We start from the raw sequence: 57,169 nt of genomic DNA on the forward strand, positions 1-57,169 counted from the left end.
GCGCAGCCCCTGGCTCCCGCCGTCCTGTGCCTGGCTCCCGCCGTCCTCACCGGGCGGCGCGGCGGCGCCCCGGCCGTCGTCGACGACCTCCAACGCCAGGTGGGAGCCGGTCGCCCGGACGGCGACGTCGACCCTCGTGGCCCGCGCGTGTCGCAGCGCGTTGGTCAACGCCTCCTGCACGACCCGGTAGGCGGTCGTGCCCACGACCGCCGGCAGCGCGCCGACGTCCCCGTCGACGCGCAGGTCGACGGCGAGCCCGCTGCGGCGGACGCCCTCCGCCAGGGCGGTGAGCTGGTCGACCCCCGGTGGTGGCCGGCGGACGCCGGCGTCGCCGCGCAGGGTGCCCAGCGTCGCGCGCAGCTCGGCCATCGCGCTGCCGCCCGCCGAACGGATCGCCGCCAGCGCCGCGTCCACCCGCTCCGGTGCCCGGTCGGCGAGCGCCTCCTGCGCCACCGCCGACTGGAGCGTGACCACGGACATCGTGTGCCCGAGGGTGTCGTGCACCTCCCTGGCGATGCGCAGCCGCTCGGCCTCGACCTGCCGGGCGGCCTCCCGCCGCCGCTCCTCGGCGGCCGCGACCACCTGCCGCGCCAGCTCGGACCGCAGCGAGCGCCGGTGACGGACGGCGTCGCCGAGGGCGACGACGGCCAGCATCAGCGCCGCCTCGGACCCGAGGCCGAAGCCCAGGACGATGCCGGCGTCGTCGCCCTCGGCCAGCCGCGACGCCACCGACGCGGCCAGCAACGCCCCGCCGACCACCGCCGCCCACAGCGCCCGGCCCCGCTCCGCCGCCGCGTACAGGACGGCGGCGGCCGGCGCGGCCAGGCCGATCGGCGGCAGGTCCAGCGTGTAGTACGCCGTGATGCCGAGCGCGGTCGCCAGCAGCGCCGGCACGGGCCAGGCCCGGGCGACCAGCAGCAGGGCCCCGAAGCCGGCCGCGAATCCGTACGCCGCCGGGGCGCCCGGGGCGTCGCCGGTGGCCACGGCCGCCGCGACCAGGCAGAAGGTGGCCAGGCCGAGCAGGGCGTCGGTGCGGGTGGGGCGGAATACCGGCACGCCACGAGCGTAGGACCAACCGGGCGCCGGCGCTGTCGCCCAGGCGCGTCCGTCAGCGGCTGTCGGCTACGTCCGGAAGCGACCTCGACCGCGCGGGTGGGCGACCGGGCGGCGTCGGCGCACGTCCGGAAGCGACCCGGGTTCGCGCTCCTGGGCGGCAGACCGGCGACGGCGGCCGGCCTAGCGTCGACGACGACCAGGCGTACGGCGTCGGAACGGCGCGACGGATCGGCAGGAGGACTCATGACCCGCAACAGGCTGACCTGGGCGGTGCTCGTCGCTCTCGTGTGGACGGCGATGATGTCGTTCGGCGGCGTCGCCGCCGAGACCGTGATGCTCTACCCGAACATCTTCGGCGACCCGCCGGCGTCGCTGGACCGGGCCCGCGAGTTCCTGGTGGCGGGCGGCCCGAGTGACTACTTCCCGCCGCTCGGCGCCACCGTCGTCCTCACGTCCCTCGCCGCGACGGTGCTCACCTGGCGTGACCGCCGGCTGCGCTGGTGGATCGTCGGCGCGGCAGCGGTGTTCGTCGCCTGCGAGTTCCTGTTCTCCGTGTTCTTCTTCTGGCCGCGCAACGAGATCATGTTCGTCGACCCGGTCGGCACGCACTCCCCGGAGTACCTGCGCCAGGTCGCCGCGGAGTTCGTCGCCGGGCACCGGGTGCGTCTTCTGGGCGGTGCGGTGACCGCCGTGCTGGCGTTCACCGCGCTGCTGCGCTGGGCCCGGTCCACCGCGCCACGGACCTGACGGAGACGGACAACGGGGCGGACGCGTCTGCGTCCGCCCCGTGCGTGTTGGGCGAACGCCAGGGCCAACATGGCCGGCACCCGGGATCGGCGCCTTCCGGCTCCGCGAGCCGAGGCGGGCGATGACGGTCGACGCCGGCACATGTTCGGCACAGGGGCTTCCCACCCGACGGGCGCGCTGCCCTATGGCGACGATGATCCAATAGGTAGTCTCTCGCTCATGGTCGCGCTGCCCCGCGCCTCGCGTTCATGGCGACCCCGCGCCGCAGCCGCCTTCGCCGTCGCGTCATGCCTCGCGGTCGCCCTTCGATGAGCCGCCGTGCGGACGATCGAGGTGGCCCGAGGCGTTTGCCGCGTAGACGCCCCGCGCTCGGTGGACCCGTGGACGTTGTTGGCCGCGCTGCGGCCCATCGGTTAAACGGGAACGGATGCACATTGAGAGGGTTTAGTGATTAAGGCTGGTTCGAAGGTCCTGGCTCTGATTGTTGGTGCGCTCGTCATTCCGTTGAGCCTGATCGGATGCACGGAGAGCGAAGGATCCGACGGGCGGACGGAGATTGTCGAAATCGAGAACACCGCACAGGTCTTCGGCAGGCAGGGTGAGGCGGTGACCGTCAAGAGGCACTACATGATCCTGAACCCACCGAAAGATCTCACGGAGTTGAAAGAACTGGTCGAGGGCTACAGCAAGGATCACCCGATTGACGGAGAAGTCGAGGCGACACCAGGTCGGAACAGGGTTTTCGACGTGTCCTTCTACAGGGAGAGCGAGGATCTGCCGAGAGGCTGGCAGCCTGATGAAGGCTACCTGAACACGGATCGACTCGAACATCACAAGAACGATCTGGTTGCATCTGTCTCCTGGTCGGATGTCGATCCGAAAAAGAACTACGATGTTTATGAGAAGAGCAAGAAGGGCAAAATCGTGAAGCGGATGCGCTTCATCGAGGATCAGCTTGTCGAGTGATGCTGGGATCTGAGGCGGGTATGTGGCCGCAGCCGTTGCCGTCGTTCCTGCGGCCGGCCTCGCTGTGCTCGTCGAATGGGCTGCCGTCAAGACTGTGGCAGCGGACAGGAGAGGTGAGCCGGTAGCCGGCACGAACGCCTATCTCCTGACTGGCATCGAGGCGATGAGGCATGCCGTCACGGCATACTTGGCGTAGTGAGAATTGGCGAAGGCCCCTTAGCGTGACCAGGTCGTCAGTAGGCTTTGCTTGTGAACGACCTGCGGGTGTCCGATCGTGATCGGGAAGCTGTTGTGGCTCGGCTCGGTGCCGCTGCCAGCGAGGGGCGACTGACCCTCGCCGAGTTGACTGATCGGTCAGGGCAGGCCTATGCCGCGAGGACCTACAGCGAGTTGGCGGCCCTGGTCGCCGACCTGCCGCCGGCGGAGCGCGACAACCGAAGCCTGGTCGTCGATTACACAGGCCTGGCCCTATCGCTCTTGGCGCTGGCCGGGGGCGTGGTCTGGATGCCGCTGTTTCCGCACCTTGATTTCGGTGCCCTTCTCGGAGCCACCGGCGTCGTGTTCGGCCTGTTCGCGATTCGTGCAAGCACTCACGCTCTTTGCCGCGCGGTGGCAGTCTTGGGGCTTGTCGGCGGCTCGTTCGGCGTTGCCCTGCAAATCGCCTGGATTGCTGTCAACGCGCTGGAGTACGTGAAGGACTTGCTCTTGTAATGCGTAGGTCGTGCTGGGCGCGGGCCGCCGTCCTCACGCCCGAGGTGCAAGCCTCGCCCCTGCACGAACCCGCACGACCCGCGGCACGCCGCCGTGTCGAGGTGGCTCAACGGGGGAGTGCCGCCGACCCAGGTAGCCGAGTGGGCCGGGCGATCCGGCGGGGTGCTGTTGAGGATCTACGCCAGGTGTCTGGACGGCGGTGACGCCGCTCGCCGGCAGCGCATCGAGAGCGCTTTGCCACGACTGACCCGCGCCGAAACTTCGGCACGTATGTGGCACGGACGCCCGCTACGTGCCGCTGACGGCCCCGGACACCGCCGCACACATGATGAAGGCCCTTGACCGGGTTTTGCCTGGTCAAGGGCCTTCTCGTGCTGGTCGGCTCTGGTGCCCCCGGCAGGATTCGAACCTGCGCCCCCGCCTCCGGAGGGCGGTGCTCTATCCCCTGAGCTACGGGGGCTCAGCGACTTGAGAAGACTAGCAAACGCCTCCCCGGAACGCCGAATCGGTATCGGATGATCGAGCCCGTGTCGCCGAGCCAGGCCGCGGGCGGCCCGGAACGCCTGGTCGGCCCGCTGGTTGACCGGCGCGGGCTGGTCGGCCCGGTCGGGCTGGTCGGCCCGGTCAGGCTGGTCAGCCCGGTCAGCCCGGCCGAGCCCGGTCAGGCGGCGACGGCGCGGCCGCAGCTGGGCAGCGGGTGCAGCACGATGCGGCGGGGCAGCCGGCGGGGCCACTCGCTGCGGGGCCAGGAGCCGTCGACGATCAGGTGCACCGTCCGCTGCTCCGCGCCGCTGAGCCGCAGCACGAAGTCGCGGGGGAGCGGCGGGTCGACCGACGGCGTGGTGATCATGAAGCGCACCCGGCCGCGGGACGAGACGGCGGAGATGACGTCCGCCGCCGGCATGGTGCCGCGCAGGCGTACCCGGCCGATCCAGTAGACCTCGGCGAGGTGCTCCTGCGCGGCCCGGGTGATGGCCGGGTACTCGCTGCGCACCCAGCGCTCCACCGCGCCCACGCAGAGCCCGCAGGCCCGCTCCCGGGGCTCCCGCGGGCCCAACCCCCAGGCCCGCAGGTACGCCCCGACCGCGCCGGCGTCCATCGGCAGCTCGAAGCGGCGCTGGATGAGGGTGTGCAGGCTCTGCCGCGTCCACAGCTCCTCGTCCAGGCCCAGCGCGTCGGGGTAGACGCCCCGCAGGACGTCGATCAGTTCGAGTTCCTGTTCACGGCTGAGCGTTCCCGGCTCGCCCTGCCGCTGTCCGCGACGGACGGCTGCCACCGCCCCGTCACCGCCGATGGTGTGGCGTCGGCACCAGCTGGTGACCGAACGCCGTGCGTCTCTCAGTGCAACCCCCACGTCTTGCGCAACGAGCCCGAATCGCAACTGGTCACGATATGTGTGGAGAAAACTCCCTTAGCGAGGCAATCGGTCGGACCGGCCACTAGTTCACGTACGCTGACAAACCGGGCACAGGCCCCGGCGAGAACGGCGAGAGGCCCGGGTCGGCCGGGGTCAACCGGCGCGACGCGGACCTCTCGACGGATGAGCGGTGCGGCGGGGGCGGGTCAGCCGCCCAGGCGCTTCAGCGCGTTCTGCAGGTTGGTCAGGTCCTTGCGCTGGGTGTTCTTCATCGTCTGGGCCGTCCGGACGACGTCAGGCTCGTCGCTGGCGTCGAGCACGCCGTCGATCATGTGGATGCCGCCCAGGTGGTGCTTGATCATCATTTGCAGGAACAGGACGTCCAGTTCCCGGCCGTCGGCCGCGCGCAGCTTCGCCATCTCCTCGGGGGTGGCCATGCCCGGCATCAGCCCGTTCTTGACCAGGCCGGCGCCGTCGGACATCCAGGACATCGACGGCTCGCTGCCCGCCGGGTCGAGCCCCCACGAGCGCAGCCACGCCTGCATGATGCCGAGCTCGCCCTGCTGGGCGGTGGCGATGTCGCCGCCGATGCTGCGGACCTCCGGGTCCGTGCCCCGGTCGAAGGCGATCAGGCCCATTTCCACCGCCTGCGCGTGGTGGGTCGTCATGTCCCGGGCGAAGCCCGCCTCCGCCGAGGTCTCGCCCGGCCGGGTGAGCCGGGGCGTCAGCAGGCCGCCGGCGTACCCGAGGAGCAGCCCGACCACGACGGCGAGAGCCAGCGCGGCCGTGCCCCAGCGGCGCGCGGACGGCCGCCGCTCCTCCGGAGCGGGGCTGGCCGGCTCGGCGGTATCGATCATGGTCGGGGTGCTCATCGCTCTCCTCAGCCCATCTGGTTGCCGTCGCGCGGCGTGGTGCCGGTGGCGGTGATGCCCTGGCTGCACAGCGCGGTCGGGCCCTCGATCGAGGCGTTGACCCGCAGCGCCTTGATGAAGTCGTCGATCCGGCTGTCGTCGGCGTTGTCGACCTTGAGCTGGTAGCCCCAGGCCTGCAGGGAGATCGGCTTGTCCAGCCCCTCGAACGGGCTGAGCATCATCTTCTCCTTGCCCTGCACCTTCTCGGTCAGCTTCGCCACCTGGTCGGCGGGCAGGCCGGGACGGTAGGTGATCCAGATCGTGCCGTGCTCCAGGCTGTGCACCGCGTGCTCGTTGGCGACCGGGGCGTCGTAGACGTCACCCATGCAGTTCTGCCAGGCCGCGTTGTGCGGGCCGGCCACCGGCGGCAGGACCGAGTAGGTGATCGGGCCGGTCTGGTGGTTGCCGCCCGCGACGAGGTCCTTGTCCTTCTCGCGGAAGTTGACGATGCCCTGGATGTCGGCCGCCCGGTCCTCCCAGGGCTTGGAGCCCTGGAACGACGCCCAGGCGCCGTAGCCGATGATCGACACGGCGAGCACGCCCACGGCGACGAAGAGCGCGATGGGGCCCCAGGAGCGGCCCTGGCTCACCTTCACCGGGGTGACCGGCTTGCGGCCCTTGCCCCCGGCGCCCGGGCGGGGACCCGTCGGCTTGCCGGACCCGGCCTTGTTGCCGGACCCGGTCTTGGCGCTGCCGGACCCGGCCTTGTCGGCGCCCGCAGCCGGCCGGCCCGCCGCCGGCTTCTTGCCGGTGCTGACCACGGTCGGACGGCGCTCGGGGCCGCCACCAGGTGTGCTGATGCTCATCGTGCCTCGTCAGGTCGGTCGGTCAGGGGATCCGGCGGGCCGGTTTCACACTCTGGGTCGCCGCCGCGGGTGCCGAGTCTACCCCCGATAACATGGATCGGTGACTCCCGCAGAACTCGCCGAGGTCGTCCTCTCCGCAGCCCACGCCGTCTTCACCGAGCGGGGCCTGGACCGCTCCGCCCTGCCGGACTCCACGGCGGTGGAGCGACCTCGCAACCCCGAGCACGGCGACTACGCCTCGACGCTGGCGCTCCAGCTCAGCAAGAAGGTGGGCGTCCCGCCGCGCGAGCTGGCCACCGCCCTCGCCGAGCAGCTCGGGCGGGCGCCGGGGGTCAAGTCGGTGGAGATCGCCGGCCCGGGCTTCCTCAACATCCGGCTCGACGCGGCCGCCGCCGGCCAGCTCGCCCGGACGATCGTCGAGGCCGGCGAGGAGTACGGCCGCAGCGAGCGGCTCGCCGGCCAGCGGATCAACCTGGAGTTCGTCTCGGCGAACCCGACCGGCCCGGTGCACATCGGCGGCGTCCGCTGGGCGGCCGTCGGCGACGCGCTCAGCCGCCTGCTGCGCGCCACCGGCGCCGATGTCGGCACGGAATACTATTTCAACGATGCCGGCTCCCAGATCGACCGGTTCGCCCGTTCCCTGCTCGCCGCCGCGAAGGGCGAGCCGGCCCCCGAGGACGGCTACGCCGGGGCGTACATCACCGAGATCGCCGACGCCGTCCGCGGCGCCCGGCCGGACGTGCTGGAGCTGGACGACGCCGCCGCCCAGGAGGTCTTCCGGGTCGAGGGCGTGCAGCTCATGTTCGCCGAGATCAAGTCCTCGCTGCGCGGCTTCGGGGTGGAGTTCGACACCTACTTCAACGAGAAGGACCTGCACGACCGGGGCGAGCTGGACCTCGCCCTCGAGCGGCTGCGCGCACAGGGCCGGGTGTTCGAGAGCGACGGCGCGACCTGGCTGCGCACCACCGACTTCGGCGACGACAAGGACCGGGTGCTGCGCAAGTCCAACGGCGAGTGGACGTACTTCGCCGCCGACTGTGCCTACTACCTCGACAAGCGCGAGCGCGGCTTCGAGCGGGTCGTGATCATGCTGGGCGCCGACCACCACGGCTACATCGGCCGGATGAAGGCGATGGCCGCGTGCTTCGGCGACGACCCGGAGCGCAACCTGGAGATCCTGATCGGCCAGATGGTCAACCTGGTCCGCGACGGCGCCCCGGTCCGGATGAGTAAGCGGGCCGGCACCGTGGTGACCCTGGAGGACCTGGTCGACGCGATCGGCGTCGACGCTTCCCGCTACGCGCTGGCCCGCTACTCCAGCGACTCCCCGATCGACATCGACGTCGAGCTGTGGACCCGGGCCACCCGCGACAACCCGGTCTACTACGTCCAGTACGTGGCGGCCCGGACGGCCAGCGTGGGCCGCAACGCGGCCGAGGTGGGGCTGACCCGGGGCGACGCCGAGGCGTTCCGCCCCGAGCTGCTCGGGCACGAGAAGGAGAACGAGCTGCTCAAGGCGCTCGCCGAGTTCCCCGCCGTGGTCGCCACGGCGGCCGAGCTGCGGGGGCCGCACCGGGTGGCGCGCTACCTGGAGGAGCTGGCCGGGGCCTACCACCGGTTCTACGACGAGTGCCGGATCCTGCCGCGCGGCGACGAGGAGGCCACCGACCTGCACCGCGCCCGGCTCTGGCTGAACGACGCCACCCGCACCGTGATCGCCAACGGGCTGCGCCTGCTGGGCGTCTCCGCCCCCGAGAGGATGTGACATGCGAGCGCATGAGGCCGGTGCCCTGCACGGGGACATCGGCAGCCGGGGGCCGGCGTGGCTGCGTACGCCGGTCGACGTCAACGCGCTGGTGCCGGCGCTCTGGCCGCGCAACGTGACGCGTGGCGGCGACGGGGTGCTCACCGTGGCCGGGCTCGGCGTCGGCGACCTCGCGGCCGAGTTCGGCACGGCGGTGTACGTGCTCGACGAGGACGACCTTCGCTCGCGCTGCCGCGACTTCCGCACCGCCTTCGACGGCGTCGACGTCTACTACGCGGGCAAGGCGTTCCTCTGCCGCGCCGTGGTTCGGATGATCGCCGAGGAGGGCCTGCACCTCGACGTGTGCACCGGTGGTGAGCTGGCCACCGCGCTGTCGGCCGGGATGCCGCCCGAGCGGATCGGCTTCCACGGCAACAACAAGTCGGTCGGCGAGCTGGCCCGGGCGCTGGACGCCGGGGTCGGGCGGATCATCCTCGACTCGTTCCACGAGATCGACCGGCTCACCGCGCTGGCCCGGGAGCGGGGCGTCCGACCGAAGGTGATGATCCGCGTCACCGTCGGCGTCGAGGCGCACACCCACGAGTTCATCGCCACCGCGCACGAGGACCAGAAGTTCGGCTTCTCCCTCGCGGGCGGGGCGGCGGCCGAGGCGGCCTTCCGCGTGCTCGACGAGGGCGTGCTGGAGCTGCGCGGCCTGCACTCGCACATCGGCTCGCAGATCTTCGACGCCAGTGGCTTCGAGGTCTCCGCCCGTCGGGTGCTCGGCCTCCAGGCGCAGATCCGCGACGCGCGCGGGGTGGAGTTGCCCGAGCTGGACCTCGGCGGCGGCTTCGGTATCGCGTACACGACCCAGGACGACCCGGCCGCGCCGCAGGACCTGGCGAAGCGGATGCGCCGGATCGTCGAGTCCGAGTGCGCCGCCGAGCGGCTGGCGGTGCCGCACCTGTCGATCGAGCCGGGCCGGGCGATCGTCGGGCCGGCCGTGTTCACCCTCTACGAGGTCGGCACGGTCAAGGACGTCGACGGGATCCGGACGTACGTGAGCGTGGACGGGGGGATGAGCGACAACATCCGCACCGCGCTCTACGACGCGTCCTACTCCGCGACGCTGGCCTCCCGGGCGTCGGCCGCCGAGCCGATGCTCGCCCGCGTGGTGGGAAAGCATTGTGAGTCCGGGGACATCGTGGTGAAGGATGAATTCCTGCCCGCCGACGTGCAGCCCGGAGATCTTGTCGCGGTGCCCGGCACCGGCGCCTACTGCCGGAGCATGGCCAGCAACTACAACCACGTGCCCCGGCCCCCCGTGGTCGCGGTGCGGGCCGGCCGGGCACGTCTGATCGTCCGGCGGGAAACCGAAGAGGACCTGCTCGCATTGGATGTGGGATGACGTCACCTGTGCGCCTGGCGCTGCTCGGCTGCGGCACGGTCGGTAGCGAGGTGGTCCGGTTGCTGCACGAGCAGTCGGCCGACCTCGCCGCCCGGATCGGCGCCCCGCTGGAGATCGCCGGCATTGCCGTACGCCGTCTCGGCCGCGACCGGGGCGACCTCCCGGTCGACCCCGCGCTGTTCACCACCGACCCGCTCGGGCTGATCAAGCGCGACGACGTCGACGTGGTGGTCGAGGTGGTCGGCGGCATCGAACCGGCGCGGAGCTGGCTCGTCGAGGCGCTGCGGGCCGGCAAGAGCGTGGTCACCGCCAACAAGGCACTGCTCGCCGAGGACGGCGCGGCCCTGCACGACGCGGCGGCCGAGGGCGGCGGCGACCTCTACTACGAGGCGTCCGTCGCCGGGGCGATCCCGCTGCTGCGCCCGCTGCGGGAGTCGCTGCACGGGGACCGGATCAACCGGGTCACCGGCATCGTCAACGGCACCACCAACTTCATCCTCTCCGCCATGGACGCCACCGGCGCCGGCTTCGCGGAGGCGCTGGAGGAGGCCACCGAGCTGGGGTACGCCGAGGCCGACCCGACCGCCGACGTGGAGGGCTTCGACGCGGCGGCCAAGGCGGCCATCCTCGCCTCGCTGGCGTTCCACACCCGGGTGGGCGCGGCCGACGTGCACCGGGAGGGCATCACCGAGGTCACCGCCGCCGACGTGGCCAGCGCCAAGGCGATGGGCTGCACCATCAAGCTGCTCTGCATCGCCGCCCGGGGCGCCGACGCCGCCGGCCGGGAGACGGTCAGCGTGCGGGTGCACCCGGCGATGATCCCGCTGACCCACCCGCTGGCCGGCGTCGGCGACGCGTTCAACGCGGTCTTCGTCGAGGCCGAGGCGGCCGGGCAGCTGATGTTCTACGGGCGGGGCGCCGGTGGTGCGCCGACCGCCAGCGCGGTCCTCGGCGACGTGGTGGCGGTCTCCCGCAACCGGCTCGCCGGGGTGCGCTCGGCCAGCGAGTCCGCGTACGCCGACCTGCCGGTCCGGCCGATGGGGGAGGCGCTCACCCGCTACCACATCAGCCTGGACGTGGCGGACCGGCCGGGCGTGCTGGAGGCGGTGGCCGGCGTCTTCGCCCGGCACGACGTCTCGATCGCCACCGTGCGGCAGGGCCCGGCGGGCGGCGACGCGGCCGGCCGGGGCGAGGACGCGGACCTGGTCATCGTCACCCACGTGGCCCCGGACGCGGCGCTCGCCGCCACCGTCGGCGAGCTGCGCGGGCTGGAGATCGTCCGGTCGGTGGCGAGCGTTTTGCGGGTCGAGGGCGGGGCGTGACGGCGTTCGCGTCTCGTCAGGTGGTTAACGACGGGTGCGCCGCGGGCGGGCCGGGCAGGCTGGTCCACGCTGACGGTGCCCCCGGCCCAGTGGGGCGATAGAGCGAGGAGAGCGACATGTGGCGGGGTCTGATCGACGCGTACCGGGACCGGCTGCCGGTCACCGACGCCACGCCCGTCGTGACCCTGCACGAGGGGAACACCCCGCTGCTGCCCGCGCCGGTGCTCTCCGCCCGGCTCGGCTGCGACGTCCACCTGAAGGTGGAGGGGGCCAACCCCACCGGCTCGTTCAAGGACCGGGGCATGACGCTCGCGGTCTCCAAGGCGGTCGAGGCCGGCAACAAGGCGATCATCTGCGCCTCCACCGGTAACACCAGCGCGTCCGCGGCGGCGTACGCGGCCCGCGCCGGCCTGACCTGCGCCGTGCTCGTGCCGCAGGGCAAGATTGCGCTGGGCAAGCTGGCCCAGGCACTGGTGCACGGCGCGAAGCTGCTCCAGGTGCAGGGCAACTTCGACGACTGCCTGTCGCTGGCGGCGAAGCTCGCCCAGGACTACCCGGTCGCCCTGGTCAACTCGGTCAACATCGACCGGCTGCACGGCCAGAAGACGGCCGCGTTCGAGATCGTCGAGGCGCTCGGCGACGCCCCCGACATCCACTGCCTGCCGGTCGGCAACGCCGGCAACGTCTCCGCCTACTGGATGGGCTACTCGGAGGAGCTGCGGGACGGCAACGCCACCCGGGCCCCGAAGATGTACGGCTTCCAGGCGGCCGGCGCGGCGCCGATCGTCACCGGCCAGGTGGTCCGCGAGCCGTCCACGATCGCCACCGCGATCCGGATCGGCAACCCGGCGAGCTGGACCAGGGCGCTGGACGCCCGGGACTCCTCCGGCGGCCTGATCGCCGCCGTCACCGACCGGGAGATCCTGGCCGCGTACCGGCTGCTGGCCCGCGAGGTCGGGGTCTTCGTCGAGCTGGGCAGCGCGGCCAGCGTGGCCGGCCTGCTCCAGCAGGCCGCCGCCGGCAGGATCCCGGCCGGCTCGACGGTCGTCTGCACGGTCACCGGGCACGGCCTGAAGGACCCGGAGTGGGCCATCTCCACCGCTCCCGCTCCGATCACCATCGCCAACGACCCGCTGGCCGCCGCCCGCTCGCTCGACCTGGCCTGAACCACGCCTGGTCCCGCCCGTCCTGTGGGCGGGACCGGGAGCGGGGGCGGCCGGTGCGCGCCGCAGCGGGTGCGGGAGACTTGTTGCGCCCCGCAACCGTCCTCTCTCCAGGAGTGAGTCACGCCGATGTCGGTGCTCGCCAGATTCAGCCTCGCCAATCGAGGGCTGATCGCCCTCATCGCGGTGGTGACCACGGCGTTCGGAGCGTTCGCCGTGCCGTCGCTGAAGCAGCAACTCCTGCCGTCGCTGGAGTTCCCGGCCGCGTTCATCGTGGCGGCGTACCCGGGCGCCGGCCCGGAGGTCGTCGAGTCGCAGGTCACCGAGCCGATCGAGAACAGCCTCCAGGGCATCCCCGGCCTGGACAGGGTCACCTCGACCTCGCGCGAGGGCTCGACGACCATCCAGGTGCAGTACGAGTTCGGCACCGACCTGGACGACGTGGTCAACAAGATGGAGACCGCGCTCAACCGGATCGACACGCAGCTGCCGGAGGGGGTCGACCCGCAGGTCATCGCCGGCAGCACGGACGACCTGCCCGCCGTGGTGCTCGCCGCGTCCGGCGGCGCCGACCAGCGCGCCCTCGCGGAGAAGCTGCGCGGCGCGGTCGTGCCGGAGCTGGAGGCGATCGAGGGGGTCCGGTCGGTCGACGTGACCGGTGCCCGGGACGACGTCGTGGTGGTCACCCCGAATCCGGCGAAGCTGGCCGCGACGAAGCTCCAGCCGGCCGCGATCGGCGCCGCGCTGAAGACCAACGGCGTGACGGTGCCGGCCGGCGCGGTGGCCGACGGCACCCGGGCGCTGCCGGTGCAGGTGGGGACCCCGCTCGCCACGCTGGACGACCTGCGCGGCATCGTCGTCGCGCCGGCGGCGGGGAAGGCCGCCCCGGTCCGCCTCGGCGACGTGGCCACCGTCGAACAGCAGGCCGCCCCGGCCACCGCGCTCACCCGGACCAACGGCAGGGACAGCCTCGGCATCGCCGTCACCGCGGCCCCCGACGGCAACGCGGTGGAGATCTCCCACGAGATCCGGGACCGGCTGGCCGAGCTGCGGGAGGCCTCCGGCGCCGAGCTGACCGTGGTCTTCGACCAGGCGCCGTTCGTCGAGAAGTCGATCGAGAGCCTGACCACCGAGGGCCTGCTGGGCCTGGTCATGGCCGTCATCGTCATCCTGGTCTTCCTGCTGTCGATCCGCTCCACCGTGGTCACCGCGGTCTCCATCCCGCTCTCGGTGGTGGTCGCCCTGATCGCGCTCTGGGTCGGCGACTACTCGCTGAACCTGCTCACCCTCGGCGCGCTCACCATCGCGGTCGGCCGGGTGGTCGACGACTCGATCGTCGTGCTGGAGAACATCAAGCGACACCTGGAGTACGGCGAGCCGAAGCGCGAGGCGATCCTCGCCGCCGTCCGCGAGGTGGCCGGCGCGGTGACCGCGTCCACCCTCACCACGGTGGCCGTCTTCGCGCCGATCGCGCTGGTGGGCGGCTTCGTCGGGCAGCTGTTCGCGCCGTTCGCGATCACGGTCACCGTGGCCCTGCTCGCCTCGCTGCTGGTCTCGCTGACCGTCATCCCGGTGCTCGCGTACTGGTTCCTCAAGCCCTCCGGCGGCACGGTGGACGACGCCGCGGTGCGCCGGGCGGCGGAGGAGAAGGAGCTGCGCAGCCCGTTGCAGCGGGCGTACCTGCCGGTGATCGGGTTCGCCACCCGCAAGCGGGCCACCCGCTGGATCACCCTGGGGCTCGGCGTGCTCGTGCTGTTCGGCACGTTCGGCCTGTCCCGTCAGCTGGAGACCAACTTCATCGACGACTCCGGCCAGGACACGCTGAGCATGACGCAGGAGCTGCCGGCGGGCACCGGGCTGGCCGGCACCGACGCGGCGGCGCGCCAGATCGAGGCGGTGTTGGAGCGGACCGACGGCATCGAGACGTACCAGGTGACGGCGGGCGGTGGGGACAACCCGTTCGCGGGCGGCGGCAACAACGTCGCCACCTGGTCGCTGGCCCTCGGTGGCGAGACCGACGCCAAGGAGATGCGGGAGGTCCTGCGCCGGGAGATCGACGCGCTCGGCGCGGCCGTCGGCGAGGTCAGTTTCGGGGCCGGGCAGGGCGGGGCCGCCGCCAACCAGTTGGAGGTGGTCGTCCAGGCCACCGACCCGGAGGCGCTGAACCGGGCAGCGGAGGAGGTCCGGGCGGCGATGGCCGGGGTGGCGGGCGTGGCGGACGTCTCCACCAGCCTCGCCACCCGGGTGCCGCGCGTCGACGTCACCGTCGACCGGGTCGCCGCCGGCCGGGCCGGGCTCACCGAGGCCGCCGTCGGCCAGTTGGTGGCGCAGGCGTTCCGGGGCGCGCCGTTGGGCCAGGTGACCCTGGACGGCGGGCAGCGGGACGTGGTGCTGCGGTTCGCGGGCAAGGTGCCGGTCTCCGTCGAGGAGCTGCGCGCGCTGCCGGTGGGGCCGGTGAAGCTGGACGACATCGCCGACGTCACCGTGGCCGAGGGGCCGCAGCAGGTGACCCGGATCGAGGGTGAGCGCAGCGTCTCGGTGACCGGTACGGCCACCGGCTCCAACCTCGGCGCCACCACCCAGGAGCTGCAGAAGAAGCTGGACGCCATCGACGTTCCGGGGGCGACCTTCGCCATCGGCGGCGTCAGCGCCGACCAGGAGGAGGCGTTTGCCGACCTGGGCCTGGCCGTGCTCGCGGCCATCGCGATCGTCTTCCTGATCATGGTGGCGACGTTCCGCAGCCTGACCCAGGCGCTGATCCTGCTGATCTCCATCCCGTTCGCGGCGACCGGCGCGATCGGCCTGCTGTTGGCCACCGGCACCCCGCTGGGCGTGCCGGCGCTGATCGGCGTGCTCATGCTGGTCGGCATCGTGGTGACCAACGCGATCGTGCTGCTCGACCTGATCAACCAGTACCGGGCGCAGGGCATGGGGGTCCGGGAGGCGGTGGTCGAGGGCGGCCGGCGCCGGCTGCGGCCGATCCTGATGACCGCGGTCGCCACCATCTTCGCGCTGCTGCCGATGGCGTTCGGCCTCACCGGGGAGGGCGGCTTCATCTCCAAGCCGCTGGCGATCGTGGTGATCGGTGGTCTGCTCAGCTCGACGCTGCTCACCCTGATCCTGGTGCCGACGCTCTACACGATGGTGGAGCACACCAAGGAGAGCATCCGCTCCTGGCGGGCGCGCCGGTCCGGCGGCGCGACTCCGGCGGCCCCCGCCGCCCCCGCCGCCGGCGTCCGGGACGCCGGGACGGAGCGGGCCGGCGAGCCGGTTTCGGTGCCCGCGGCGCCGTCGGCCGGCGCGGAGGGGGCCGCCCGGCCGGCGCCGTCGGCTGCGCTGGTGGACGGCACGGACCAGTTCGAGGTGCTGCGGCTGCCGAAGAGCCGCAGGTCGCCGCTGCCACCGGCCGAGTAGCGCCCGTACGTCCGTGGACGCCCCCGGCCGGTTCCGCCCGCCGGGGGCGTCCGCGTTCGGTCAGGTACCCGCCGGACGCCGTGGCGCGCCGGCCGCTGCCCGGTAGGGTCCGGACGTGCCGTCCACCTTCTCGGTCCTCGCCCGCAACCGGAACTTCCGCAACCTCGTCCTGGCCGAGCTGGTGGTCTTCGGCGCCGACTGGTTCGTCATGGTGCCGCTGCTGGTGCTCCTGCCGGACCTGACCGGCAGCGGCGTGTGGGGGGCCCTGGTGCTCGCCGTGGACACCGGCATCGTGGCGCTGCTGCTGCCCTACACGGGCACGGTCGCCGACCGGTTCGACCGGCGCAAGATCATGATCGCGGCCAACGTCGCGGCCCTGTTCGGCGTGCTCCTGCTGCTCGGGGTGCGCAGCGCCGGCACGGCCTGGCTGGCGATGGTCGGGATCGGCGTGGTGGCGGTGGCCAAGGCGTTCTACTCCCCGGCGGCGCAGGCCGCCCTGCCCAACGTCCTCGACCCCGACGAGCTGGCCGCGGGCAACGCCGTCGCCGGGTCGGCCTGGGGCACGATGACCATCGTCGGCGCCTCGCTCGGTGGCGTGCTCAGCGCCGCCGTCGGCCCGTACGCCTGCTTCTGGGTGGGGGTGGTCGGCCTGGCGGCCGCGGCGGGCCTGGCCACGCTGATCCGCCGGCCGTTGCAGGCCCCGCGCGACGCCGGGCGACCGGCGCAGCAGACCTGGGCGGCGATCCGCGAGGCGCTGGGCTACATCGGGCACCGGCCGAGGGTGCTGGGGCTGGTCACCGTGAAGAGCGCGGTCGGCCTGGGCAACGGCGTGCTGACGGTCTTCCCGCTGCTCGCCGCGGTGTACGGCGTGGGGCCGGTCGGCACCGGGCTGCTCTTCGCGGTCCGCGGGGCGGGTGCGCTGGTCGGGCCGATCCTGATGCGTCGGGTGCTGAACAACCGGGCCTGGCTGCTGTCCGGGCTGGCGCTGTCCATGTCCCTCTACGGCCTGGCCTACCTCGGCATCTCGGTCGTCGACTGGTTCCCGCTGGTGCTGGCCCTGGTCTTCGTCGCCCACTTCGCCGGTGGCAGCAACTGGGTGATGTCGAACTTCGCCCTCCAGGGCGAGGTGCCCGACCGGTTGCGGGGCCGGGTCTTCGCCACCGACATGATGCTGGCGACCCTGGCCATCTCGGTCAGCCAGCTCGTGGTGGCGGCCGTGGTGGACACGGTGGACGAACGGGTGGTGCTGGCCGGGTGCGGCCTGGTCACGCTGGTCTACGCGGTCGGCTGGCGGATCGCCACCCGCCGGCTCTCCCTCACCGACCCCGTCGCGGAGCCGGACCCGACCCCGGCCCGCTGACCCGCCCGCCGGTCAGCGCTGTCCCGCCCCGCCCGTGGGCGCGTCCGGCCGGGTCAGGCCGTCCCACTGTGTCGGCGCGTGACCGGGGGCCGCCGTGGGCCACCCCGGCGCGGGCTGCCCGGCTACGGTCGGCGCGGGCCCGGGGGTCGGCGCCGGCCCGGCGGGCGGCCAGCCGCCCGAGGGGGCAGCCGCCGGGCCGGTCGCCCGCCGCCCGGCGAGCACCGCCGCGATCACCAGGCCCAGCCCGAGGGGGTACGCCACGGCCATCACCACGCTGTACGCCGTGTTCACCAACTGGAACTCGCGCCACCCGAAGTCCTCGCCGTCGGAATACCCGATCCACCCGAAGTCCTCGCCGTCGGAAGATCCGAAGGTGCCGTCGATCAGGCGGGGAGCCAGCAGGACCCAGGCGAGGGTGAGCGCCGAGCTGACGAGCAGCACGCCGAGGCCGAACAGGGCCAGCAGCCGGGGCAGTCGGGGCAGCCGACGCCCCGCCGTCACGGTCAGCACGAGGCCGACCAGCAACACCAGCACCGTGGGCGCCTGCGTGGCCACCATCATCGCCACGTGTCCGAGCACGCTGCCTCCCGTCGTCGTCGGTCGGGTCAGGCTAGCGGAACGGCACCGGGCCGGATCACCCGCGCGGTGCCGCGGCGGCCCCGTCCCACCCGGCGGGCGGACGGCCGCGACGTCGGTGCGGAGCCCTAGCATGAGCCAGTGCCGACGACATTCGCCTCCGGTCCGGTCCGGGTCCGGGTTCCCGCCACCAGCGCCAACCTGGGGCCGGGCTTCGACGCCCTGGGGCTCGCCCTGGCCCTCTACGACGACGTGGCCGCCGAGGTCACGGCGGGGGGCGTCACGGTGGCCGTGACGGGGCAGGGCGCCGGGGAGCTGCCGACCGACGACCGGCACCTCGTGGTGCGCGCCATGCGGGCGACCTTCGAGGCGCTGGGCGGCCAGCCGGCGGGCCTGGCGGTGGAGTGTGTCAACCGCATCCCGCAGGCCCGGGGGCTGGGCTCCTCGTCGGCCGCGATCGTCGCCGGCGTGCTGCTCGCCCGGGCGCTGGTGACCGAAGGGGAGACCCGGCTGGACGACGCCGCCGCGCTGCGGCTCGCCGCCGGGATCGAGGGCCATCCGGACAATGTGGCGCCCTGCCTGCTCGGCGGCTTCACGCTGGCCTGGACGGAGCCGTCCGGGGCCCGGGCGGTGTCGCTGCCGGTCGCCGCCGGCGTACGGCCGACGGTCTTCGTGCCTCAGGAGCGCGGCCTGACGGCGGCGGCGCGGGCCGCCCTGCCGGCCGCCGTGCCGCATGGGGACGCGGCGCTGAACGCCGGACGCGCCGCGCTGCTGGTGCACGCGATGACCGCCGAGCCGGCGCTGCTGCTGCCGGCCACCGTCGACCGGCTGCACCAGGACTACCGCGCGGAGGGGATGCCGGGCAGTGCCGCCCTGGTCAGGGCGTTGCGTGAGGCCGGTGTGGCCGCTGTGATCAGTGGGGCCGGGCCGACTGTCCTGGCCCTGGACGGGTTGCCGGAAGGCTATGATCCGGGAACAGACTGGCAGGTCTGGCGGTTGGACCCGGACGGGCACGGAGCACGGGTTGCCCGGGGTAGACTCGGACACGCGGAGCGGGACCCTGTTGCCGCAGGTCGGAAGAGTTGATTACGCTCTAGACTTAGCACAGCCGCGAAGCATGCGATCTTCCTGCGGGTCGGCGCACCCCCGAAGCTTTCGGCGGTCAGCCCGTCACCCCTGCTTAGGCCCACGCCGCACCGCAGTCTTCACAGGTCGCCGCAGACGGCGAGACCTGCTCACCGACGTCGGTGAGTCGGGAAACCGACCGGCTGCTGTGTCACAGACTCCCGCGACGCGTCCATGCGAGGCGGGTGCACCGAGGCCGCCCGGCCACCTTGTTTCGACCCCGGGCAGTCCCGGCCTATCGAGGGAAGGAATCCATTGAGCGACACCACCGACGTGACGTCGGATGTTTCCAACGTCGCTGGCGATGCCACCACCGCCGCCGCCGCCCCCGCCCGTCGTCGGCGCAGCGGCACCGGCCTGTCGGCGATGCTGCTGCCGGAGCTGCAGAGCCTGGCTGCGTCGCTCGGCATCTCGGGCACGGCTCGGATGCGCAAGGGCGAGCTGATCAGCGCGATCTCCGAGCGGCAGGGCGGTGCCACCGCCGGGACCCCTCGACCGCGGGCCGAGGTCGCGGCCGCCGCCGCTCCCGCCCGTGAAGAGGTCCACGCCGAGGTCCGCGAGACCACCGAGCGGCCCAAGGCCGAGCGGCGGGCCGCGGAGCAGGCGCCGGCGGAGCCGGCGCCCGTCGAGACCGAGGCTCGTCCCCGGACCCGGCGCAGCCGGGCCGCCGCCGCCGAGGCGCGGGCCGCCGAGGCCCGTCCCGCGGAGACCCGCACGGAGGAGGCCGAGGCCGGCGAGCGTGCCGACCGGGCCGAGGGCCGTGGCCGCGAGCGTGCGGAGCGCGTTGAGCGTGGCGAGCGGGCCGAGCGTGCGGAGCGTGGCGCGGAGCGCGTTGAGCGTGCCGAGCGCGGCGACCGTGCCGAGCGGGCCGACCGCGCGGAGCGCGGCGAACGGGCCGAGCGTGGCGAGCGGGCCGAGCGTAACGAGCGGGCCGAGCGTGGCGAGCGGGGCGACCGCAACGAGCGGGGCGACCGGGGCCAGCGCGCCGAGCGCGACGCCGACGGTGACGACGACGGCGAGGGCGGCGGCCGGCGCGGCCGGCGCAGCCGGTTCCGGGACCGTCGCCGCGGCCGTGGCGAGCGGGCCGAGGGCGGCGGCGACGGCGGGCGCGAGCCGCAGGTCGGCGAGGACGACGTGCTCGTCCCGGTGGCCGGCATCATCGACGTGCTCGACAACTACGCCTTCGTGCGGACCACCGGCTACCTGGCCGGCCCGAACGACGTCTACGTCTCGATGTCCCAGATCAAGAAGTACGGTCTGCGGCGCGGTGACGCCATCACCGGTGCGGTGCGCGCCTCGCGCGACGGCGAGCAGCGGCGGGACAAGTACAACCCGCTGGTGCGGCTGGACACCATCAACGGGATGGAGCCGGACGAGGCGAAGCGTCGGCCGGAGTTCTACAAGCTCACCCCGCTCTACCCGCAGGAGCGGCTGCGGCTGGAGACCGAGCCGCACATCCTCACCACCCGGGTGATCGACCTGGTCATGCCGCTCGGCAAGGGCCAGCGCGCGCTGATCGTGTCGCCGCCGAAGGCGGGCAAGACGATGGTGCTGCAGGCCATCGCGAACGCGATCACGCACAACAACCCGGAGTGCCACCTGATGGTGGTGCTGGTGGACGAGCGCCCCGAAGAGGTCACCGACATGCAGCGGTCGGTGAAGGGTGAGGTCATCGCGGCGACGTTCGACCGTCCGCCGCAGGACCACACCACGGTGGCGGAGCTGGCGATCGAGCGGGCGAAGCGCCTGGTCGAGCTGGGCCACGACGTGGTCGTGCTGCTCGACTCGGTGACCCGGCTCGGTCGGTCGTACAACCTGGCGGCGCCGGCCAGCGGCCGGATCATGTCGGGTGGTATCGACTCCACCGCGCTCTACCCGCCGAAGCGCTTCCTGGGTGCGGCCCGCAACATCGAGAACGGCGGCTCGCTGACCATCCTCGCCACCGCGCTGGTGGAGACCGGGTCCATGGCGGACACGGTCATCTTCGAGGAGTTCAAGGGCACCGGCAACGCGGAGCTGAAGCTGGACCGGAAGATCGCCGACAAGCGCACCTTCCCGGCCATCGACATCCACCCGTCCGGCACGCGCAAGGAGGAGATCCTGCTCGCGCCGGAGGAGCTGGCCATCATCCACAAGCTCCGCAAGGTGCTGCACTCGCTGGACTCGCAGGCGGCGCTGGACCTGCTGCTCGACAAGCTCAAGCAGACCCGCACCAACATCGAGTTCCTGATGCAGATCGCCAAGTCGACGCCGGGGGAGTGACCCTCCCCGGGTGAGACCGACGAGAAGGGCACGGCCACGCGGCCGTGCCCTTCTCGCGTTCCCGGGCACCCCTTGTCGTTCGCCCGCCCGCCGTCCGTCTGCCCACGACAGTCGCATTCGGTCACCACGCCCGTCGCGCGCGTCATCTGGCGGTGTCGAGCCTGGGCCTGGCGGCAGTGCGCGCGGTCGAGCCGCCCTCGCGGACCGGGGCGGGGAACGGCTCCGGCTGGTCGCATGGACGGGGCAGCTCGACAGCGCGTTCCACCACCCCACCGACGCCGGCGGCGCGGTTGCTGCGGACCGGGCAGCGAAGGGTGGAGTTTTCCTTCGGTTTGGTTGACAGGTATTGAAACTTCTATTCACAGTCCGGTTGACTGTGGCCCATGCGTACCCGCAGACGATCTGCCCGTCTTGCCGGCGTCCTGCTGTTGACGCCGCTGCTCACCATGGCCGGCACCGTGCCGGCGACCGCCGGTGCGCCGGATCCGGCCACCGACCCCTCTGCCACCGCGGCCGAGGACGCCCCCCGCGCCTCCTCGTACCCCGCCGACTCCGTCACGCTCTCCGGCGGCATCGAGCCGGCCGGCGGCCTGGAGACCGCCAAGACCACCCGCCCGGTCGCCCCGGGCCTCCAACTCACCTCCTTCGACCGGTACGACGCCGACGGCTGGCTGCGCGCCGACGCGCTCACGGCCGACCTCACCGGCGGCGTCACCGTCGACTACGTGAACTCCGGCGCGGTCAGCCGGGCCGAGCCGCTGCGCCGCGCGGTGGACGCCTCCCGCGCGGTCGCCGCGGTCAACGGCGACTTCTTCGACATCAACAACTCGGGCGCCGCCCAGGGCGTCGGCATCCGCGACGGCGAGCTGGTCCAGTCCGCGGTCGGCGGGCACCGCAACGCCGTCGCGATCACCACCGAGGGGCTCGGCCGGGTGATCGAGGTGAACTTCGACGGCACCGCGACGCTGCCCACCGGCCCGGTGCCGCTGACCCAGTTCAACAACATGATCCAGGCGAACGGGATCGGCGTGTTCACCGCGCTCTGGGGGTCGTACACCCGGGAACGCGCGGTCGCCGGCGCCGCCCGCGTCACGGAGGTCACGGTGGTCGACGGCCGCGTCGCCACCGTCGGCACGACGGCCGGCAGCGGGCCGATCCCGGCCGGCACCACCGTGCTGCTCGGCCGCGACGCCGGCGCGGACGCCCTCGCCGGGCTGCGCCCCGGCGACCCGGTGACGGTCGCCTGGCAGCCCAAGCCCGCCGACGGCAGCACCCTGCACGCGGCGGTCGGCGGCGGCAACGTGCTGGTCCGGGACGGCGTGGTGCAGAACATCGCCGACGCGACGCTGGCCCCGCGCACGTCGGTCGGCTTCTCCGCCGACGGCCGGCGCATGATCATGCTCACCGTGGACGGCCGGCAGGTCGACAGCCGCGGCGTCACCCAGACCGAGATGGGCCGGATGATGGCCGAACTCGGCGCCCACCACGCGCTCAACCTCGACGGCGGCGGCTCGTCCACGCTGCTCGCCCGGGAGCCGGGCGCGGCGGCCGTTCAGGTGGAGAACAGCCCGTCCGACGGCACGGAGCGCGCGGTGCCCAACGGCCTGGCCCTCTACGCGCCCCAGGGCAGCGGCCGGCTCACCGGGTACTGGCTGGAGACCGCCAGCGACCCGACCAGCGCACCCGGCGTCGCGCCGGTGCGCGGCGGTCGCCCCGACCGGGTCTTCCCCGGCCTGACCCGCCGGCTCACCGCCGCCGGCCACGACGAGACGTACGGCCCGGCGGCCGGCGCGCCGGAGTGGCGGGCCAACCCGGCGGTGCACGGCAAGGTCGACGAGTCCGGTGTCTTCCGGGCCGCGACGCCGGGCCGGACCACCGTCACCGCCTGGCGGGGCGAGGCCAGCGGCACCCTCGACCTCACCGTCCTCGGCCCGCTGGCCCGGATCGACTCCACCGTGGACCGGATCGGCCTGGACGGCACCGACGGCAGCGCGCTGTTCGGGGTGGTCGGCTACGACGCGGAGGGCAACACCGCCCCGATCGAGCCCGCCGACCTGAAGCTCGACTACGACCGGGACCTTCTCAAGATCACCCCGACCGCCGACGGCAACCTCGCCGTCACCGCGCTGCGGGACACCGGCTCGGCGCTGGTCACCGTACGCGTGGGCGGCAGCAGCACCGTGCTGCCCGTCACCGTCGGGCTCACCGACGTCCCGGTGGCCACGTTCGACGACGCGGCGGCCTGGAAGTTCAGCCAGGCCCGGGCCAGCGGTGCCGTCGCCCCGGCGCCGGGGCGCACCGGCACCGGCCTGAAGATGACGTACGACTTCAGTCAGTCCACCGGCACCCGGGCCGCGTACGCCGACCCGCCGGCCTGGATCGACGTGGCCGGCCAGCCGCAGGCGTTCGGCATGTGGATCCACGGCAACGGCACCGGGGAATGGCCCAGCCTGCACCTGCACGACGCGCAGAACACCCAGCACGTCCTGCGCGGGCCACTGATCACCTGGAAGGGCTGGAAGTACGTCGAGTTCGCCGTGCCCGCCGGGGTGCAGTACCCGGTGCGGATCCGCCGGTTCTACGTGGCCGAGACCAACGCCGCTGCCCAGTACCGCAGCGAGGTGGTCATCGACGACCTGGTGGCGAAGGTGCCGCCGACGGTCGACGCCCCGGCCGAGGCGCCGCGCACCGACCGGGTGGTGCTCCGCGACGGCACGGTCGACGGCGCGCCCTGGCGCTTCGCGGTCATGTCCGACGCGCAGTTCGTCGCGGCGGACCCGGACAGCGACCTGGTCGCCCAGGCCCGCCGTACGCTCCGCGAGGTCAAGGCCGCGAAGCCGGACTTCCTCGTGATCAACGGCGACTTCGTGGACACCGCGTACCCGGCCGACTTCGCGCTGGCGAAGCGGGTGCTGGACGAGGAGCTCGGCGGGGAACTGCCGTACTACTACGTGCCCGGCAACCACGAGATCATGGGCGCCCCGATCGCCAACTTCCGGGCCGCGTTCGGCGACACCGAGCGGGTCTTCGACCACAAGGGCACCCGGTTCGTCACGCTGAACTCGTCGACCGGCTCGCTGCGCGGCGGCGGCTTCGACCAGGTGCGGCTGCTGCGCGAGGCGCTCGACTCGGCGGCCGGCGACCCCGCCGTCGGCTCGGTGGCGGTGCTGTACCACCACCCGCCGCGCGACCCGAGCCCCGCCAAGGCCAGCCAGCTCGGCGACCGGAAGGAGGCCGCGCTGTTGGAGCAGTGGCTGGCCGACTTCCAGCACCGCACCGGCAAGGGGGCGGTCTTCGTCGGCGGGCACGTCGGCACGTTCCACGCCGACCGGGTCGACGGGGTGCCGTACCTGATCAACGGCAACTCGGGCAAGAACCCGTCCACCCCGGCCGACCAGGGCGGATTCACCGGGTGGACCGAGTTCGGGGTGGACCCGGTGAGCGCCGCCGAGGCCGACCGGGCCCGGCGGGACCCGCTCGCCGAGGGCCCGAGCTGGGTCGCCGCCGAGTTCCACGCGCACGTCGACGGGCTCGCGATGGCCGCCCCGGCCAGCGTCGCCGTCGGCGCCCCGGCCACGGTCACCGCCACGGTGACCCAGCCGGGCGGGCGTACGGTGCCGGTGGCGGCCCCGGTGAGTGCGGACTGGTCCGCCTCGCCGAACCTGCACGTCGGCTCGGCCGCCGGGCTGAAGCCCTGGCACGTGGCCCGCTTCGACCCGGCCACCGGCACGCTCACCGCCCTGCGCCCCGGCGCGCAGGTCACGCTGGCGGTGGCCGTCAACGGCGTCCACGCCGAGGCGACCGTCACCCTGACCCCCGCCGCCTGAGGTGTAAGGAAGGGCACCTTCCTATCGCCTGGTGCATAGGAAGGTGCCCTTCCTAACGCCGATCTGAGGCCCGCACCGATCCCGGTGCGGGCCTCAGAAGTCGCCCTCGGCGACCTGGAAGACGGTGAGGCCGAGGGCGCGCCACATCCGTACGACCTGCTGGCGGTCGTCGAAGACGCCGACCACCCGGTAGCGGTCCCTGACCTCGTGCTCGTAGATCTCCTGCTTGACCACCGAGTCCTTGCGGTTGTCGCCGACGGCGCGCAGGTGCAGGTCGAGGTAGGGCACCCGGACGTGCCGGGCCAGCCACGCCTCCGTGGCGGGCCGGGCGGTGGCGTCGCGGCCCGAGCAGAAGACCACCCCGTACCCGGCCGCGTGCATCGCCCGGACCGCCGCGATCACCGCCGGGTTCGGCTCGTCCTCGTCGACCCGGGTCATGTCGTACGGGCTGCGCGAGACGTTCAGCGCGACCGTCCCGTCGATGTCGACCAGCACGATCTCCGGCGGCTCGGTCGACGGGGCGTGCACCGTGGCCGGCCGCCCCGTCCGGGCCTGCGGCACCGGCAGCGGCAGCGCGCGCCCCGCCAGGTAGCGCTCGTGCAGCCGGCGGATCCATGCCTCGCCGACCCGGTCGGCCTCCGGGCGGGCGGCGTCGCGGCGCAGGCACTCCGCCAGCGGCACGTCGGTGAAGTCGTGCACCTCGAACTCGGCGCCGTGCCGGGCGGCCAGGTCGGCCCAGTCCCGCAGGGTCCGCGACCGCAGGTTGGTGTCGTCGACGCAGACGTCCGCCCGAACCCGCAGCAGCGCCTCGACCTGCGCCCGCTGCACGACGGTGACCTGCCACTCCGCCCACTGGGTGAACAGCCGCTCGCCGTGCAGCATCCGGCGCAGGTCGTCCCGGTTGACCCGGACCACGGACGGTTGCAGCGTCCGGGCGAACGTGGTCTTGCCGGAGGCGGGGAGTCCCCGGGTGGCGATCAGGCGGGCCATGGCTCCTCCGTGTCGTACGTCTCGGTGGCCGGCGGTGCGTCGCCGCCGTACCCCGGTCGGGGCACGACCGGCGGGCGGCCGTGCCGGGGTGAATGCCCGGCCAGGCGGCGGGAATGCGGGAGACGAGGCGCGCGTTGTCGATGCCGGACCAGCCGTGCGGCCCGATTGCCGGGCCGGCGCCGGCCCATGGCACACTGGTCAATCGGCCACCGGTTCCGGTTCACGCCCGAGCCCGTCGCGCACGAGGCGACGGACACCGACGGCGACCCGGCGACCATCCACGAAAGGACCGAGGCGACATGAAGCCCAACATCCACCCGGAGTACGTGACCACCGAGGTCACCTGCTCCTGCGGCAACACCTTCAGCACCCGCAGCACCGCCAAGGGCGGCTCGATCCACGTCGAGACCTGCAGCGCCTGCCACCCGTTCTACACGGGCAAGCAGCGCGTCCTGGACACCGCCGGGCGGGTCGCGAAGTTCCAGCAGAAGTACGCCAAGGTTCAGGCCAAGAAGGCCAAGTAACTCCTCGTTCGGCGCCCGCGCCCGGTTTCGTGCCGGTCGCGGGCGTCGTCCGTATCCGCCCCGGTTCCGCCTCCCGTCCCGTCGTCGTCGAAGGAGCTTCCCCCGCATGAGCAGCGAGCGCCTGGCCGCCCTCCTCGACGAGTACGCCGAGCTGGAGAAGCGGCTGGCGGACCCGGCCATCCACGCCGACCAGGGCACCGCCCGCCGGGTCGGCCGTCGGTACGCCGAGCTGGTCCCGCTGCACAAGGCGGCCGGTGAGCTGGAGCAGGCCCGTGCCGACCTCGCCGCCGCCCGGGAGTTGGCCGCCGAGGACCCGTCCTTCGCCACCGAGGCGGAGTCGATCGCGGCGACCCTGCCGGCGCTCGAGGAGCGGCTGGCCGAGCTGCTGATCCCGCGCGACCCGCACGACGCCAAGGACGTGATCGTGGAGATCAAGGCCGGCGAGGGCGGCGAGGAGTCCGCGCTCTTCGCCGGCGACCTGCTGCGGATGTACACCCGGTACGCCGAGCGGCGCGGCTGGCTCACCGAGGTGATCGATGCCCAGGACTCGGACCTCGGCGGGGTGAAGGACGTCTCGCTGGCGATCAAGACCAAGGGCGTGCCCGAGGGCGGCAACGGCGTCTGGTCCCGGCTCAAGTGGGAGGGCGGCGTGCACCGGGTGCAGCGCGTCCCGGTCACCGAGTCGCAGGGCCGGATCCACACCAGCGCCGCCGGCGTGCTGGTGCTGCCCGAGGCCGAGGACGTCGACGTCACCATCGACCCGAACGACCTGCGGATCGACGTGTTCCGCTCGTCGGGTCCGGGCGGCCAGTCGGTGAACACGACCGACTCGGCGGTGCGGATCACCCACGTCCCGACCGGCATCGTGGTCTCCTGCCAGAACGAGAAGTCCCAGTTGCAGAACCGGGAGCAGGCGATGCGGATCCTGCGCGCCCGGCTGCTGGCGGCGGCCCAGGAGCAGGCCGACGCGGCCGCCTCGGACGCCCGCAAGGCACAGGTGCGTACCGTGGACCGCTCGGAGCGGATCCGCACCTACAACTTCCCGCAGAACCGGATCACCGACCACCGGATCGGCTACACCGCGTACAACCTGGACCTGTCCCTCGCCGGGGACCTGGACGGCGTCCTCGACGCCCTGGCGGAGGCCGACCGCGCCGCCCGCCTGGCCGGCGACACGGAGCTGACCCGTCGCTGACCCGCCGGCCGGCCGAGGAGAAGGCGGGGGTCAGGAGGCGCGGGGGCGGGTCTTCGCGCGGAGCATCTCGCGGTCGGCCGCCTCGAAGGCGGCGCTGAGGGCGTCGCGCAGGCCGGGGCCGGTGGCGCCCACCTCCGCGAAGCCGACGCTGACCCCGACCGGCGTGCCGGGCACCAGCGACTCCCAGTCCTCCGCCCGCACCGCGGCGTCGATCCGGCGGCCCACCTCGGCCGCCTCGGCCATCCCGGCGTGGGGGAGCACCACCACGAACTCGTCGCCCCCGTAGCGGGCCACGAAGTCGCCCCGGCGCATCACCCGGTTGATCACCCCGGCGACGCGCTGGAGCACCAGGTCGCCGGAGTGGTGCCCGTGCCGGGTGTTGACCGCCTTGAAGCCGTCCAGGTCGCAGACGCCGATCACCACCCGGTCGCCGCCGGCGACCACCGTGGCGATGTAGCGCTCCAGCCGGCGCCGGTTGGGCAGCCCGGTCAGCGGGTCGGTCAGCGCCTCGCCCTCGAAGCGGGCCGCCTCGCGGCGCATCTCCTCGTGGTCGATGCGGGCGGCGATGCCGTCGATGTAGACGTCCCGGAGCCGGTCGTTGCGCTGGGCGGCCAGCCGGAACGCCAGCCGGTCGGCCCGGTGGGCCGCCGCGTGGTCGCCGGAGCGGGCCAGGGCGATGCTGCGCAGCCGCGCCGGCTCGGCCGCGCCCAACGTCTCGCTGGAGACCTGGACGGTGTCCAGCCGGGTGACCGCCTCGATCGGCCGGCCCTCGGCGACGGCGAGGCAGACCTGGCCGAGCTGGCGCATGTCCCGGGCCCGGGCGCTGTCCCCGCCGTGGCCGAGCAGCCGCGCCGGGGCGGCGTCCGTGCCGACCTCCAGCCGGTCGCCCAGGGCCCCCCGCCGGGCGGCGGCGTAGCCGTACGCGGCCAGGCTGCTCGGGCGCAGCCTCCCGGCCCGGCCGCTGCGCAGGAACCGGTCCAGGTCGGCGGCGACGTCCCGCAGCACCCGCAGGCAGCCGTCGCTGTCGCCGTTGTGGTCCAGCGCCACCGCGTTGCGCAGCCGGATGCCGGGCGCGGCGAACGTCTCCGCCGGGATTCCGGCGGCCGTCCCGAGCTGCCGGGCGCGCTCGATGGCGCCGAGGGCGTAGCCGTGGAAGCTGAGGTAGGAGTAGGCCATCGCGAGGTCGTGCCAGCCCCACGCGGTGTCCCGGTCGGGATCCGGCACCGCGCCCAGCGCCCGGGCGGCCTTGACCAGGTGCGTGACGCAGCGGTCCAGCGCGCCCTGGTGGTGCGCGGCCAGCGCGGCCAGCGCGTTGAGGTGCCCGTGCAGGTAGGGCTCGGCGAGGTCGCGGACCGCGGTGGAGGCCTCCTCGACCGCCCGCGTGTATTCGGCCGTCCGGCCCAGGTTGATCACCGCCGAGAGGCGCTGCACCAGGGCGTCGGCCCGCGCGTACGGGTCGGTGGTGGTGCCGATGACGCGGTCGAGGATCGCGTACGCCTCGGCGGAACGGCTGGACTCCTGCAACGCCCGCGACCGCGTGAGGGCGTCAACCTGGTCGGTGACCCGGTCGAGCCAACCCACCCGCGACCTCCTGTCGGTGTGCGCCCGGACGCATCCGCTCGTGATGTCCGGCGCGACGCCTCATGATTATCTCGTGACGACCGCGCCGCAACAGCCGTCCGAAGGGACGAGACGACAACGCCCTTCCGTGGCGGTGTCCCGGGCGGCCCGGGCGCTGGCCGAGGCCGGCGTCGAGGCGGCCCGCGCCGAGGCGGAGCAGTTGGCCGCGTACGTGCTGGGGGTGCCCCGGGGGCGGCTCGCGCTGGCCGACGACCTCACCGCCGACCAGCTCGACCGGTTCGACGGGCTGGTCGCCCGGCGGGCCGACCGGGAGCCGTTGCAGCACCTCACCGGCGTCGCCGGCTTCCGGCACCTGGAGTTGGCCGTCGGGCCGGGTGTCTTCGTGCCGCGGCCCGAGACCGAGCTGCTCGCCGGCTGGGGGATCGCGCGGGCCGGGCGCCTGGCCGCCCCGGTGGTGGTGGACCTGTGCAGCGGCTCCGGCGCGGTCGCCCTGTCGGTCGCCCAGGAGGTGCCGGCCGCCCGGGTGGTGGCGGTGGAACGCTCGGCCGACGCGCTGCCCTGGCTGCGGCGGAACGCGGCGACCCGGGCGGCGGCGGGGGACCGGCCGATCGAGGTGGTGGCGGCGGACGTCACCGCCCCGGACCTGCTGGCCGACCTCGTCGGCCGGGTCGACGTGCTGCTCTGCAACCCGCCGTACGTGCCCTCCGACGTGCCGGTGCCGCCGGAGGTGGGCCGGCACGATCCGGCCAGCGCGGTCTTCGGCGGGGCGGACGGCCTGGCGGTGATCCGCCCGGTGGTCGCGCGGGCGGCGGCCCTGCTGCGCCCCGGCGGGGCGCTCGGCGTCGAGCACGACGACACGCACGGCACGGCGGTGCCCGACCTGCTGGCGGCGGACGGTCGGTTCGAGGCGGTGGCCGACCACCCGGACCTGGTCGGGCGGCCCCGCTTCGCCACCGCGTCCCGCCGGGCGGACGGCCCGCACGCCGCCGTCCACCCGGCGTGGCAGACTGACTCCTCGTGATGCTCTACGACTGCCGGTCGCCCGCCGACCGGGACCGCGGCATCGCTGCGGCCATCGAGGCGGTCAAGAACGGCGAACTCGTCGTCCTGCCGACGGACACGGTCTACGGGATCGGCGCGGACGCGTTCACCCCGTACGCGGTCAAGGCCCTGCTGGACGCCAAGGGCGGCCGGCACGTGCCGCCGCCGGTGCTGATCGGCTCCCGGCACACCCTCGACGGCCTGGTCTACTCGCTGCCCCAGGCCGCGCGGGACCTGGTGGAGGCGTTCTGGCCCGGCGCGCTGACCATCGTCGTCGAGCACTCGCCGAGCCTGCGCTGGGACCTCGGCGACACGTCCGGGACGGTGGCGGTGCGGATGCCGCTGCACCCGGTGGCGCTGGAGGTGCTGCGCGAGACCGGCCCGATGGCGGTCGCCTCGGCCAACAAGACCGGCCAGCCGGCCGCGCTCACCGCCGAGCAGGCCCGCGACCAGCTCGCCTACTCGGTGCGGGCGTACCTGGAGGCGGGGCCCTGCCCGGACCCGGTGCCGAGCACCATCGTCGACCTCACCGGCGAGGTGCCGCAGGTCCTCCGCCAGGGCGCCGTCCCGCTGGAGAAGCTGCGTGACGTGGTGCCGGACATCCTCGTCGGCCAGGGGGTCTGAGTGCCGCCGTTCACCGTGTTGCACGTCTGCATGGGCAACATCTGCCGGTCCCCGATGGCCGAGCGGCTGCTGGCCCTCGCCGTCCGGGAGCGGCTGGCCCGGCGGGAGGCCGACCCGGGCCGCGCCGACGAGCTGGTGCACAGCCACAGCGCGGGCACCGGCGGCTGGCACGCCGGTGAGGAGATGAACCCGCCGGCCGCCCGCCAGGTCACCACCCGGGGCGGCAGCACCGACGGCTTCGCCGCCCGCAAGCTCCGCTCGGACCACATCGACGCCGCCGACCTCGTGCTCACCGCCACCGCGGACCAGCAGGAGTACGTGGTGGCGCTGCGTCCCGACGCCGCGGCGCGCACCTTCGTGCTGGGCGAGTTCGGCCGGCTGCTCGCCGCGGTGGACGCGGCCGGGCTGCCCCCGGCCGAGGCCAACCCGGAGGAGGTGTACGCGCGCGGCGTGGCGCTGGTGGCGGCCGCCCACGCCGCCCGGGAGGGCACCACCGCCCTGCCCACCGACGATCTCGACGACCCGTGGGGGCGCGGCGACCAGTGCTTCAGCCGGGTGGCCGACGAGATCGAGGAGACCGTCCACCCCCTCGCCGCCGCGCTCCTGCCGTAACCGCCCGCCGCGCTCCGGGCAGGCTGCCGCCGTGGCCGTCCACCCGCGCCGCCGGACTCGTGCCGTAATTCGCCGGAGTTACCCTCGCGCGTGAGTTTCCTGCGGGTTTGGGGGAAAGGGGCGGTGGAGAGGGCCTTTCAGGTCATTCTGGGTGGGTCCTGACCGGCTCCTGCGGGGAGAGCTGATGACCCGGGCACACCTCGAAAGACTGTTCACCGTGCTGCTCGCCGGCGTGCTCGCCGGCGTGGCGCTCGCGGCGGCGGCCCTACCGACCGCGCTGGTGTTCGGCATCGGGTTCTCGGCGCTCGCCGCGCCGTACTCGGAGCTGCCCAACACGTTGCGCACGCCGCCGACGGCCCAGCGGTCGAACCTCTACGCCAACGACGGCACCACCCTGATCACCTCCTTCTACCAGGAGGACCGGGTGGACGTGCCGCTGGCCGAGGTCGCGCCGGTGATGCGGCAGGCGATCGTCGCCGCCGAGGACGTCCGGTTCCACGAGCACAGCGGGGTCGACCTGCGCGGCGCGGTGCGGGCCTTCACGGTCAACCAGGGCAGCGGGGAGACCCGGCAGGGCGCGTCCACGCTGACCATGCAGTACGTCCGCAACGTGCTCAGCAACGACCCCCGGCTCAGCGAGCGGCAGCGCGCCGCCGCCACCGAACTCACCACCGCCCGGAAGATCCAGGAGATGCGGTACGCGCTGGCCCTGGAGCGGGAGCTGACCAAGGACGAGATCCTCGCCCGCTACCTCAACATCGCCTACTTCGGGGCCGGGGCGTACGGGGTGGCCGCCGCGAGCAAGCGCTACTTCTCCAAGGCACCGGCGGATCTCACCCTGGCCGAGGCCGCGCTGCTGGCCGGGCTGGTCCGCTCCCCGCACACCGACGACCCGATCAACGGCGACGCGGACGCGGCGCTCGCCCGCCGGGCGTACGTGCTGGACCGGCTGGTCGAGTCGGGGCAGGTCCCGGCCGCGGCGGCGGACCAGGCCCGGGCCGAGCAGTTGCACCTGCGCCCCAGCCAGACCCCGAACGACTGCACGGCGGTGCCGGAGGAGCACGCCGACTGGGGCTTCTTCTGCGACTGGTTCACCCGCTGGTGGAACGCCCAGCAGGCGTTCGGCGCGACGGTCGACGAGCGGCAGCTCACGCTGCGTCGGGGCGGCTTCTCCATCGTCTCCTCGCTGGACCCGGCCGTGCAGCGCGCCGCCACCGAGCAGGTCCGCCGGATCTACTCCCTGGACGACCGCCGGGCGGCGCCGACGGCGGTGGTCCAGCCCGGCACGGGCCGGGTGCTCGCCATGGCGGTGAACCGGAACTACAGCGTGGCCGGCAACCCGGCCGGGCAGAAGAACCACCCGAACACGGTCAACCAGTTGGTCGCCGGGGGCGGGGCGATCGACGGCTACCAGGCCGGCTCGACGTTCAAGATCTTCACCATGCTGGCCGCGCTGGAGTCCGGGCTGCCGCTGGACACGGAGTTCGACGCGCCGGAGCGGATCGTGACCGAGTTCCGGGCGACCGGGGCGGCTAGCTGCGACGGGTACTGGTGCCCCCAGAACGCCAACAGCGACATGGACGGCGAACACACCATGTGGACGGCGTTCGGCAACTCGGTCAACACCTACTTCGCCTGGCTGGCCGAGCGGGTCGGCGCGGACCGGGTGGTGGAGATGGCCGAGCGGCTCGGGATCGTGTTCCGGGCCGAGGACGACGCGCGGCTGGCCCGCCACGGGGCGCGCGAGTGGGGGCCGTTCACCCTCGGCGTCTCCGCCACCACCCCGCTCGACCTCGCCGGCGCGTACGCGGCGGTGGCGGCCGAGGGGACGTGGTGCGCGCCGCTGCCCGTCGTCTCGGTGACCGACGCGGCGGGCCGGCCGGTGGCCGCCGCGCGGCCGGACTGCCGGCAGGCGGTCGACACGGACGTGGCCCGGGCGGCGGCCGACGCCGCCCGCTGCCCGGTCGGCGACCAGTCGATGTACCGGGAGTGCGACCGCGGCACCGCCGAGGGGCTGCGCCGGCAAGTCGGCCGCCCGGTGGCCGGCAAGACCGGCAGCTCGGACGGGTACGCGACCGAGACCGTGGTCGCCTTCACCCCGCAACTGGTGGTCGCCTCGATCGCCACCAACCCCGACGACCCGCGCGACGCGGTCGGCCAGCGGGTGCAGGGGCAGCTGGTCGAGGCGGTGGGCGAGGTGCTCTCCTTCGCCCTGCGCGACCAGCCGGTCCGGGACTTCGTGCCGCCCAGCGAGGCGACCGCCTTCCGGCACACCGGCGCCCGCACGGGCAACTGACCCACTCAGGGGGTCTGCTCGGCGCCCCGGGCGATGTTGCGGGCCATCCCGCCGAAGACCACCGCGTGGAAGGGCGCCACCGCCCCCCAGTACGCGTGCCCGGCCAGGCCGCGGGGCAGGAACACCGCCCGCTGGTGGTAGCGGCTGCGGCCGCCGTCGAGCGGGGCCACCCGCATCTCCAGCCAGGCCCGGCCGGGCAGCCGCATCTCGGCGCGCAGCCGCAGCAGCTCGCCCGGGACGATCTCCTCCACCCGCCAGAAGTCCAGCGCCTCGCCGACCCGCAGGCGGTGCGGGTCGCGCCGGCCCCGGCGCAGCCCCACGCCGCCCACCAGCCGGTCCAGCCAGCCCCGGGCGGACCAGGCCAGCGGGAACGAGTACCAGCCGTGCTCCCCGCCGACGCCCTCGACGACCCGCCACAGGGCCTCCGGCGACGCGTGCACGGCCCGCTCCCGTACGTCGGTGTAGGCGGTGCCGCCGGACCACTCCGGGTCGCTGGGCAGCGGCTCGGCGGGCGCGTCCGGGCCGCTCGCCGTCGACCAGCGGGTCTCCACCTCGCCGTCGCGCACCTTGACCAGGGCCAGCGCGACCGCCTGGTCGAAGCTGGTCAGCCCCTCCGGCGGGTCCGGGACGTGGGCGGCGATGTCGTGCTCGCGGGCGACGGCCTCGTGGACCAGGCTCTCCACCAGCGGCCGGGCGATCGCGTTCGGCACCGGGGTGACCAGCCCGACCCAGTACGAGGAGAGCGACGGGGTCAGCGGTCGCACCGGCACGATGATCCGGCGGCGCAGCCCGGCCACCCGCGCGTAGCGCTGCACCATGTCCTGGAAGGTGAGGACGTCGGGCCCGCCGACGTCGAAGGCGCGGTTCACCTCCGGCGGCAGGCTCGCGCAGCCGACCAGGTAGCGCAGCACGTCCCGGACGGCGATCGGCTGGATCCGGTTGCGGACCCAGCGCGGGGTGACCATGCCCGGCAGCCGTTCGGTCAGGTGGCGCAGCATCTCGAACGAGGCCGAGCCGGACCCGATGATCACCGCCGCCCGCAGCACCGCCGTCGGCACCCCGCTGTCCAGCAGGATGCGTCCCACCTCGGCCCGCGAGCGCAGGTGCGCCGACGGGACCTCGCGGTGCGCCGCCGGCTCCGGCCCGCCGAGGTAGACGATCCGGCGTACGCCCGCGGCGCGGGCCGCGGCGGCGAAGTTGACCGCGGCCTCCCGGTCGGCGGCCTCGAAGCCGGCCTGCCCGAGCGAGTGCACCAGGTAGTACGCGACGTCCACGCCCTCGAACGCGGCCGCCAGGGTCTCCGGCCTGCGCAGGTCGCCCTCGGCGATCTCGGCGCGCTCCGCCCAGGGCACGTCCCGCAGCCGGCCGGCCCTGCGGGCGAGGCAGCGCACCGTGTGCCCCTCGGCCAGCAGCCGGGGCGCGAGCCGCCCGCCGATGTAACCCGTGGCTCCGGTGACCAGGCATCTCACGGCTTCCAGTGTGCCGCCCAATAGACTCTGGCGCTGTGGCTACTGAGACGGGCACCTTCTGGGGGCCGGACTTCGATCAGCTCCGCGCGACGGACCCGGAGATCGCCGGGGTGGTGCTGGGCGAGCTGGACCGGCTCCGGGGCGGCCTCCAGCTGATCGCCAGCGAGAACCTCACCTCGCCGGCGGTGCTGGCGGCGCTCGGCTCGACGCTGACCAACAAGTACGCCGAGGGCTACCCGGGCCGGCGCTACTACGGCGGCTGCGCCGAGGTCGACCGGGCCGAGGAGATCGGCATCGCCCGGGCGAAGGAGCTGTTCGGCGCCGAGCACGCCAACCTCCAGCCGCACTCCGGGGCGAGCGCCAACCTGGCCGCCTACGCCGCGCTGGTGCAGCCGGGGGACACGGTGCTCGCCATGGACCTGCCGCACGGCGGCCACCTCACCCACGGCAGCCGGGTGAACTTCTCCGGCAAGTGGTTCCACACCGTCGGCTACACGGTGCGGCGGGACACCGAGCTGATCGACTACGACGAGGTGCGCGACCTGGCCCTCGCCCACCGCCCCAAGATGATCATTTGCGGCGCGACGGCCTATCCCCGGCTGATCGACTTCGCGCGGTTCCGCGAGATCGCCGACGAGGTCGGGGCGTACCTGATGGTGGACGCGGCGCACTTCGTCGGGCTGGTCGCGGGGAAGGCCGTCCCGTCGCCGGTGCCGCACGCCGACGTCGTCTGCTTCACCACGCACAAGGTGCTGCGCGGGCCGCGCGGCGGCATGATCCTCTGCCGGGAGCCGCTGGCCCAGCGCATCGACAAGGCGGTCTTCCCGTTCACCCAGGGCGGGCCGCTGATGCACGCCGTCGCCGCCAAGGCCGTCGCGCTGCGCGAGGCCGCCCAGCCCGAGTTCCAGGCGTACGCGGCGCAGGTGGTGAGCAACGCGCAGGCGCTCGCCGCCGGGCTGGCCGCCGAGGGCATGCGCCCGGTCTCCGGGGGCACCGACACCCACCTCGCCCTGATCGACCTGCGCGAGGTCGGGGTGACGGGCGCGGACGCCGAGGCCCGCTGCGACGCCGCCGGCATCACGCTGAACAAGAACGCCGTCCCGTACGACCCGCAGAAGCCGATGGTGGCGTCGGGTATCCGCGTCGGCACCCCGAGCGTGACCACCCAGGGGATGCGGGAGGGCGAGATGCACCGGATCGCCGGGCTGATCGCCCGCGCGGTGCGCACCGATCCCGCCGCGCCGGGGGGCGCCGACGAGCTGACCCGGATCGCGTCCGAGGTGACCGCGCTGGTCGCCGACTTCCCGGCGTACCCCCGTGGCTGAGCCCGGGGTGCGCGAGCCGGCGGCGACCGCGGCGGCCGGCCGGCGCTGGCGGCTGCGGCACCTGCCGGTCCTGCTGGCCGCCAGCGGCCTGCTGATCGCGGTGGCCGCGCTGGCGGGGGCGCTGGCCGGCGGCGCGGACGCGGCGCTGGGCGCGGCGGCCGGGGTGGGTGTCACGGCGGTCAGCTACACCCTGACCACGGTGGTGCTGGCCTGGGCCGACTCGGTGAATCCGCAGCTCGTGCTCCCGTTCGGCCTCGGCCTGTACGCGGCCAAGATGACCCTGCTGGGCGTCGTGATGGTGGCCGTGGCGTCGACCGGCTGGCCCGGGCTGATCCCGCTCTGCCTGGGCATCGCCGCCGGCGTGGTGGTCTGGACCGGCGTGCACATCTGGTGGCTCACCACCGTGCACGCCCGCCGTCCCCGCTGAGCCCGCCGCAGGTGGCGGGCACGGTGGTGGCCCACGGCCCGGACGGCGCGGAAATGTGTCCGCCACCGGTCATTTGCACGCTGGCGGAAGGGGAGTAGCGTGCCCACAGACGACGCTGCCCGCCACCGGCCCACACAACGACGGTTGTGCGGGGGGCGAGGCACAGCCTCGTATTCCCGGCTGATATCGTTCGCCCCGTCATGGCTGGTGACCAACCCCCCCGACCCAGCGGCGGCCCGGACGACGTTCCGACCGGAGCCGGCCAGGGTTGGACCGCGCTCACATACCTGATCGCGGGCATGCTCGTGTGGGGCTTCATCGGCTGGCTGGTCGACCAGTGGCTCGACACCGGCGGCATCGCCACCGGGATCGGCGTCGTGCTCGGCATGGCCGGGGGGATCATCCTGGTCGTCCGTCGACTCGGCACGCCTACTTAGGAAGGGACGCGGTGTTCGGACAGGCGAACGTCCTGGCAGCGGGCCAGGCGGCATTCCCACCCAGCGTGGAGGACTTCTACCTGCCCAGCATCCTGCCCTGGGGTGCGCACGACTCCTACTGGTTCACCAAGATCACGGCCATGGTCTGGATCGCCGTCGGCGTCCTGATCATCTTCTTCCTGGCCAGCTACCGTAAGCCGCAGCTGGTGCCGACCAAGAAGCAGTGGCTCGCCGAGTCGATCTACGGCTTCGTGCGCAACAACATCGCGGTCGACATGATCGGGCACGCGGGTGTGCGGTTCGCGCCGTACTTCACCACGCTGTTCTGCTTCATCCTGCTGACCAACTTCTTCGCGATCGTGCCGCTGTTCCAGATCTCGCCGAACTCGCACATCGCCTTCCCGGCCTTCCTCGCCGTGATCAGCTACGTGCTCTTCATCTACGCCGGCATCAAGCACCACGGCGCCGGGAAGTTCATCAAGAACTCGCTCATCCCGCCGGCGCCCTGGTACATCCTGCCGCTGCTGATCCCGATCGAGTTCTTCTCGACCTTCCTCGTCCGGCCGTTCTCGCTGGCCGTGCGTCTCTTCGCGAACATGTTCGCCGGCCACATGCTCCTGCTGGTCTTCACGCTCGGCGGCTTCGCGATGCTCAACGCCAACGCCTGGCTCGCACCGGTCTCGGTGCTGTCCTGGGCGATGACCGTCGCGCTCACCTTCCTCGAGTTCCTGGTGATCGTCCTGCAGGCCTACGTCTTCACCGTGCTGACCGCCAGCTACGTGCAGGGCGCGCTCGCCGACGAGCACTGATCCACCTCGCACCAACAGTTGTCGTCCCGCGTGACCGTCACGCGTGATAACCAGGAGGAACCCACTAATGGACATCTACGCCGCGGTAGAGGGCAGCACCGCCGCCATCGGCTACGGTCTCGCGGCCATCGGCCCGGGCATCGGTGTCGGCCTGGTCTTCGCCGCCTACATCCAGTCGACCGCCCGCCAGCCGGAGTCGTCCCGGATGACCCTGCCGTACGTCTGGATCGGCTTCGCCGTCATCGAGGCGCTCGCGCTGCTGGGCATCGCCTTCGGCTTCATCTGGCAGGGCCCGATTCAGTAATTCCGCCCCCCTCGGACCGGGAGGTCTTCCATGTTCCTGCTCGCCGCTGAGGGTGGTGAGTCGACCCACAACCCGATCGTGCCGATCTGGCAGGAGATCGTGGTGGGCGGCATCGCCTTCGCCCTGCTCTGCGTCGTGCTGATGAAGTTCGTCTTCCCCCGCATGGAGCAGACGTTCCAGGCTCGGGTGGACGCGATCGAGGGCGGCATCAAGCGCGCCGAGGCCGCCCAGGCCGAGGCCAACCAGCTCCTCGAGCAGTACCGCGCGCAGCTCGCCGAGGCGCGCACCGACGCCGCCAAGATCCGGGACGACGCCCGGGCCGACGCCGAGGGCATCCGGCAGGACATCCTCGCCAAGGCACGGGAGGAGTCCGACCGGATCATCGCGGCCGGCAAGGAGCAGCTCGCCGCCGAGCGGGCCACCATCGTGCGCGAGCTGCGCACCGAGGTCGGCACGATCGCGGTGGACCTGGCCAGCAAGATCGTCGGTGAGTCGCTCGCCGACGAGGCGCGTCGCAAGGGCACCGTCGACCGGTTCCTGAGCGGTCTCGAGAGCGCGGGGGCCCGCTGATGCAGGCCGCCAGCCGGGAGTCGTACAAGGTCGCGGCCGAGCGCCTCGACGCGTACGTCCGCGGCACGGAGCCGTCGGCGGTGGCCACCACCGCCGACGACATCCTCTCCGTCGCCGACCTGCTGCGGCGCGAGCCGCGGCTGCGCCGGGCGCTCTCCGACCCGGCCCGCTCGGGCGCGGACCGCACCGCCCTGCTCGGCGAGCTGCTGCGCGGCAAGGTCGGCGCCGAGGCGCTCGACCTGGTCGCCTCGCTGGTCGCCGGCCGCTGGTCGGCGCCGTCGGAGCTGCTCGACGGTGCCGAGCGGCTCGGCGTGGAGGCGCTGCTGGCCAGCGCCGACTCCGCCGGCGACCTCGGCGAGGTCGAGGACGAGCTGTTCCGCTTCGGTCAGGTGGTCTCCGGTCAGTCGGCGCTCTCCAACGCGCTGGCGGACCCGATCGCCCCGGTCGGGAAGCGGGCCGACCTGGCCCGCGAACTGCTCGCCGGCAAGGCCCGCCCGATCACCCTCCGCCTCGTCGAGGCGGCGCTGGGCGGGTTCGGGGGGCGCTCCTTCGCCGGGGCGCTCACCCGACTGGTCGAGCTCGCCGCCGACCGGCGGGACCGGCAGGTGGCGTACGTGACCGTAGCGGCCCCGTTGAGTGACGAGGACGAGCGCCGGCTGGGCGCGAGCCTCTCCGCGATATACGGTCGAGAGGTTTCCGTCAAGCAGACGGTGGACCCCGGAGTTCTCGGTGGCGTGAGCGTGCGGGTCGGCTCCGACCTGTACGACGGCACCGTCCTGCGCCGCCTCAACGAGAGCCGCAACGCGCTCGCGAAGCGCTGAGGCGGCACTGCCGCCCAGCGCCTGTGAATAGACGCCATTCGGACCGGTCGGTACTAGGTATCCCGGGCCCCTGATACTTAAGGAAGCAGAGGATGGCCGAGCTGACCATCTCGACGGAGGAGATCCGCGGCGCCCTGGAGCGCTACGTCTCCTCCTACTCGTCCGAACTCTCCCGCGAGGAGGTCGGCACCGTCGCCGACACCGGCGACGGCATCGCCCACGTCGAGGGCCTCCCCTCGACCATGACCAACGAGCTCCTGGAGTTCGAGGACGGCACCCTGGGTGTGGCGCTGAACCTCGACGTCCGGGAGATCGGTGTCGTCGTTCTCGGTGACTCCGCCAAGCTCGAAGAGGGGCAGCGCGTCAAGCGCACCGGCCGGGTGCTCTCCGTGCCGGTCGGCGACGCCTTCCTCGGCCGCGTGGTCAACGCGCTCGGCCAGCCGATCGACGGCCTCGGCGACATCGCCAACGAGGGCTTCCGCGAGCTGGAGCTCCAGGCCCCGAACGTGATGGCCCGGCAGTCGGTCGACGAGCCGCTGCAGACCGGCCTCAAGGCCGTCGACGCCATGACCCCGATCGGCCGTGGGCAGCGTCAGCTGATCATCGGTGACCGGAAGACCGGCAAGACCACCGTCGCGCTGGACACCATCCTCAACCAGCGGGACAACTGGCGCTCCGGCGACCCGAAGAAGCAGGTCCGCTGCATCTACGTCGCCATCGGCCAGAAGGCCTCCACGGTCGCCTCGATCAAGGGCGTCCTGGAGGAGGCGGGCGCGATGGAGTACACCACCATCGTCGCCTCCCCGGCCTCCGACCCGGCCGGCTTCAAGTACCTCGCCCCGTACACCGGCTCGTCCATCGGGCAGCACTGGATGTACGGCGGCAAGCACGTCCTGATCGTCTTCGACGACCTGAGCAAGCAGGCCGAGGCGTACCGCGCCGTGTCGCTGCTGCTGCGCCGCCCGCCGGGCCGCGAGGCGTACCCGGGTGACGTCTTCTACCTGCACTCCCGGCTGCTGGAGCGCTGCGCGAAGCTCTCCGACGAGCTCGGCGGCGGCTCGATGACCGGCCTGCCGATCATCGAGACGAAGGCCAACGACATCTCGGCCTTCATCCCGACCAACGTCATCTCCATCACCGACGGCCAGATCTTCCTCGAGACCGACCTGTTCAACCAGGGCGTCCGGCCGGCCATCAACGTCGGCACCTCGGTCTCCCGGGTCGGTGGCGCCGCGCAGGTGAAGCCGATGCGGAAGGTCGCCGGGTCGCTGCGGCTCAACCTGGCCCAGTACCGCGAGCTGGAGGCGTTCGCCGCCTTCGCCTCCGACCTGGACAAGGCCTCCCGCGCCCAGCTGGAGCGCGGTTCCCGCCTGGTCGAGCTGCTGAAGCAGTCGAACTACTCGCCGTACCCGGTGCAGGAGCAGGTCGTCTCGGTCTGGGCCGGCACCGAGGGCAAGCTGGACGACATCCCCGTGGGTGAGGTCCGCCGCTTCGAGTCGGAGTTCCTCCAGTACCTGCGCCACAAGCACGAGGGTGTGCTGGCCGGCATCGCCGACAACAAGTGGGACGACGAGATCGTCGGCTCGCTCGACCGCGCCATCACCGAGTTCAAGCAGCTCTTCCTCGGCAAGGCCGACGAGCGTCGGATCAACGAGGCCCCGGCCGCGCCGCTCGAGGGCGAGGAGAACCGCGAGACGGTGACCCGCTTCCGTGACGGCACGACCGACCGCCCGGTCGAGAACCAGTAAGGGCTGATTCATGGCGGCCCAGGTACGCGTTCTTCGTCAACGGATCCGCTCGGCGAAGGGGATGAAGAAGATCACCAAGGCGATGGAGCTCGTGGCGACGAGCCGGATCGCCAAGGCCCAGGCCCGGGTGGAGGCGTCCCTGCCGTACGCCCAGGCCATCACCGGTGTGCTCACGGCGCTGGCGTCCAACGCGCGGATCGACCACCCGCTGCTCACCCCGCGTCCGCGGGTGCGGCGGGCGGGCGTCCTGCTGGTCACCTCCGACCGTGGCCTGGCCGGCGGTTACAGCTCCAACGCGATCAAGACGGCGGAGTCGCTGATCGCCCGGCTCCGTGCCGACGGCAAGGAGCCGGTGCTCTACGTCATCGGGCGCAAGGGCGTCGGTTTCTTCCGCTTCCGTGACCGGCCGATCGAGGCGAACTGGACCGGGTTCTCGGAGCAGCCGACGTTCGCCGACGCCCGCGCCGTGGGCGAGACGCTGATCAAGGCGTTCACGGCCGGCGCGGACGACGTCGACGGCGGCGCCGGGCCGGACGGGGTGCTCGGTATCGACGAGCTGCACATCGTCTACACCGAGTTCCACTCCCTGATGACCCAGACCCCGGTCGCGAAGATCATCGGGCCGATGCAGGTCGAGGACCGTCCCCGGTCCGAGGGCCTGCTGCCGGCGTACGAGTTCGAGCCGGAGGCGGAGGCGCTGCTCGACGCGCTGTTGCCGAAGTACATCAACACGCGGATCTACGCGGCGTTGCTGGAGTCGGCGGCCAGCGAGTCGGCGGCCCGTCGGCGGGCGATGAAGAGCGCCACCGACAACGCCGAAGAGATGATCGAGAAGTACACGCGTGAGATGAACTCGGCCCGCCAGGCCGGGATCACCCAGGAGATCAGCGAGATCGTCGGCGGCGCGAACGCGCTGGCCGCGTCGGGAAGTGAAGTGTGATGACTGCCCCAGTAGAGACCAAGACGGCCACGGGTCGCGTGGTCCGGGTCATCGGCCCGGTCGTCGACGCCGAGTTCCCGCGCGACGCCATGCCGGCCCTGTTCAACGCCCTGCACGTGGACGTGACGCTCTCCGGCGGCGAGAAGACGCTGACCCTGGAGGTCGCCCAGCACCTGGGTGACAACATGGTCCGCGCCATCTCGATGCAGCCGACCGACGGCCTGGTCCGCGGCACCGAGGTGCGCGACACCGGCTCGCCGATCACCGTGCCGGTGGGCGACACGGTGAAGGGCCACGTGTTCAACGCGATCGGCGAGTGCCTCAACCTCACCGAGGGCGAGACGCTCCAGCCGGACGACCACTGGGGCATCCACCGCAAGGCCCCGGCCTTCGCGGACCTGGAGCCGAAGACCGAGATGCTGGAGACCGGCATCAAGGTCATCGACCTGCTCGCCCCGTACGTCAAGGGTGGCAAGATCGGTCTGTTCGGCGGCGCCGGCGTGGGCAAGACGGTGCTCATCCAGGAGATGATCACCCGTGTCGCCCGGAACTTCGGTGGTACGTCGGTCTTCGCCGGCGTGGGTGAGCGCACCCGTGAGGGCAACGACCTCATCGCCGAGATGACCGAGTCCGGCGTCATCGACAAGACCGCGCTGGTCTACGGCCAGATGGACGAGCCGCCGGGCACCCGGCTGCGGGTGGCGCTCTCCGCGCTGACCATGGCCGAGTACTTCCGGGACGTGAAGAAGCAGGAGGTGCTGCTCTTCATCGACAACATCTTCCGCTTCACCCAGGCGGGTTCGGAGGTCTCCACCCTGCTCGGCCGCATGCCGAGCGCCGTGGGTTACCAGCCGACCCTGGCCGACGAGATGGGCGAGCTCCAGGAGCGGATCACCTCCGTCCGGGGCCAGGCCATCACCTCGATGCAGGCGATCTACGTGCCGGCGGACGACTACACCGACCCCGCCCCGGCCACCACGTTCGCCCACCTCGACGCGACCACCAACCTGGAGCGGTCGATCTCCGACAAGGGCATCTACCCGGCCGTGGACCCGCTGGCGTCCTCGTCCCGGATCCTCGCCCCGGAGTTCGTCGGCGCCGAGCACTTCGCGGTGGCGACCGAGGTGAAGCGGATCCTGCAGAAGTACAAGGACCTGCAGGACATCATCGCCATCCTCGGTATCGAGGAGCTCTCCGAGGAAGACAAGATCACCGTGCAGCGTGCGCGGCGGATCGAGCGCTTCCTGTCGCAGAACACCTACGCCGCCGAGCAGTTCACCGGCGTACCGGGCTCGACGGTCCCGATCAAGGAGACCATCGAGGCGTTCAAGAAGATCAGCGAGGGTGAGTACGACCACTTCCCCGAGCAGGCCTTCTTCATGTGCGGCGGTCTGGAGGACCTGGAGCGCAAGGCGGCGGAGCTGATGAAGGGCTGACCTGTCGGTCCTGAGAAAGGCCGTCCCGGCAATGCCGGGGCGGCCTTTCGTTCATCTTCGGGCCTTATGATCGCCGCTGCCCGGTTCCGCGCGGTCGGCGATCAAGCCGAACGCGAGGTACCGTCGATCCGCGCGCTCGCCGGAAGCGAGCGTCGATCTGTGCAATCAATCGGCTGCGTGCGCCCGTCTCCTGATCGTGGGCGTGACGAACGGAGATGATCGTGGGTAAGGCCGGCAAGGGCGGCGGCAAGTCGTCCGTGTGGTCGGGGGTGCCGCGGTGGGCCCGGGCCTGCACCGTGTTCGGTGCCGTCCTGATGCTGCTCAGCGGCGTGGTCCTGGTCGGCGCCGAGGCGCTGATGGCCCGCTACGAGGGCGCGGTGGGCAAGGCCGACCTCTTCGGCGACCAGGCCGCCGGGGCGAAGGAGCGCAAGAGCGACATCAAGGGCCCCCTCAACATCCTGCTGGTCGGCATCGACCCGCGCAACCCGGAGACGCCGCCACTGGCCGACTCGATCATGGTGCTGCACGTGCCCGCCGAGATGGACCGCGCCTACCTCTTCTCGATGCCGCGCGACCTCATCGTGGAGATCCCCAAGTTCAGCCGGGCGGAGTTCAACGGCGGCACAGACAAGCTCAACGCGGCGATGTCGTACGGCAGCCGGGTGCCCGGCGGCAACCCGGACGCCGCCCGGGGCTTCGAGTTACTGGCGACGACGGTGCAGAAGGTCACCGGCATCAAGCGCTTCGACGCCGGCGCGATCATCAACTTCAACGGCTTCCAGAAGATCGTCGACGCGATGGGCGGCGTCGACATGTACATCGAGCGCGAGGTGCGCTCCGAGCACCGCGAGTCGAACGGCAAGCACCGCAAGGGCAACCCGTACGGCGAGGGCTACGTCGGCCCGCAGGCGGTCTACAAGAAGGGCAACCAGCACCTCAGCGGCTGGCAGGCGCTCGACTACGTCCGGCAGCGCTACCCGAAGAACGGCGTCCCGGACGGAGACTACGGCCGGCAGCGCCACCAGCAGCAGTTCGTCAAGGCAATGGCCGGGCAGGCGTTGAGCGCCGACGTGGTGACGAACCCGATCAAGCTGGACCGGGTGCTGCGGGCGGCCGGGCAGTCGCTGATCTTCAGTGGCCGCGGCAACAGCGTGATCGACTTCGGCATCGCGCTGAAGAACATCCGCCCGGAGACGATCCAGATGGTCAAGCTGCCCGGCGGCGGGGTCACCGAGAACGGGAAGTACCGGGGCGAGCGCTTCGAGCCGGAGGTCGACGACTTCTTCACCGCCCTGAAGAACGAGCAGCTGGACGCGTTCCTGTTGGAGCACCCCGACTTCCAGAACAAGGCCAAATAGCCGTGGCGCAGGTCTCGCCACCCGCGTTGGGGGCGCGTCCGCGGCAAGACTAGACTTTCGACAATCCGCCGCCGCAGCAAGGAGACAGCGTGGCACAGCAGCTTCACGTCGAGCTCGTAGCCGTCGAGGAGAAGGTCTGGTCCGGTGACGCCGAGATGGTCGTCGCCCGGACGACCGAGGGTGAGCTGGGTGTGCTGCCGGGGCACGCGCCCCTGCTCGGCCAGCTCGCCGAGCCCGGCCAGGTACGCATCAAGCTCGCCGGTGGCGAGCAGGTCTCCTACGAGGTCGCCGGTGGCTTCCTCTCGGTGACCGCCGACGGCGTCACCGTCCTGGCCGAGAGCGCCACCCCGGTTTCCGCCGCACAGAGCCGCTGAGCCGCACCGCCGATGGGGATCGTCGAAGGGATCGGAATCGGCGTAGTCGTCATCCTCGGCGCGCTCCTGATCCTCTTCGCCCGGCGGGCCGTCGTCACGCGTAGCGGAGGCATCATCCGGCTCGGCGTCCGGACCTCCACGATGCTCGACGGCCGCGGCTGGTCCCCCGGCTTCGGCCGGTTCGTCGGCGACGAACTCCGCTGGTACCGGGTCTTCAGCTTCGCCATCCGTCCCACGCGGGTGCTCTCCCGCAAAGGGCTGACCGTGGAGCGCCGGCGGCTGCCGGAGGGGCAGGAACGCCTCTCCATGCCCGCCGACTGGGTCATCCTCCGCTGTACCAGCAACCACGCTCCGGTCGAGATCGCCATGGCGCGATCCACCGTCACCGGGTTCCTCTCCTGGCTCGAGGCCGCCCCTCCGGGGGCGGCCTCGCCGCGTCTGGCCTCCCAGGACTGGCCCGCCGCCTGACCACATCCTCTTCAGGAATCTCCCACGCCGCCGAGCCGCCTGCTTCGCGACGAGAGTGACCCGGAGACACCCCACCGCAAGCTGAGAGACGCCTCAGGCGGCCGAAGCCACCAGTTCCACCTCGTACCCCTGGTTGTCGGTGAGGTAGGCGGCGTAGGTCTGCGGGCCGCCGGCGTGGGGATGCAGGTCGGGGAAGAGCAGCGTCCAGCCGTGTGCCGGCGCCGCCGCGACCAGCCGGTCCACCGCGGCGGGCGGGCCGGCGTGGAAGGCCAGGTGATTGAGGCCCGGGGCGAGCCGGTCGTGCCGCCGCCCGCGCAGCGCCGGTGACTGCTCCACCACGAGGTACGTCGGGCCGAGCCGCCAGGAGCGGCCGGCCGGCCACTCCTGGAACGGCGTCCAGCCCAGCTCGCCGAGGAGCCAGCCCCAGCCGCGTATCGCGGCGGCCAGGTCGGGTACCCAGATCTCGACGTGGTGCAGCGCGCCGGCGGTCAGCGCCTGCCGCCCGGCACCCATAGCACATCTCCACCGGGATTGGCGGTTCTTGCCAGGATGAACAGCAGGTCAGAGAGCCGGTTGAGATACTTTGCCGGGAGCGAGCTGGTCCGCTCAGGGTCGTGCGCGACCAGGGCCCACGCCGCCCGCTCGGCGCGTCGGGCGACCGTCCGCGCCACGTGCAGCAGCGCCGCACCCGCGGTGCCGCCGGGGAGGATGAAGGAGTCGAGCTTGCTCAGGCGTGCGTTGTACTCGTCGCACCAACCCTCGATGCGCTCGACGTACTCCTTGGTGACCCGCAGCGGCGGGTACTTCGGGTCCGGCTCCGCCGGGGTGGCCAGGTCGGCGCCCACGTCGAACATGTCGTTCTGGATCGACGCCAGGACGCCCCGCAGCTCGTCGTCGAGCTGCCCAAGCGCGAGCGCCACGCCGATCGCGGCGTTGCACTCGTCGACGTCCGCGTACGCGGTGATGCGCGGATCGGTCTTCGGCACCTGTTCGTTGTTGCTCAGCCTGGTCATGCCGGCGTCGCCGGCCTTGGTGTAGATGCGCGTGAGGTGGACGGCCATGACGCACAGCCTACGGATACCGGACCTGACGATCCCGGTGCGCCCGGGCGCACTCCGGCCGGGTGGGGTGGGCCCCGGGGACGCCGGTGACCCGGCGGTCAACGACGTCGACGTCATCCGGGTGCGCGGCGATGCCCGCCTGGCCGGCACGGTGCACGTCGTCGGCGCGAAGAACTCGGCACTGAAGCTGATGGCCGCCGCGCTGCTCGCCCCGGGACGCAGCGTGATCACCAACGTCCCGCGGATCACCGACATCGCGATCATGGGCGAGGTGCTCCGCCGGCTCGGCTGCGGCATCCGCTTCGACGCCGACGACCCGGTCGACCCGATGGTCGCGCACGGCGGGGTGGCCCGGTCCCGGTCGGTCGTCATCGACGTGCCCGAACAGCCCGGCACCGAGGCCGACTATGACCTCGTCCGCCGGTTGCGCGCCTCCATCTGCGTGCTCGGCCCGCTGTTGGCCCGCCTGGGGTACGTGCGGGTGGCCCACCCCGGCGGGGACGCCATCGGCTCGCGGGGGCTGGACATGCACATCTCCGGGCTGACCCGGATGGGCGCGGAGATCTCGGGCGAGCACGGCTTCGTGATCGCCTCGGCGCCGCACGGGTTGCACGGCGCGGAGATCATGCTCGACTTCCCCAGCGTCGGGGCGACGGAGAACCTGGTCATGGCGGCGGTGCTGGCCCGCGGGGCCAGCGTCATCGACAACGCGGCCCGCGAGCCGGAGATCGTCGACATCTGCACCATGCTCAACCAGATGGGCGCGCGGATCTCCGGCGCCGGCACGTCGACGCTGCACATCGAGGGGGTGCCCGGGCTGCGGCCGGTGCGGCACGCCACGGTGGGGGACCGGATCGTGGCCGGCACCTGGGCCTTCGGCGCGGCGATGACCCGGGGGGACGTCACCGTCACCGGGGTGGAGCCGGGGTTCCTGGAGGTCGCGCTCGACAAGCTGGTCTCCGCCGGTGGCCTGGTGGAGACCAGGGGCGACGCGTTCCGAGTCCGGATGGACGACCGGCCGAAGGCGGTGGACGTGGTCACCCTGCCGTACCCGGGCTTCGCCACCGACCTGCTGCCGATGGCGATCGGCCTGGCGGCGGTCAGCGACGGCGCGTCCCTGATCACCGAGAACATCTTCGACGGCCGGTTCATGTTCGCCAACGAGATGATGCGGCTGGGCGCGGACATCAAGACCGACGGGCACCACGCGGTGGTACGCGGCCGCGAGCGGCTCTCCGGCGCCCCCGTACGCGCCACCGACATCCGGGCCGGCGCGGGGCTGATCATCGCCGGGCTCTGTGCCGAGGGGGTCACCGAGGTCTCCCACGTGCACCACGTGGACCGGGGCTACCCGGACTTCGCGGCGGACCTGCGGGCCCTCGGCGTCGAGGTGGAGCCGGGCACCGCGCCGGAGGAGCCGGACCTCACCATCTGACGGCCCCGCCGCTGCCGTCCGCCGCCCGGGCGACACGCCTTAGCATCCGTTCAGGCGTGCCGACTAGGGTGCTGGCAGACACTCATTCAGGCGAGGGAGAAGCAGATGGCGGGTCGACTCGCGGTCGTCGGGGCCGGGCTGATGGGCTCGGGCATCGCCCAGGTGGCGGCGCAGGCGGGCTGGCAGGTGACGCTGCGGGACCTGGACGACGCGGCCACCAAGCGGGGCGTGGACGGCATCCGGAAGTCGCTGGAGAGGTTCGCCCAGAAGGGGAAGATCGAGGCGTCCGACGTCGAGGCGGCGCTCGGCCGGATCACCCCGACCACCGACCTGGAGGCGGCGGCGGACGCGGACATCGTCGTCGAGGCGGTCTTCGAGAAGATCGAGATCAAGCACGAGGTGTTCCGGGCGCTCGACAAGATCTGCCGGCCCGACGCGATCCTGGCCACCAACACCTCGGCCATCCCGGTGACCCAGATCGCCACGGCGACCGAGCGGCCGGAGGCGGTCGTCGGCACCCACTTCTTCTCACCGGTGCCGATGATGAAGCTCTGCGAGCTGGTGCGCGGCTACAAGACCAGCGACGAGACCCTGGCGACGGCGAAGGCGTTCGCCGAGGGGATCGGCAAGACCGTCGTGGTGGTCAACCGGGACATCGCCGGCTTCGTCACCACCCGGCTGATCAGTGCGCTCGCCATGGAGGCGGTCAAGCTGGTCGAGTCCGGCGTGGTCTCCGCCGAGGACCTGGACACGGCCTGCAAGCTCGGCTTCGGCCACGCCATGGGCCCGCTGGCGACGATCGACCTGACCGGCGTGGACGTGCTGCTCAACGCCACGAAGAACATCTACACCGACACCGCGGACGAGAAGTTCTTCCCGCCGGAGCTGCTCCAGCGCATGGCCACCGCCGGCGACCTCGGCCGCAAGTCCGGCAAGGGCTTCTACACGTACTGACGGGCGGCCGGGCGCGACCTTCGCCGGCCGCTCAGCGGACCGCCTCCACCGGTGCGGGGGCGGTCCGCCGCAGCCCGGCGGTGAGCACGAGCGTGGCCGCCAGCGACGCCGCGGCGAGCAGCGTGACGGCCCAGTTCGCCGGGACCAGGTCCGCGACCGCGCCGGCGAGCACGGCACACAGCGCCTGCGCGGCCAGCATCCCGTTGTGGTGCAGGCCGAGCACCTGGCCCCGGATCTCGGCGGGCGAGTGGGCGATCAGCCGCTCCTGCAACGGCAGCCCGGCGGCGAAGCCCGCCGAGGCGACGGCCGCGACGGCCATGGCCAGCGGCAGCGCCGGCGACAGCGCGAAGGCCAGGTAAGGCAGGGCGAGTAGCAGTCGCAGGGCGGGGACCAGCCGGTCCCGCGTGGCCGGCGGCAGGGACCGCCCCACCACGATGTCGCCCGCCAGCATGCCGAGGGCTGCGGCGGCGTAGAGGAAGCCGGCCCGGTCACCGGCGTAGGGCACGAACAGCGCCTCGCAACCGACGACCAGGCCGCCCGGCACCCACAGGTTGAGCAGGAGCGACCGGCGGCCGGGATCCGTCCACAGTTCCCGGTTCACCCTGAGCGTGCGCCCGACCGTCGTCCGGGCGGTGGTCCGGGCCGGGCGTTCCGAGATCCCGCACCACCCGACCGCCGCCGCCACCATCCGCAGCACCGCCGAGAGCAGGAACACCTCGTACGGGGTCAGCCAGGCCAGCAGGACGCCGGCAAGTCCGAACCCGGCGATCTGCATCGCCCCGACGCTGGTGTTCAGGGTGGACCTGCCCAGCACGTACGCGTCGGCCGGCAGGATGTCGGTGAGCAGTGCCCACCGGGCTCCGGCGGTGATCGAGCCGACGTACGCGCTGGCGAAGACGACCGCGAACCGGGCCCACAGCGGCAGGCCGGGCACAACCTGTAGCGCCGCTCCGGCGGCGACCAGCACGGCGGCGAGGGTCAGCGCCCGGCGGGGCGGCACGTTGTCCGCGGCCGACAGCAACGTCAGGCTGCCGAGCACGCCGGCGAGCGGTGCGCCGAACATGCTCAGCGCGGTGAGCAGCGCCGAGCCGGTCGACGCGTAGGTCAGCGCGCCCAGCGCCAGCGCCGACGTCGTGTGCGCCGCGATTCCCGCGCAGTTCGCGAGGAACAGGTTGCGGAACTCCCGGACCGCGAACAGATCTGCGTACGTTCTCACGGGCGCCATCGTGTGGGGTGCCGGGTGGATCTCGTAGGGTTACGTCTGGAGGCGAAACGTGGGCGTCTGGCAGGTGCCGTCGGACCTACTCGCGCGGAGCCGCTTCGCGGTCTCGCCGATGGTCGACACGATCGCCGCGCTGCGCGCGCTGCACGACCCGCGTACCCCCTGGCAGCGGGCGTGGCGGGGGCGGCACGTCGAGGCGTTCCGGCGGATGCTGGCCGGTCGGCCGGTGCTCCGGGCGCTGCTGCCCGCGTCGTTCCACCCCCGGTGGACCGCGGACTTCCTCACCGTCGCTCCCGCCTCGCCGGAACCGACGTTCGCGGCGGAGCTGGCGGCCGTCGGGCGGTTGTCCGACGAGCGGATCCGGGCCGACCTGCGCGCCACCCGCCCGGAGCCGCTCGCCGCCGAGTTGCTGGCGGACGGTCTCACCGGGCAGGTGGTGGGGCTCCTCGACTGGGTCTGGACGCACACCGTCGAGCCGGAGTGGCCGGAGCGGGAACGCCGGCTCCGGGCGGACATCGTGGCTCGCACCGCCGCCTTGAGCACGGGCGGCTGGGCCGGGGTGGTCGCCGACCTCAACCGGAACATGCGCTGGCTGGGCGACGGGCGGCTCCAGGTCAACGACTACCCGGAGCCGCCGCTGTCGCTGGACGAGGCCGAGCAGTTGGTCTTCCTCCCGGCGCACTGCCGTCGCGGCTGGGTGGTCTGGGACAAGCCGACCCGCTTCGGGATGGTGTATCCGGCGCGCGGGATCCTGGTCGATCCCACCTCACCGGCACCCGACGGGCTCGCCCGGCTGATCGGCGCCAACCGGGCCAACATCCTGGCCAGGTTGGACACGCCGCTGAGCACCTCGCAGCTCGTGGTGGTGACCGGGTTGTCCCTCGGGACGGTGAGCGGCCACCTGCGGGTGCTGCTGGACGCGGGCGCCGTCGGCAAGCGGCGGTCCGGGCGCGAGGTGCTCTACTGGCGTACGCCGCTCGGCGCCGCGCTCGCCGCCGGCGGGTGAGCGAGGCCGCCTGGCCGCCGGCGGGGCGGGGGAGGGCCCCGTCCGGCTCAGCCGTCGCGCTTGGTCGTCCAGCGGAACGTGGTCAGGCAGAGCACCAGGCCGACCACGCACCAGGCGACGAGCACCAGGGCGACCCGGTCCAGCTCGAACGAACCGCCCGGCTCGCGGGCGCCGAAGCTCTCCGGCAGGAAGACCGAGCGCAGGCCCTGGCACATCCACTTCAGCGGGAAGAGCGCCGCCACCTGCTGCATCCAGCTCGGCAGCTCGGTGAAGACGAAGAACACGCCGGAGATGAACTGGAGCACCAGCGCGACGGGGGTGACCACGGCCGAGCCGCTGCGGGCGGTGCGGGCCAGCGACGAGATGGCGATGCCGCACAGCGTGCAGGCGGTGACGCCGAGCACCGACACCCAGCCGAAGGTGAGCCACTTCGCGGCGGTGCCGGGCAGCTCCAGGTCGAACAGCGCCACCGAGACGGCGAGCAGCAGCACGGTCTCCGCGATGCCGATGGCGACGACCATCAGGACCTTGCCGGCGAACCAGACCCACTTCGGCATCGGCGTGCCCCGGTAGCGCTTGAGCACCCCCCGGTCCCGCTCGATCGGGATCCAGATGCCGAGGTTCTGGAAGCTGACGGTCATCAGGCCGGTGGCGATCATGCCGGTGATGAAGTACTGGGTGTAGCTGACCCCGGGCGCGATCCGGTCGTCGAAGATCGCCGCGAAGATCACGATCATGATGACCGGGAAGCCCATCGTGAAGACGACGGACTCCCGGCTGCGCAGGAACTGGGTGATCTCCAGCCGGCCCTGCCGCAGGCCGAGGGCGACCGGACCGGGCCGTCGGGCGGCCGTGGTGGCCGGTGGGACGGGCTTCGTCGTGGTGGTCATCGGTGTCCGATCATCCGCAGGTAGACGTCCTCCAGGGTCGGCCGGGTCACCGTCAGGCCGGGGACCTCGCCGCCGAAGCGCGCCGCCAGGTCGGCCACCAGCGCCGTCGGCGTCGCGCTCTCCGCCGTCTCCAGCGCCCCCTCCGGCGTACGCCAGGAGACCGTCGCGAGGGCCGCCTGCCGGTCGCCCAGCCGGTCGGGTCCGGCGACCTCGACCAGCCGTCCGCCGGCGATCACGCCGACCCGGTCGGCCAACGCCTCGGCCTCGTCGAGGTAGTGGGTGGTCAGCACGATGGTGGTGCCGGCGGCGGCCAGGTCCCGGATCAGCTCCCAGAACTCCCGGCGCGCCTCGGGGTCGAAGCCGGTGGTCGGCTCGTCCAGGAAGAGCAGCTCGGGGCGGCCGACGATGCCGAGCGCCACGTCGAGCCGGCGCTTCTGCCCGCCGGAGAGGGTGTGCGTACGCGCCTTCGCCTTGCCGGCCAGCCCCACCCGCTCGATGACCTTGTCCGGGTCGTCCGCCCCGGCGTAGAAGCCGGCGAAGTGGCGCACCACCTCCGCGACGGTCAGCTCGTCGAACTCGCCCGTGCCCTGGAGCACGATGCCCACCCGGGAGCGCCAGTCGGCGGCCGGCCCGGCCGGGTCGCTGCCGAGCACCGAGACCTCGCCGGCGTCGCGCCGACGGTAGCCCTCCAGGATCTCCACCGTGGTGGTCTTGCCGGCGCCGTTGGGGCCGAGCAGGGCGAACACCTCGCCGCGGCGGACGTCCAGGTCCAGGCCCGCCACGGCGACGTTGTCGCCGTACGCCTTGCGCAGCCCCCGGACGGAGATCGCGAGCTCGTCATCCATGTCGTCAAGTGTGCGTCCTGGCCGTGGCCGTGACCCGCCCGGGGTGTGGGGCTCCGGCCCATGTCGGGAGCTTCGCACCCGGGCGTCCGCTCCATGGAGCTGTGTGGTTTTCCACAGCGCCGGTGACTGAACGGTAACTTAGACTCCCGCCATGGACGAGAAGGCTCTCCCGGGTCGGCTGCCCGAACGCGACCGCCCGTGGGTGATGCGCACGTACGCCGGGCACAGCTCGGCTGCCGCCACGAACGCGCTCTTCCGCCGCAACCTGGCGAAGGGGCAGACCGGCCTGTCGGTCGCCTTCGATCTGCCGACGCAGACCGGCTACGACCCCGACCACGAACTCGCCGCCGGTGAGGTCGGCCGGGTGGGCGTCCCGGTGGCGCACCTCGGCGACATGCGGGCCCTCTTCACGGGCATCCCGTTGGCCGAGATGAACACGTCCATGACCATCAACGCGCCCGCGATGTGGCTGCTCGCCCTCTACGGCACGGTCGGCGCGGAGCAGGGGGCCGAGCTGGCCCGCTGCACCGGCACCACACAGAACGACATCATCAAGGAGTACCTCTCCCGGGGCACCTACATCTTCCCGCCGGCGGCGTCGCTGCGGCTCACGGCCGACGTCATCGCGTACACGCTGCGGGAGATGCCCCGGTGGAACCCGGTGAACATCTGCTCGTACCACCTCCAGGAGGCTGGCGCGACGCCGGTGCAGGAGGTCGGTTTCGCGCTCTCCACCGCCGTCGCGGTGCTCGACGCGGTCCGGGACTCGGGCCAGGTGCCCGCCGAGCGGATGGGCGACGTGGTGCAGCGGGTCTCCTTCTTCGTCAACGCCGGTGTGCGCTTCGTCGAGGAGATCGCCAAGATGCGGGCCTTCGGCGCGCTCTGGGACGAGATCACCCGCGAGCGCTACGGGGTGGCGAACCCGAAGCAGCGTCGGTTCCGCTACGGCGTGCAGGTCAACTCGCTGGGCCTGACCGAGGCGCAGCCGGAGAACAACATCCAGCGCATCGTGCTGGAGATGCTGGGCGTGACCCTGTCCCGGGACGCCCGGGCCCGCGCCGTCCAGCTGCCCGCCTGGAACGAGGCCCTCGGCCTGCCCCGGCCGTGGGACCAGCAGTGGTCGCTACGCATGCAGCAGGTGCTCGCGTACGAGTCGGACCTGCTGGAGTACCCGGACCTCTTCGAGGGCTCGCACGTGATGACCGCGCTGGTCGACGAGATCGTCGCCGGGGCGCGGGTCGAGCTGGAGAAGGTGCTGGAGATGGGCGGCGTGGTGGCCGCCGTGGAGACCGGCTACCTCAAGAGCGCGCTGGTCGCCTCGCTGGCCGAGCGGCGCCGCCGGATGGAGGCGGGCACCGACGTGGTGGTCGGGGTCAACCGGTTCGCCGAGACCGAGCCGTCGCCGCTGACCGCGGCCGGTGCCGAGGCCGTCGAACAGGTCGACCCGGCGGTGGAGGCGGCCGCCGTGGCCGCCGTACGCGAATGGCGGGCCGGGCGGGACGCGGCGGCCGTGGACGCGGCGCTGGCCCGACTGCGCGCGGACGCCGCGACCACCACGAACCTGATGCCGGCGACGCTCGAGTGCGTGCGGGCCGGCGTGACCACCGGCGAGTGGGCCGGCGCGCTGCGGCAGGTCTTCGGCGAGTACCGCGCCCCCACCGGCCTGGCCGGCGCCGCCGGGGCCGGCGGGGACGCCACCCTGGCCGCCGTCCGCGAGCGGGTCGCCGCCACGGCCCGCGAGTTGGGCAGCGGCCGGCTGCGGCTGCTGGTCGGCAAGCCCGGCCTGGACGGGCACTCCAACGGCGCGGAGCAGATCGCGGTACGCGCCCGCGACGCCGGCTTCGAGGTGGTCTACCAGGGCATCCGGCTGACCGCCGGGCAGATCGTCGCCGCCGCCGTCGAGGAGGACGTGGACCTGGTCGGCCTGTCGGTGCTCTCCGGCTCGCACCTGGCCGCGGTGCCGGCGGTGCTGGACGGGCTGCGCGCGGCCGGCCGGCCGGACCTGCCCGTGGTGGTCGGCGGGATCATCCCGGCCGGCGACGCCGCGCAGCTCCGGGCCGCCGGGGTGGCCCGGGTCTTCACGCCGAAGGACTTCGCCCTCACCGGCATCATCGACGACCTGGTCACCGTGGTTCGCGAGGCCAACGGCCTGAGCTGAGGGGACGGGCGGTCAGCGGGTGATGTAGGTCATGCAGTCGGCCATGTCGTTGTCCGGGCCGACCTTGATCGCCGGCGCGTGGCACTCCAACTGGTCGTTGTGCCGGCAGTCGGCCCGCTGGCAGGCGCCGACCTGAGCGATGAGGCCGTCCACGCCGGCCCGGACGGCGGGCATCTCGATGAACGTGTGGCAGTGCGCGTGGTCCATGCTGCCGATCGTGATGGCGAAGGCGTGGCAGTCGCCGGTGTGGTTGTACGCGCAGGCCGAAACCACACACTCCTGGACCCGGGGCATCTCCATCGCTGCGGTCATGCCGACCTCCTCTAGAGTCTTGCCCCGACTTTAGGCTTTTGGTGGGGTTGGCGAGGCGGATTCAGCCCTGCCCGAGCACCTCCGACAGCGGAGCCGGCTCCAGGCCGCGCTCGGCCAGCCCCGCCAGGATGTGCGGCAGCGCCTCGTCCGTCATCGGCGCGTTCGCCTCCGTCACGTGCAGGACGATCACCGACCCGGGGCGCACCCCGTCCAGCGCCGCCCGCACGACCGGCCGCCACGACTTCGCGAACGGATCGCCGCTCACCACGTCGCCGTCGACCACGGTCACCCCCAACGGCGCCAGCGCGTCCAGCGCCTTCCGGTCGTGGCACAGCCCCGGGAAGCGGAAGTACCGGGTCTGCCGCCCGCCGTACGCGGCGACCACGTCGAACGTCCGCGCCACGTCGGCCGTCATCTCCCGCTCCGGAATCCGGGGCAGGCCGTAGCAGTCCGGGGTGAAGGCCAGGTGCCCGTACGTGTGGTTGGCCAGCTCGAAGCGCGGGTTCGCGGCGAGCCGCCGGGTCACCGCCGGGTACTGCTCGACCCACTTGCCGGTCAGGAAGAACGTGGCCGGCACCCGCTCCCGCTCCAGCAGGTCGATGATCTTCAGGTTCGCGTACGACCGCACCGCGCCGCTGCGCAACTGGTAACGCATCGCGTCCGTCATGTCCGCGTCGAAGGTGAGCGCCACCCTGTTCCCCACACGCGGCCCGTGGTCCACGACGGGTGGCCTTGTGCCGGGCGGGGTCGCGCCCGGGGTCGTCGGGGCGGGCGGGGCCGTGCCCGGGGTCGTCGGGGTGGGCGTCGGCCCCGACGACGGGGACTGTGGCTGCGCTGTGGGGATCGGGACGATGCCGGTGGCGGTCGGGGTGCGGAGGGGGACCGGGCCGGCGAGGAGCGCCGCGGCGGCGATCACGGCGGCGATGGTGGCGGCGGCGAGCGGAACGCGGGGGATCTTCACGGGCACCGGGAGATGATGTCAGCGCTTCGTGTTGTCCGGGTGCCGGGCGTGGGGTGGTGTGCGGTCGTGGTGGGGTGTGGGTTGCGGCGTGTGGTCGTGGCCGGGGTTGTTGGGTTGCGGTGCGTGGTGGTGGGGTGTGGTGCGTGGTGGGTGGGGTGTGGCCCGCCGTGCCCGGCTCCGGGCGGTCAGGCTTGATCCCTGCGCCGGGCACGGCGGGCCAC

General features: G+C 72.9%; 50 protein-coding genes and 1 tRNA gene (1 of these 51 cut by a window edge). 35 read left to right on the top strand and 16 right to left on the bottom strand.

Translation table 11 applies throughout. The features are described from left to right. Window positions 1–1,056: the 5' portion of a sensor histidine kinase gene (locus tag ACGFZ2_RS07040; RefSeq protein ID WP_393450959.1), read on the bottom strand. The gene continues 111 nt to the left of window position 1, outside the view; 1,056 of the gene's 1,167 nt are visible here — the first part of the coding sequence; the start codon lies at window positions 1,054–1,056; the stop codon falls past the left edge of the window. 243 nt (window positions 1,057–1,299) lie between these two features. On the opposite strand from ACGFZ2_RS07040, the gene ACGFZ2_RS07045 reads away from it, so the two are divergent. The 3 genes from ACGFZ2_RS07045 to ACGFZ2_RS07055 all read left to right on the top strand — a co-directional run bounded on the left by ACGFZ2_RS07045 (window position 1,300) and on the right by ACGFZ2_RS07055 (window position 3,480). After that, on the top strand, window positions 1,300–1,803 hold the full coding sequence (locus ACGFZ2_RS07045; protein ID WP_393261075.1) for a DUF1772 domain-containing protein: 504 nt from the start codon (window positions 1,300–1,302) through the stop codon (window positions 1,801–1,803). A gap of 447 nt (window positions 1,804–2,250) precedes the next feature. Beyond that, window positions 2,251–2,769 (top strand): hypothetical protein, encoded by a 519-nt coding sequence (locus ACGFZ2_RS07050; protein WP_393450962.1) that lies wholly within the window; start codon window positions 2,251–2,253, stop codon window positions 2,767–2,769. Window positions 2,770–3,018: 249 nt separating this feature from the next. Further along, window positions 3,019–3,480 carry a DUF1707 domain-containing protein gene (locus ACGFZ2_RS07055; RefSeq protein ID WP_393261070.1) on the top strand — a complete coding sequence of 154 codons (462 nt, stop codon included), beginning with the start codon at window positions 3,019–3,021 and terminating at the stop codon, window positions 3,478–3,480. Between the two features lie 385 nt (window positions 3,481–3,865). Here ACGFZ2_RS07055 and ACGFZ2_RS07060 read toward each other — a convergent pair. From ACGFZ2_RS07060 to ACGFZ2_RS07075, 4 genes are all read right to left on the bottom strand, one after another. Beyond that, window positions 3,866–3,940, bottom strand: a tRNA-Arg gene (locus ACGFZ2_RS07060). A 201-nt stretch (window positions 3,941–4,141) separates the two neighbouring features. Next, window positions 4,142–4,834, bottom strand: a complete 693-nt coding sequence (locus ACGFZ2_RS07065) for a winged helix-turn-helix domain-containing protein (RefSeq protein WP_393261068.1) — start codon at window positions 4,832–4,834, stop codon at window positions 4,142–4,144. Between the two features lie 209 nt (window positions 4,835–5,043). Beyond that, window positions 5,044–5,694, bottom strand: coding sequence for a DUF305 domain-containing protein (locus ACGFZ2_RS07070; RefSeq protein ID WP_393451455.1), 651 nt, complete (start codon window positions 5,692–5,694; stop codon window positions 5,044–5,046). A 23-nt stretch (window positions 5,695–5,717) separates the two neighbouring features. Then, window positions 5,718–6,554, bottom strand: coding sequence for a DUF3105 domain-containing protein (locus tag ACGFZ2_RS07075; protein ID WP_393450965.1), 837 nt, complete (start codon window positions 6,552–6,554; stop codon window positions 5,718–5,720). Between the two features lie 100 nt (window positions 6,555–6,654). Between ACGFZ2_RS07075 and argS the strand changes: the two genes are divergently transcribed. The 6 genes from argS to ACGFZ2_RS07105 all read left to right on the top strand — a co-directional run bounded on the left by argS (window position 6,655) and on the right by ACGFZ2_RS07105 (window position 16,965). Then, window positions 6,655–8,319 carry an arginine--tRNA ligase gene (argS, locus tag ACGFZ2_RS07080; RefSeq protein WP_393450968.1) on the top strand — a complete coding sequence of 555 codons (1,665 nt, stop codon included), beginning with the start codon at window positions 6,655–6,657 and terminating at the stop codon, window positions 8,317–8,319. Between the two features lies 1 nt (window position 8,320). Continuing rightward, on the top strand, window positions 8,321–9,706 hold the full coding sequence (lysA, locus tag ACGFZ2_RS07085) for a diaminopimelate decarboxylase (RefSeq protein WP_393261061.1): 1,386 nt from the start codon (window positions 8,321–8,323) through the stop codon (window positions 9,704–9,706). An 8-nt stretch (window positions 9,707–9,714) separates the two neighbouring features. Continuing rightward, on the top strand, window positions 9,715–11,028 hold the full coding sequence (locus ACGFZ2_RS07090) for a homoserine dehydrogenase (protein WP_393261661.1): 1,314 nt from the start codon (window positions 9,715–9,717) through the stop codon (window positions 11,026–11,028). A gap of 116 nt (window positions 11,029–11,144) precedes the next feature. Next, a complete protein-coding gene (gene thrC, locus ACGFZ2_RS07095) occupies window positions 11,145–12,194 on the top strand; it encodes a threonine synthase (protein WP_393261058.1) in 1,050 nt (349 codons plus the stop codon). 126 nt (window positions 12,195–12,320) lie between these two features. Further along, window positions 12,321–15,605 (top strand): efflux RND transporter permease subunit, encoded by a 3,285-nt coding sequence (locus ACGFZ2_RS07100; RefSeq protein WP_393261056.1) that lies wholly within the window; start codon window positions 12,321–12,323, stop codon window positions 15,603–15,605. 115 nt (window positions 15,606–15,720) lie between these two features. After that, window positions 15,721–16,965 carry an MFS transporter gene (locus ACGFZ2_RS07105; RefSeq protein ID WP_350703628.1) on the top strand — a complete coding sequence of 415 codons (1,245 nt, stop codon included), beginning with the start codon at window positions 15,721–15,723 and terminating at the stop codon, window positions 16,963–16,965. Window positions 16,966–16,977: 12 nt separating this feature from the next. Here ACGFZ2_RS07105 and ACGFZ2_RS07110 read toward each other — a convergent pair whose 3' ends face one another. Next, window positions 16,978–17,544, bottom strand: a complete 567-nt coding sequence (locus ACGFZ2_RS07110; RefSeq protein WP_393450971.1) for a hypothetical protein — start codon at window positions 17,542–17,544, stop codon at window positions 16,978–16,980. Window positions 17,545–17,682: 138 nt separating this feature from the next. On the opposite strand from ACGFZ2_RS07110, the gene thrB reads away from it, so the two are divergent. From thrB to ACGFZ2_RS07125, 3 genes are all read left to right on the top strand, one after another. Continuing rightward, complete coding sequence (thrB, locus tag ACGFZ2_RS07115; RefSeq protein ID WP_393261051.1) at window positions 17,683–18,627, top strand: homoserine kinase; 945 nt, start codon at window positions 17,683–17,685, stop codon at window positions 18,625–18,627. A 294-nt stretch (window positions 18,628–18,921) separates the two neighbouring features. Beyond that, entirely contained in the window at window positions 18,922–20,928 is a 2,007-nt protein-coding gene (rho, locus tag ACGFZ2_RS07120; protein ID WP_393450974.1) for a transcription termination factor Rho, read from the top strand. A gap of 383 nt (window positions 20,929–21,311) precedes the next feature. Beyond that, entirely contained in the window at window positions 21,312–24,755 is a 3,444-nt protein-coding gene (locus ACGFZ2_RS07125; RefSeq protein ID WP_393450977.1) for a phosphodiester glycosidase family protein, read from the top strand. A 93-nt stretch (window positions 24,756–24,848) separates the two neighbouring features. Here the strand turns inward: ACGFZ2_RS07125 and ACGFZ2_RS07130 are convergent, their stop codons facing one another. Continuing rightward, window positions 24,849–25,745 (bottom strand): AAA family ATPase, encoded by an 897-nt coding sequence (locus ACGFZ2_RS07130; protein ID WP_393450980.1) that lies wholly within the window; start codon window positions 25,743–25,745, stop codon window positions 24,849–24,851. Window positions 25,746–26,044: 299 nt separating this feature from the next. Here ACGFZ2_RS07130 and rpmE point away from each other — a divergent pair, with 299 nt between their 5' ends. Then, the gene (gene rpmE / locus ACGFZ2_RS07135; protein ID WP_350686436.1) at window positions 26,045–26,269 is read left to right on the top strand and encodes a 50S ribosomal protein L31; all 225 of its coding nucleotides are present in this window, start codon (window positions 26,045–26,047) and stop codon (window positions 26,267–26,269) included. 106 nt (window positions 26,270–26,375) lie between these two features. Next, the gene (prfA, locus tag ACGFZ2_RS07140; RefSeq protein ID WP_393261041.1) at window positions 26,376–27,464 is read left to right on the top strand and encodes a peptide chain release factor 1; all 1,089 of its coding nucleotides are present in this window, start codon (window positions 26,376–26,378) and stop codon (window positions 27,462–27,464) included. Between the two features lie 30 nt (window positions 27,465–27,494). Here the strand turns inward: prfA and ACGFZ2_RS07145 are convergent, their stop codons facing one another. Then, window positions 27,495–29,045, bottom strand: a complete 1,551-nt coding sequence (locus ACGFZ2_RS07145; protein WP_393450983.1) for a GGDEF domain-containing protein — start codon at window positions 29,043–29,045, stop codon at window positions 27,495–27,497. Window positions 29,046–29,088: 43 nt separating this feature from the next. On the opposite strand from ACGFZ2_RS07145, the gene prmC reads away from it, so the two are divergent. The 4 genes from prmC (at window position 29,089) to ACGFZ2_RS07165 (ending at window position 33,618) form a co-directional block, all read left to right on the top strand. Further along, the gene (prmC, locus tag ACGFZ2_RS07150; RefSeq protein ID WP_393450986.1) at window positions 29,089–30,066 is read left to right on the top strand and encodes a peptide chain release factor N(5)-glutamine methyltransferase; all 978 of its coding nucleotides are present in this window, start codon (window positions 29,089–29,091) and stop codon (window positions 30,064–30,066) included. Beyond that, window positions 30,066–30,710 carry an L-threonylcarbamoyladenylate synthase gene (locus tag ACGFZ2_RS07155; protein WP_350704136.1) on the top strand — a complete coding sequence of 215 codons (645 nt, stop codon included), beginning with the start codon at window positions 30,066–30,068 and terminating at the stop codon, window positions 30,708–30,710. The genes prmC and ACGFZ2_RS07155 overlap by 1 nt, the downstream gene beginning before the upstream one ends. Further along, window positions 30,711–31,322, top strand: a complete 612-nt coding sequence (locus tag ACGFZ2_RS07160; protein WP_393450989.1) for a phosphotyrosine protein phosphatase — start codon at window positions 30,711–30,713, stop codon at window positions 31,320–31,322. It begins immediately after the preceding gene. Window positions 31,323–31,506: 184 nt separating this feature from the next. Then, window positions 31,507–33,618, top strand: a complete 2,112-nt coding sequence (locus ACGFZ2_RS07165; RefSeq protein WP_393450992.1) for a transglycosylase domain-containing protein — start codon at window positions 31,507–31,509, stop codon at window positions 33,616–33,618. Window positions 33,619–33,623: 5 nt separating this feature from the next. On the opposite strand, the gene ACGFZ2_RS07170 is transcribed toward ACGFZ2_RS07165, so the two are convergent. Then, entirely contained in the window at window positions 33,624–35,087 is a 1,464-nt protein-coding gene (locus ACGFZ2_RS07170; RefSeq protein WP_393450995.1) for an SDR family oxidoreductase, read from the bottom strand. Window positions 35,088–35,122: 35 nt separating this feature from the next. On the opposite strand from ACGFZ2_RS07170, the gene glyA reads away from it, so the two are divergent. From glyA to ACGFZ2_RS07235, 13 genes are all read left to right on the top strand, one after another. After that, window positions 35,123–36,412, top strand: a complete 1,290-nt coding sequence (gene glyA / locus ACGFZ2_RS07175) for a serine hydroxymethyltransferase (RefSeq protein WP_393261028.1) — start codon at window positions 35,123–35,125, stop codon at window positions 36,410–36,412. Further along, window positions 36,405–36,839 carry a hypothetical protein gene (locus tag ACGFZ2_RS07180; protein ID WP_393261025.1) on the top strand — a complete coding sequence of 145 codons (435 nt, stop codon included), beginning with the start codon at window positions 36,405–36,407 and terminating at the stop codon, window positions 36,837–36,839. The genes glyA and ACGFZ2_RS07180 overlap by 8 nt, the downstream gene beginning before the upstream one ends. Before the next feature lie 200 nt (window positions 36,840–37,039). Beyond that, window positions 37,040–37,276: an AtpZ/AtpI family protein gene (locus ACGFZ2_RS07185; protein WP_350703604.1), complete on the top strand. Its 237-nt coding sequence runs from the start codon at window positions 37,040–37,042 to the stop codon at window positions 37,274–37,276. A gap of 11 nt (window positions 37,277–37,287) precedes the next feature. Then, window positions 37,288–38,085: a F0F1 ATP synthase subunit A gene (gene atpB, locus ACGFZ2_RS07190; protein WP_393261022.1), complete on the top strand. Its 798-nt coding sequence runs from the start codon at window positions 37,288–37,290 to the stop codon at window positions 38,083–38,085. Window positions 38,086–38,152: 67 nt separating this feature from the next. Beyond that, on the top strand, window positions 38,153–38,389 hold the full coding sequence (locus ACGFZ2_RS07195; protein WP_357698819.1) for an ATP synthase F0 subunit C: 237 nt from the start codon (window positions 38,153–38,155) through the stop codon (window positions 38,387–38,389). Window positions 38,390–38,419: 30 nt separating this feature from the next. Further along, window positions 38,420–38,959 carry a F0F1 ATP synthase subunit B gene (locus ACGFZ2_RS07200; protein WP_350684039.1) on the top strand — a complete coding sequence of 180 codons (540 nt, stop codon included), beginning with the start codon at window positions 38,420–38,422 and terminating at the stop codon, window positions 38,957–38,959. After that, window positions 38,959–39,780, top strand: a complete 822-nt coding sequence (locus ACGFZ2_RS07205) for a F0F1 ATP synthase subunit delta (RefSeq protein WP_393261019.1) — start codon at window positions 38,959–38,961, stop codon at window positions 39,778–39,780. Before ACGFZ2_RS07200 ends, ACGFZ2_RS07205 begins: the two co-directional genes overlap by 1 nt. A 92-nt stretch (window positions 39,781–39,872) precedes the next feature. Next, window positions 39,873–41,528: a F0F1 ATP synthase subunit alpha gene (gene atpA, locus ACGFZ2_RS07210; protein WP_357698815.1), complete on the top strand. Its 1,656-nt coding sequence runs from the start codon at window positions 39,873–39,875 to the stop codon at window positions 41,526–41,528. Between the two features lie 10 nt (window positions 41,529–41,538). Next, complete coding sequence (locus tag ACGFZ2_RS07215) at window positions 41,539–42,468, top strand: F0F1 ATP synthase subunit gamma (RefSeq protein ID WP_393261016.1); 930 nt, start codon at window positions 41,539–41,541, stop codon at window positions 42,466–42,468. Further along, window positions 42,468–43,904, top strand: a complete 1,437-nt coding sequence (gene atpD, locus ACGFZ2_RS07220; protein ID WP_357698810.1) for a F0F1 ATP synthase subunit beta — start codon at window positions 42,468–42,470, stop codon at window positions 43,902–43,904. Before ACGFZ2_RS07215 ends, atpD begins: the two co-directional genes overlap by 1 nt. 215 nt (window positions 43,905–44,119) lie before the next feature. Next, entirely contained in the window at window positions 44,120–45,262 is a 1,143-nt protein-coding gene (locus tag ACGFZ2_RS07225) for an LCP family protein (RefSeq protein ID WP_393450998.1), read from the top strand. Between the two features lie 89 nt (window positions 45,263–45,351). Further along, a complete protein-coding gene (locus ACGFZ2_RS07230) occupies window positions 45,352–45,636 on the top strand; it encodes a F0F1 ATP synthase subunit epsilon (RefSeq protein ID WP_350684044.1) in 285 nt (94 codons plus the stop codon). Window positions 45,637–45,648: 12 nt separating this feature from the next. Beyond that, window positions 45,649–46,104, top strand: a complete 456-nt coding sequence (locus tag ACGFZ2_RS07235) for a DUF2550 domain-containing protein (RefSeq protein WP_393451001.1) — start codon at window positions 45,649–45,651, stop codon at window positions 46,102–46,104. Window positions 46,105–46,197: 93 nt separating this feature from the next. Here the strand turns inward: ACGFZ2_RS07235 and ACGFZ2_RS07240 are convergent, their stop codons facing one another. Next, entirely contained in the window at window positions 46,198–46,617 is a 420-nt protein-coding gene (locus ACGFZ2_RS07240; RefSeq protein ID WP_393261008.1) for a VOC family protein, read from the bottom strand. Next, window positions 46,593–47,165 (bottom strand): cob(I)yrinic acid a,c-diamide adenosyltransferase, encoded by a 573-nt coding sequence (locus ACGFZ2_RS07245; protein WP_393451004.1) that lies wholly within the window; start codon window positions 47,163–47,165, stop codon window positions 46,593–46,595. Before ACGFZ2_RS07245 ends, ACGFZ2_RS07240 begins: the two co-directional genes overlap by 25 nt. On the opposite strand from ACGFZ2_RS07245, the gene murA reads away from it, so the two are divergent. Then, window positions 47,164–48,600 carry a UDP-N-acetylglucosamine 1-carboxyvinyltransferase gene (gene murA, locus ACGFZ2_RS07250; RefSeq protein ID WP_363708966.1) on the top strand — a complete coding sequence of 479 codons (1,437 nt, stop codon included), beginning with the start codon at window positions 47,164–47,166 and terminating at the stop codon, window positions 48,598–48,600. The genes ACGFZ2_RS07245 and murA overlap by 2 nt on opposite strands. Window positions 48,601–48,705: 105 nt before the next feature. Further along, complete coding sequence (locus tag ACGFZ2_RS07255; protein ID WP_393261003.1) at window positions 48,706–49,554, top strand: 3-hydroxyacyl-CoA dehydrogenase family protein; 849 nt, start codon at window positions 48,706–48,708, stop codon at window positions 49,552–49,554. Window positions 49,555–49,585: 31 nt separating this feature from the next. On the opposite strand, the gene ACGFZ2_RS07260 is transcribed toward ACGFZ2_RS07255, so the two are convergent. Then, window positions 49,586–50,770: an MFS transporter gene (locus ACGFZ2_RS07260; protein WP_393261001.1), complete on the bottom strand. Its 1,185-nt coding sequence runs from the start codon at window positions 50,768–50,770 to the stop codon at window positions 49,586–49,588. A gap of 58 nt (window positions 50,771–50,828) precedes the next feature. Here ACGFZ2_RS07260 and ACGFZ2_RS07265 point away from each other — a divergent pair, with 58 nt between their 5' ends. Then, window positions 50,829–51,782, top strand: a complete 954-nt coding sequence (locus ACGFZ2_RS07265; RefSeq protein WP_393451008.1) for an ArsR family transcriptional regulator — start codon at window positions 50,829–50,831, stop codon at window positions 51,780–51,782. A gap of 47 nt (window positions 51,783–51,829) precedes the next feature. Here ACGFZ2_RS07265 and ACGFZ2_RS07270 read toward each other — a convergent pair whose 3' ends face one another. Together ACGFZ2_RS07270 and ACGFZ2_RS07275 are read right to left on the bottom strand one after the other, a co-directional pair. After that, window positions 51,830–52,672: an ABC transporter permease gene (locus ACGFZ2_RS07270; protein ID WP_393260997.1), complete on the bottom strand. Its 843-nt coding sequence runs from the start codon at window positions 52,670–52,672 to the stop codon at window positions 51,830–51,832. Then, window positions 52,669–53,517 (bottom strand): ABC transporter ATP-binding protein, encoded by an 849-nt coding sequence (locus ACGFZ2_RS07275; protein ID WP_393260995.1) that lies wholly within the window; start codon window positions 53,515–53,517, stop codon window positions 52,669–52,671. The genes ACGFZ2_RS07270 and ACGFZ2_RS07275 overlap by 4 nt, the downstream gene beginning before the upstream one ends. A 151-nt stretch (window positions 53,518–53,668) precedes the next feature. Here ACGFZ2_RS07275 and ACGFZ2_RS07280 point away from each other — a divergent pair, with 151 nt between their 5' ends. Then, entirely contained in the window at window positions 53,669–55,675 is a 2,007-nt protein-coding gene (locus ACGFZ2_RS07280) for a protein meaA (protein WP_393451011.1), read from the top strand. Window positions 55,676–55,687: 12 nt separating this feature from the next. On the opposite strand, the gene ACGFZ2_RS07285 is transcribed toward ACGFZ2_RS07280, so the two are convergent. Together ACGFZ2_RS07285 and ACGFZ2_RS07290 are read right to left on the bottom strand one after the other, a co-directional pair. Continuing rightward, the gene (locus ACGFZ2_RS07285) at window positions 55,688–55,987 is read right to left on the bottom strand and encodes a DUF1540 domain-containing protein (protein ID WP_357459581.1); all 300 of its coding nucleotides are present in this window, start codon (window positions 55,985–55,987) and stop codon (window positions 55,688–55,690) included. A 61-nt stretch (window positions 55,988–56,048) separates the two neighbouring features. Continuing rightward, window positions 56,049–56,954, bottom strand: coding sequence for a polysaccharide deacetylase family protein (locus ACGFZ2_RS07290; protein WP_393451014.1), 906 nt, complete (start codon window positions 56,952–56,954; stop codon window positions 56,049–56,051). Window positions 56,955–57,169: the final 215 nt, after the last annotated feature.

Source organism: Micromonospora sp. NPDC048063 (genome assembly GCF_043202855.1).
Lineage (GTDB): Bacteria > Actinomycetota > Actinomycetes > Mycobacteriales > Micromonosporaceae > Micromonospora.

Coding starts and splice junctions, on each gene's coding strand:
- prfA (WP_393261041.1), top strand. CDS start 26,376: ATGAGCAGCGAGCGCCTGGCCGCCCTCCTCGACGAGTACGCCGAGCTG.
- ACGFZ2_RS07100 (WP_393261056.1), top strand. CDS start 12,321: ATGTCGGTGCTCGCCAGATTCAGCCTCGCCAATCGAGGGCTGATCGCC.
- ACGFZ2_RS07270 (WP_393260997.1), bottom strand. CDS start 52,672: ATGACCACCACGACGAAGCCCGTCCCACCGGCCACCACGGCCGCCCGA.
- atpD (WP_357698810.1), top strand. CDS start 42,468: ATGACTGCCCCAGTAGAGACCAAGACGGCCACGGGTCGCGTGGTCCGG.
- ACGFZ2_RS07245 (WP_393451004.1), bottom strand. CDS start 47,165: ATGGCCGTCCACCTCACGCGCATCTACACCAAGGCCGGCGACGCCGGC.
- ACGFZ2_RS07285 (WP_357459581.1), bottom strand. CDS start 55,987: ATGACCGCAGCGATGGAGATGCCCCGGGTCCAGGAGTGTGTGGTTTCG.
- ACGFZ2_RS07205 (WP_393261019.1), top strand. CDS start 38,959: ATGCAGGCCGCCAGCCGGGAGTCGTACAAGGTCGCGGCCGAGCGCCTC.
- ACGFZ2_RS07200 (WP_350684039.1), top strand. CDS start 38,420: ATGTTCCTGCTCGCCGCTGAGGGTGGTGAGTCGACCCACAACCCGATC.
- ACGFZ2_RS07195 (WP_357698819.1), top strand. CDS start 38,153: ATGGACATCTACGCCGCGGTAGAGGGCAGCACCGCCGCCATCGGCTAC.
- atpA (WP_357698815.1), top strand. CDS start 39,873: ATGGCCGAGCTGACCATCTCGACGGAGGAGATCCGCGGCGCCCTGGAG.
- ACGFZ2_RS07155 (WP_350704136.1), top strand. CDS start 30,066: ATGCTCTACGACTGCCGGTCGCCCGCCGACCGGGACCGCGGCATCGCT.
- lysA (WP_393261061.1), top strand. CDS start 8,321: ATGCGAGCGCATGAGGCCGGTGCCCTGCACGGGGACATCGGCAGCCGG.
- ACGFZ2_RS07130 (WP_393450980.1), bottom strand. CDS start 25,745: ATGGCCCGCCTGATCGCCACCCGGGGACTCCCCGCCTCCGGCAAGACC.
- ACGFZ2_RS07240 (WP_393261008.1), bottom strand. CDS start 46,617: ATGGGTGCCGGGCGGCAGGCGCTGACCGCCGGCGCGCTGCACCACGTC.
- ACGFZ2_RS07280 (WP_393451011.1), top strand. CDS start 53,669: ATGGACGAGAAGGCTCTCCCGGGTCGGCTGCCCGAACGCGACCGCCCG.
- ACGFZ2_RS07165 (WP_393450992.1), top strand. CDS start 31,507: ATGACCCGGGCACACCTCGAAAGACTGTTCACCGTGCTGCTCGCCGGC.
- ACGFZ2_RS07255 (WP_393261003.1), top strand. CDS start 48,706: ATGGCGGGTCGACTCGCGGTCGTCGGGGCCGGGCTGATGGGCTCGGGC.
- ACGFZ2_RS07070 (WP_393451455.1), bottom strand. CDS start 5,694: ATGATCGATACCGCCGAGCCGGCCAGCCCCGCTCCGGAGGAGCGGCGG.
- ACGFZ2_RS07185 (WP_350703604.1), top strand. CDS start 37,040: ATGGCTGGTGACCAACCCCCCCGACCCAGCGGCGGCCCGGACGACGTT.
- ACGFZ2_RS07215 (WP_393261016.1), top strand. CDS start 41,539: ATGGCGGCCCAGGTACGCGTTCTTCGTCAACGGATCCGCTCGGCGAAG.
- ACGFZ2_RS07275 (WP_393260995.1), bottom strand. CDS start 53,517: ATGGATGACGAGCTCGCGATCTCCGTCCGGGGGCTGCGCAAGGCGTAC.
- ACGFZ2_RS07225 (WP_393450998.1), top strand. CDS start 44,120: ATGATCGTGGGTAAGGCCGGCAAGGGCGGCGGCAAGTCGTCCGTGTGG.
- ACGFZ2_RS07045 (WP_393261075.1), top strand. CDS start 1,300: ATGACCCGCAACAGGCTGACCTGGGCGGTGCTCGTCGCTCTCGTGTGG.
- ACGFZ2_RS07235 (WP_393451001.1), top strand. CDS start 45,649: ATGGGGATCGTCGAAGGGATCGGAATCGGCGTAGTCGTCATCCTCGGC.
- ACGFZ2_RS07125 (WP_393450977.1), top strand. CDS start 21,312: ATGCGTACCCGCAGACGATCTGCCCGTCTTGCCGGCGTCCTGCTGTTG.
- murA (WP_363708966.1), top strand. CDS start 47,164: ATGACGCACAGCCTACGGATACCGGACCTGACGATCCCGGTGCGCCCG.
- rpmE (WP_350686436.1), top strand. CDS start 26,045: ATGAAGCCCAACATCCACCCGGAGTACGTGACCACCGAGGTCACCTGC.
- thrC (WP_393261058.1), top strand. CDS start 11,145: ATGTGGCGGGGTCTGATCGACGCGTACCGGGACCGGCTGCCGGTCACC.
- ACGFZ2_RS07075 (WP_393450965.1), bottom strand. CDS start 6,554: ATGAGCATCAGCACACCTGGTGGCGGCCCCGAGCGCCGTCCGACCGTG.
- prmC (WP_393450986.1), top strand. CDS start 29,089: ATGTCCGGCGCGACGCCTCATGATTATCTCGTGACGACCGCGCCGCAA.